58 protein-coding genes and 1 pseudogene (1 of these 59 running past the window's edge) are annotated in these 57,671 nt (G+C 39.5%); 50 read left to right on the top strand and 9 right to left on the bottom strand.

Annotation, left to right across the window (positions count from 1 at the left end):
* The 4 genes from ABE613_RS11195 to ABE613_RS11180 all read left to right on the top strand — a co-directional run.
* Positions 1-1,488, top strand: partial view of a 2-isopropylmalate synthase gene (locus ABE613_RS11195; protein WP_347376401.1) — the 3' portion only. It extends 501 nt beyond the left edge of the window; only the last 1,488 of its 1,989 coding nucleotides appear in the window; its start codon lies off the left edge, out of view; its stop codon occupies positions 1,486-1,488.
* Between the two features lie 724 nt (positions 1,489-2,212).
* A complete protein-coding gene (locus ABE613_RS11190) occupies positions 2,213-2,830 on the top strand; it encodes a sigma factor (RefSeq protein WP_347376400.1) in 618 nt (205 codons plus the stop codon).
* Between the two features lie 51 nt (positions 2,831-2,881).
* Positions 2,882-5,548: an ABC transporter permease family protein gene (locus ABE613_RS11185; RefSeq protein ID WP_347376399.1), complete on the top strand. Its 2,667-nt coding sequence runs from the start codon at positions 2,882-2,884 to the stop codon at positions 5,546-5,548.
* Positions 5,532-6,290, top strand: coding sequence for an ABC transporter ATP-binding protein (locus ABE613_RS11180; RefSeq protein WP_347376398.1), 759 nt, complete (start codon positions 5,532-5,534; stop codon positions 6,288-6,290). Before ABE613_RS11185 ends, ABE613_RS11180 begins: the two co-directional genes overlap by 17 nt.
* 88 nt (positions 6,291-6,378) lie before the next feature.
* Here the strand turns inward: ABE613_RS11180 and ABE613_RS11175 are convergent, their stop codons facing one another.
* Entirely contained in the window at positions 6,379-8,169 is a 1,791-nt protein-coding gene (locus ABE613_RS11175; protein ID WP_235233184.1) for an aminopeptidase P family N-terminal domain-containing protein, read from the bottom strand.
* Positions 8,170-8,310: 141 nt separating this feature from the next.
* The gene (locus ABE613_RS11170) at positions 8,311-9,666 is read right to left on the bottom strand and encodes a peptide MFS transporter (protein ID WP_235233183.1); all 1,356 of its coding nucleotides are present in this window, start codon (positions 9,664-9,666) and stop codon (positions 8,311-8,313) included.
* Positions 9,667-10,005: 339 nt separating this feature from the next.
* Between ABE613_RS11170 and ABE613_RS11165 the strand changes: the two genes are divergently transcribed.
* The 19 genes from ABE613_RS11165 to ABE613_RS11075 all read left to right on the top strand — a co-directional run bounded on the left by ABE613_RS11165 (position 10,006) and on the right by ABE613_RS11075 (position 27,170).
* The gene (locus ABE613_RS11165) at positions 10,006-11,445 is read left to right on the top strand and encodes an acyl-CoA carboxylase subunit beta (protein ID WP_235233182.1); all 1,440 of its coding nucleotides are present in this window, start codon (positions 10,006-10,008) and stop codon (positions 11,443-11,445) included.
* A 14-nt stretch (positions 11,446-11,459) separates the two neighbouring features.
* Positions 11,460-12,239, top strand: a complete 780-nt coding sequence (locus ABE613_RS11160; RefSeq protein ID WP_235233181.1) for an OadG family transporter subunit — start codon at positions 11,460-11,462, stop codon at positions 12,237-12,239.
* A 22-nt stretch (positions 12,240-12,261) separates the two neighbouring features.
* Complete coding sequence (locus ABE613_RS11155) at positions 12,262-12,636, top strand: biotin/lipoyl-containing protein (RefSeq protein ID WP_235233180.1); 375 nt, start codon at positions 12,262-12,264, stop codon at positions 12,634-12,636.
* Positions 12,637-12,682: 46 nt separating this feature from the next.
* Positions 12,683-13,837: a sodium ion-translocating decarboxylase subunit beta gene (locus tag ABE613_RS11150; protein WP_235233179.1), complete on the top strand. Its 1,155-nt coding sequence runs from the start codon at positions 12,683-12,685 to the stop codon at positions 13,835-13,837.
* A 39-nt stretch (positions 13,838-13,876) separates the two neighbouring features.
* Complete coding sequence (locus tag ABE613_RS11145; protein WP_235233178.1) at positions 13,877-15,292, top strand: oxaloacetate decarboxylase subunit alpha; 1,416 nt, start codon at positions 13,877-13,879, stop codon at positions 15,290-15,292.
* A gap of 163 nt (positions 15,293-15,455) precedes the next feature.
* Positions 15,456-16,397, top strand: a complete 942-nt coding sequence (locus ABE613_RS11140; protein WP_235233177.1) for a MurR/RpiR family transcriptional regulator — start codon at positions 15,456-15,458, stop codon at positions 16,395-16,397.
* Positions 16,390-17,619, top strand: coding sequence for a BaiN/RdsA family NAD(P)/FAD-dependent oxidoreductase (locus ABE613_RS11135; RefSeq protein WP_235233176.1), 1,230 nt, complete (start codon positions 16,390-16,392; stop codon positions 17,617-17,619). Before ABE613_RS11140 ends, ABE613_RS11135 begins: the two co-directional genes overlap by 8 nt.
* Before the next feature lie 16 nt (positions 17,620-17,635).
* The gene (locus tag ABE613_RS11130; RefSeq protein ID WP_235233175.1) at positions 17,636-18,241 is read left to right on the top strand and encodes a YcxB family protein; all 606 of its coding nucleotides are present in this window, start codon (positions 17,636-17,638) and stop codon (positions 18,239-18,241) included.
* 12 nt (positions 18,242-18,253) lie between these two features.
* On the top strand, positions 18,254-18,910 hold the full coding sequence (gene cmk, locus ABE613_RS11125) for a (d)CMP kinase (protein WP_235233174.1): 657 nt from the start codon (positions 18,254-18,256) through the stop codon (positions 18,908-18,910).
* Positions 18,911-18,932: 22 nt separating this feature from the next.
* Positions 18,933-19,790, top strand: a complete 858-nt coding sequence (gene ispH, locus ABE613_RS11120; protein WP_347376397.1) for a 4-hydroxy-3-methylbut-2-enyl diphosphate reductase — start codon at positions 18,933-18,935, stop codon at positions 19,788-19,790.
* Positions 19,771-20,889: a 30S ribosomal protein S1 gene (rpsA, locus tag ABE613_RS11115; RefSeq protein ID WP_347376396.1), complete on the top strand. Its 1,119-nt coding sequence runs from the start codon at positions 19,771-19,773 to the stop codon at positions 20,887-20,889. The genes ispH and rpsA overlap by 20 nt, the downstream gene beginning before the upstream one ends.
* A gap of 180 nt (positions 20,890-21,069) precedes the next feature.
* Complete coding sequence (rsxC, locus tag ABE613_RS11110) at positions 21,070-22,392, top strand: electron transport complex subunit RsxC (RefSeq protein WP_235233171.1); 1,323 nt, start codon at positions 21,070-21,072, stop codon at positions 22,390-22,392.
* 50 nt (positions 22,393-22,442) lie between these two features.
* On the top strand, positions 22,443-23,372 hold the full coding sequence (locus ABE613_RS11105; protein ID WP_268826547.1) for an RnfABCDGE type electron transport complex subunit D: 930 nt from the start codon (positions 22,443-22,445) through the stop codon (positions 23,370-23,372).
* Positions 23,372-23,953, top strand: coding sequence for an RnfABCDGE type electron transport complex subunit G (locus ABE613_RS11100; RefSeq protein WP_235233170.1), 582 nt, complete (start codon positions 23,372-23,374; stop codon positions 23,951-23,953). Before ABE613_RS11105 ends, ABE613_RS11100 begins: the two co-directional genes overlap by 1 nt.
* Positions 23,954-23,967: 14 nt before the next feature.
* A complete protein-coding gene (gene rsxE, locus ABE613_RS11095; protein WP_235233169.1) occupies positions 23,968-24,687 on the top strand; it encodes an electron transport complex subunit RsxE in 720 nt (239 codons plus the stop codon).
* Between the two features lie 13 nt (positions 24,688-24,700).
* A complete protein-coding gene (locus ABE613_RS11090; protein ID WP_235233168.1) occupies positions 24,701-25,276 on the top strand; it encodes an electron transport complex protein RnfA in 576 nt (191 codons plus the stop codon).
* 14 nt (positions 25,277-25,290) lie between these two features.
* Complete coding sequence (locus tag ABE613_RS11085; protein ID WP_235233167.1) at positions 25,291-26,082, top strand: RnfABCDGE type electron transport complex subunit B; 792 nt, start codon at positions 25,291-25,293, stop codon at positions 26,080-26,082.
* An 88-nt stretch (positions 26,083-26,170) separates the two neighbouring features.
* Positions 26,171-26,569 carry a DUF2752 domain-containing protein gene (locus tag ABE613_RS11080; protein ID WP_235233166.1) on the top strand — a complete coding sequence of 133 codons (399 nt, stop codon included), beginning with the start codon at positions 26,171-26,173 and terminating at the stop codon, positions 26,567-26,569.
* 64 nt (positions 26,570-26,633) lie between these two features.
* Entirely contained in the window at positions 26,634-27,170 is a 537-nt protein-coding gene (locus tag ABE613_RS11075) for a hypothetical protein (protein WP_235233165.1), read from the top strand.
* Between the two features lie 54 nt (positions 27,171-27,224).
* Here the strand turns inward: ABE613_RS11075 and ABE613_RS11070 are convergent, their stop codons facing one another.
* Complete coding sequence (locus ABE613_RS11070; RefSeq protein WP_347376395.1) at positions 27,225-28,205, bottom strand: FAD:protein FMN transferase; 981 nt, start codon at positions 28,203-28,205, stop codon at positions 27,225-27,227.
* Positions 28,206-28,333: 128 nt separating this feature from the next.
* Here ABE613_RS11070 and ABE613_RS11065 point away from each other — a divergent pair, with 128 nt between their 5' ends.
* The 17 genes from ABE613_RS11065 (at position 28,334) to ABE613_RS10985 (ending at position 43,458) form a co-directional block, all read left to right on the top strand.
* On the top strand, positions 28,334-28,705 hold the full coding sequence (locus tag ABE613_RS11065) for a NusG domain II-containing protein (RefSeq protein WP_347376394.1): 372 nt from the start codon (positions 28,334-28,336) through the stop codon (positions 28,703-28,705).
* Between the two features lie 13 nt (positions 28,706-28,718).
* Positions 28,719-29,210, top strand: a complete 492-nt coding sequence (locus ABE613_RS11060) for a Gx transporter family protein (protein ID WP_235233162.1) — start codon at positions 28,719-28,721, stop codon at positions 29,208-29,210.
* Between the two features lie 9 nt (positions 29,211-29,219).
* A complete protein-coding gene (gene ruvA / locus ABE613_RS11055; RefSeq protein WP_235233161.1) occupies positions 29,220-29,831 on the top strand; it encodes a Holliday junction branch migration protein RuvA in 612 nt (203 codons plus the stop codon).
* A 15-nt stretch (positions 29,832-29,846) separates the two neighbouring features.
* Positions 29,847-30,854: a Holliday junction branch migration DNA helicase RuvB gene (gene ruvB, locus ABE613_RS11050; RefSeq protein ID WP_347376393.1), complete on the top strand. Its 1,008-nt coding sequence runs from the start codon at positions 29,847-29,849 to the stop codon at positions 30,852-30,854.
* 65 nt (positions 30,855-30,919) lie between these two features.
* Positions 30,920-31,333, top strand: coding sequence for a cell division protein ZapA (locus ABE613_RS11045; RefSeq protein WP_235233159.1), 414 nt, complete (start codon positions 30,920-30,922; stop codon positions 31,331-31,333).
* Between the two features lie 83 nt (positions 31,334-31,416).
* Positions 31,417-33,543: a peptidase U32 family protein gene (locus ABE613_RS11040; protein ID WP_347376392.1), complete on the top strand. Its 2,127-nt coding sequence runs from the start codon at positions 31,417-31,419 to the stop codon at positions 33,541-33,543.
* Positions 33,544-33,551: 8 nt separating this feature from the next.
* Entirely contained in the window at positions 33,552-35,024 is a 1,473-nt protein-coding gene (locus ABE613_RS11035; protein ID WP_347376391.1) for an FtsW/RodA/SpoVE family cell cycle protein, read from the top strand.
* Positions 34,939-36,393, top strand: a complete 1,455-nt coding sequence (locus ABE613_RS11030) for a peptidoglycan D,D-transpeptidase FtsI family protein (protein ID WP_510182356.1) — start codon at positions 34,939-34,941, stop codon at positions 36,391-36,393. The genes ABE613_RS11035 and ABE613_RS11030 overlap by 86 nt, the downstream gene beginning before the upstream one ends.
* Positions 36,394-36,417: 24 nt before the next feature.
* Positions 36,418-36,741: a hypothetical protein gene (locus tag ABE613_RS11025; protein WP_347376390.1), complete on the top strand. Its 324-nt coding sequence runs from the start codon at positions 36,418-36,420 to the stop codon at positions 36,739-36,741.
* A gap of 1 nt (position 36,742) precedes the next feature.
* Entirely contained in the window at positions 36,743-37,786 is a 1,044-nt protein-coding gene (locus ABE613_RS11020) for a DUF2953 domain-containing protein (protein ID WP_347376389.1), read from the top strand.
* 21 nt (positions 37,787-37,807) lie between these two features.
* Positions 37,808-38,212 carry a GerW family sporulation protein gene (locus ABE613_RS11015; protein WP_347376388.1) on the top strand — a complete coding sequence of 135 codons (405 nt, stop codon included), beginning with the start codon at positions 37,808-37,810 and terminating at the stop codon, positions 38,210-38,212.
* 63 nt (positions 38,213-38,275) lie between these two features.
* Positions 38,276-38,413, top strand: coding sequence for a hypothetical protein (locus ABE613_RS11010; RefSeq protein WP_347376387.1), 138 nt, complete (start codon positions 38,276-38,278; stop codon positions 38,411-38,413).
* Positions 38,414-38,584: 171 nt separating this feature from the next.
* A complete protein-coding gene (gene rpmB, locus ABE613_RS11005; RefSeq protein WP_235233152.1) occupies positions 38,585-38,773 on the top strand; it encodes a 50S ribosomal protein L28 in 189 nt (62 codons plus the stop codon).
* 184 nt (positions 38,774-38,957) lie between these two features.
* Entirely contained in the window at positions 38,958-39,317 is a 360-nt protein-coding gene (locus ABE613_RS11000) for an Asp23/Gls24 family envelope stress response protein (protein WP_235233151.1), read from the top strand.
* Positions 39,318-39,336: 19 nt separating this feature from the next.
* Positions 39,337-41,010 (top strand): fatty acid kinase ATP-binding subunit FakA, encoded by a 1,674-nt coding sequence (gene fakA, locus ABE613_RS10995; protein ID WP_235233150.1) that lies wholly within the window; start codon positions 39,337-39,339, stop codon positions 41,008-41,010.
* A 146-nt stretch (positions 41,011-41,156) separates the two neighbouring features.
* Complete coding sequence (gene recG / locus ABE613_RS10990) at positions 41,157-43,187, top strand: ATP-dependent DNA helicase RecG (RefSeq protein WP_347376386.1); 2,031 nt, start codon at positions 41,157-41,159, stop codon at positions 43,185-43,187.
* 67 nt (positions 43,188-43,254) lie between these two features.
* Positions 43,255-43,458, top strand: coding sequence for an alpha/beta-type small acid-soluble spore protein (locus ABE613_RS10985; protein ID WP_159751513.1), 204 nt, complete (start codon positions 43,255-43,257; stop codon positions 43,456-43,458).
* A gap of 392 nt (positions 43,459-43,850) precedes the next feature.
* Here ABE613_RS10985 and ABE613_RS10980 read toward each other — a convergent pair whose 3' ends face one another.
* Positions 43,851-44,129: a type II toxin-antitoxin system HicB family antitoxin gene (locus ABE613_RS10980; protein ID WP_347376385.1), complete on the bottom strand. Its 279-nt coding sequence runs from the start codon at positions 44,127-44,129 to the stop codon at positions 43,851-43,853.
* Between the two features lie 151 nt (positions 44,130-44,280).
* Here ABE613_RS10980 and ABE613_RS10975 point away from each other — a divergent pair, with 151 nt between their 5' ends.
* Positions 44,281-45,504: a D-alanyl-D-alanine carboxypeptidase family protein gene (locus ABE613_RS10975; protein ID WP_347376384.1), complete on the top strand. Its 1,224-nt coding sequence runs from the start codon at positions 44,281-44,283 to the stop codon at positions 45,502-45,504.
* A 789-nt stretch (positions 45,505-46,293) separates the two neighbouring features.
* Here ABE613_RS10975 and ABE613_RS10970 read toward each other — a convergent pair.
* Positions 46,294-47,649 (bottom strand): sodium-dependent transporter, encoded by a 1,356-nt coding sequence (locus ABE613_RS10970; protein WP_347376383.1) that lies wholly within the window; start codon positions 47,647-47,649, stop codon positions 46,294-46,296.
* A gap of 378 nt (positions 47,650-48,027) precedes the next feature.
* On the opposite strand from ABE613_RS10970, the gene infC reads away from it, so the two are divergent.
* From infC to ABE613_RS10950, 4 genes are all read left to right on the top strand, one after another.
* Complete coding sequence (infC, locus tag ABE613_RS10965) at positions 48,028-48,522, top strand: translation initiation factor IF-3 (protein WP_235234136.1); 495 nt, start codon at positions 48,028-48,030, stop codon at positions 48,520-48,522.
* Positions 48,523-48,557: 35 nt separating this feature from the next.
* Complete coding sequence (gene rpmI / locus ABE613_RS10960) at positions 48,558-48,755, top strand: 50S ribosomal protein L35 (protein WP_004606643.1); 198 nt, start codon at positions 48,558-48,560, stop codon at positions 48,753-48,755.
* Positions 48,756-48,789: 34 nt separating this feature from the next.
* Entirely contained in the window at positions 48,790-49,146 is a 357-nt protein-coding gene (gene rplT / locus ABE613_RS10955; protein WP_235234134.1) for a 50S ribosomal protein L20, read from the top strand.
* A gap of 482 nt (positions 49,147-49,628) precedes the next feature.
* A complete protein-coding gene (locus tag ABE613_RS10950) occupies positions 49,629-51,014 on the top strand; it encodes a TrpB-like pyridoxal phosphate-dependent enzyme (protein ID WP_347376382.1) in 1,386 nt (461 codons plus the stop codon).
* A gap of 18 nt (positions 51,015-51,032) precedes the next feature.
* Here ABE613_RS10950 and ABE613_RS10945 read toward each other — a convergent pair.
* Together ABE613_RS10945 and ABE613_RS10940 are read right to left on the bottom strand one after the other, a co-directional pair.
* Positions 51,033-52,276 (bottom strand): annotated as a pseudogene (locus ABE613_RS10945) (MFS transporter).
* 27 nt (positions 52,277-52,303) lie between these two features.
* Positions 52,304-53,131 (bottom strand): zinc dependent phospholipase C family protein, encoded by an 828-nt coding sequence (locus ABE613_RS10940; protein WP_347376381.1) that lies wholly within the window; start codon positions 53,129-53,131, stop codon positions 52,304-52,306.
* A 155-nt stretch (positions 53,132-53,286) separates the two neighbouring features.
* Here ABE613_RS10940 and ABE613_RS10935 point away from each other — a divergent pair, with 155 nt between their 5' ends.
* Positions 53,287-53,826, top strand: coding sequence for a cysteine hydrolase family protein (locus ABE613_RS10935; RefSeq protein ID WP_235234129.1), 540 nt, complete (start codon positions 53,287-53,289; stop codon positions 53,824-53,826).
* 52 nt (positions 53,827-53,878) lie between these two features.
* Positions 53,879-54,241, top strand: a complete 363-nt coding sequence (crcB, locus tag ABE613_RS10930; RefSeq protein WP_347376380.1) for a fluoride efflux transporter CrcB — start codon at positions 53,879-53,881, stop codon at positions 54,239-54,241.
* Between the two features lie 42 nt (positions 54,242-54,283).
* On the opposite strand, the gene ABE613_RS10925 is transcribed toward crcB, so the two are convergent.
* Entirely contained in the window at positions 54,284-54,763 is a 480-nt protein-coding gene (locus ABE613_RS10925; RefSeq protein WP_235234126.1) for an S-ribosylhomocysteine lyase, read from the bottom strand.
* 112 nt (positions 54,764-54,875) lie between these two features.
* Here ABE613_RS10925 and ABE613_RS10920 point away from each other — a divergent pair, with 112 nt between their 5' ends.
* The 3 genes from ABE613_RS10920 to ABE613_RS10910 are packed head-to-tail and all read left to right on the top strand — an operon-like array spanning position 54,876 to position 57,107.
* Positions 54,876-55,517: a histidine phosphatase family protein gene (locus ABE613_RS10920; RefSeq protein WP_347376379.1), complete on the top strand. Its 642-nt coding sequence runs from the start codon at positions 54,876-54,878 to the stop codon at positions 55,515-55,517.
* A gap of 16 nt (positions 55,518-55,533) precedes the next feature.
* The gene (trpS, locus tag ABE613_RS10915) at positions 55,534-56,538 is read left to right on the top strand and encodes a tryptophan--tRNA ligase (RefSeq protein WP_235234124.1); all 1,005 of its coding nucleotides are present in this window, start codon (positions 55,534-55,536) and stop codon (positions 56,536-56,538) included.
* Positions 56,539-56,582: 44 nt separating this feature from the next.
* The gene (locus ABE613_RS10910; protein ID WP_347376429.1) at positions 56,583-57,107 is read left to right on the top strand and encodes a hypothetical protein; all 525 of its coding nucleotides are present in this window, start codon (positions 56,583-56,585) and stop codon (positions 57,105-57,107) included.
* 224 nt (positions 57,108-57,331) lie between these two features.
* Here the strand turns inward: ABE613_RS10910 and ABE613_RS10905 are convergent, their stop codons facing one another.
* Positions 57,332-57,475 carry a hypothetical protein gene (locus tag ABE613_RS10905; protein WP_347376378.1) on the bottom strand — a complete coding sequence of 48 codons (144 nt, stop codon included), beginning with the start codon at positions 57,473-57,475 and terminating at the stop codon, positions 57,332-57,334.
* Between the last annotated feature and the right edge of the window lie 196 nt (positions 57,476-57,671).

Raw genomic sequence — 57,671 nt, 5'->3', positions numbered from 1 at the left:
AACTTCACGTTCCAGTATAGCCCGGAAAGTTTTCCGGGAACAGAAGTAGATTATGCGGTTGATGTATGTAATGCAGTCTTGGATGTATGGAAACCAACAGCAGATAATAAAGCAATTATTAATATCCCAACAACCGTAGAAAATGCAATGCCACATGTATTTGCCTGCCAGTTGGAATATGTTAATAAGCACCTGAAATATAGAGATAACGTTATCTTATGTTTACACCCTCACAATGACAGGGGATGTGGTGTGGCAACGGCAGAACTTGGAGTTCTGGCAGGAGCTGACCGTATTGAAGGTACTTTATTTGGAAATGGAGAGCGTACCGGTAATGTAGATATTGTTACAATGGGAATGAATATGTATTCTCATGGTGTGGATCCGGGACTTGATTTTTCAAATATGCAGAAGATTAGAGAGACTTATGAGCGTTTGACCAGAATGCATGTATATGAGCGTCAGCCATATGCTGGAGATTTGGTATTTACAGCATTTTCAGGATCTCATCAAGATGCAATTGCTAAAGGTATGACTTGGAGAGAAGAGAAACAGTGTGATACATGGACAGTTCCATATCTGCCGATTGATCCGCAGGATGTTGGAAGGAAGTATGATTCTGATGTTATTCGTATCAATAGTCAGTCTGGTAAGGGTGGTGTCAATTATATCCTGAAGCAAAGTCATGGAATTAATCTGCCACAGAAGATGAGAGAAGAAGTTGGATATCTCGTAAAAGATGTTTCTGATAAGGCACACAAAGAACTTACACCTGAGTGGGTATATCAGATTTTTGCAGATAATTATATTAATACAAAAAGTATCTTCCATGTGGATGAATGTCATTTTAAACAGGTAGATGGAATTACGGCAGAAGTGACAATTAATCATGCCGGTGAAAGCAGAGTGATCACTGCCAATGGTAATGGACGTCTGGATGCTGTCAGCAATGCAATTAAGCAGTATTTTAACATTAGTTATGAACTTACATTTTATGAGGAGCATTCACTCACTAAAGGATCTTCTTCTAAGGCAGTAGCATATGTTGGAATCATCTGTAAAGGCAAGACTTTCTGGGGCGTTGGCATTGATGCAGATATTATCCGTGCTTCCATTGAGGCATTAATTGTAGCTGTTAATAAGATAGAAGAACTGGGATCTGCTGATCCATGTAAAGATGCCAGAATGATTGAAATCATGAATTATATTCAGGCCAATTATATTGACATTACTTTGGATGATCTGGCAGAAAAATTCTATCTGTCCAAACCATATATTTCTAAATATATCAAAGAGAAGTCAGGAATGACATTTGGTGAGCTGGTTAAGAAGATTCGAATGAAAAAGGCAAAAGCACTTTTGAAGAGCAGCAATATGACGGTAGAGAATATTGCCTTGTCGGTTGGTTACCAGAATGTTGAGCATTTTAATCGAATGTTTAAGAAAGCTTATAACATGACACCAATGCAGTTCAGAAATCAGAAGTAGATGGGAATTTAGTTGAGTTAGTTGGTAATTGGGTGTGTACGGCGAGAGGATGGATGGGATGGTTGCCATTGCGGAGTCCTTCGCTAAGAATCCATAACAGGAAAAGAAGCAGATATTTTGTGACCAGGCTGATTCACCCCGAAATCTTGATGATTTCGAGGCTCAGCAGCCTTCTCAGATTTGGCTTGAAGCCAAATCTTCGCACAAAATATCTGCTTCTTTTCCTGTAACGGATTCTAACGCTTGTCCAACGAACGGCAACCATCCCATCCATCTTCTCGCCTGACATCCCCCAAATCCGTAACTTCCTCATCCGGGAGAATTCCTGCGCGTTATGCAGAGCGAATGATCATAGTAAAGATATTGTCAAAAAACTGGCAGAATAACTAACTGAATCTTCCATTGAAATAATGATGAATAGTATAAAAACATCGCTCCCCATTGCGCTTCACGCTAGGAATTCCCCCAGATGAGTTCATTCTCAATCACAAAATTTACTCATCTAAATTCCCATTTCATAAAGAATTGATAGGATTCATCTACAGTGTATGTTATAATAAATACAAAAAGGGACACGGCAAATTCAATTGGGGACGGAGGAAAATGAAAAAACCCCCGTCCCCAATTGAATTTTTTGTAACAAAATGTCGAATTCCGACTCTTATTATTGAGGAGGTGGCAGGGGTGGAGGATTTTGTGGAGGTATACATGGGATATATGAAGGATGTGTATTTTTTTACTCAAACTGAGTGGCAGTCCGAATCTTGCGGAAGAATTGACTCAGGCCACTTTTGTAGCTGTGTTTGAACATTTGGATCAGTTTCAGGGAAGGTGTAAGATGTCGGTTTGGCTATGTCAGATTGCGAAGAACCAGTATTATGCGTATTGTAGGAAGAGCATGCATTTTACAGGAGAGGAGGTTCCGAAGAATTATGAGTCTAAAGAAAATATGGAAGAGGATATTATAAAGAGGGAAGAGCATCTGAAAGAATGTAGTGAATGTAGAAAGTATATGAATCGGATGAAGCAGGAATTGTTCGTGAGAGAAGAAATGGGAGACTATCTTGAGGAAGAAAAACTTCTAAGAAATAGAAAAGAAGTCTTAAAAAAAGAGGTTAAGGCTGATTTTATGGCGAAAGTAGTTCAATTTGATATTCCTGCAAATCTGATGATCTTTATTGCAATATTCTATCGTAATGTATCCTTCTATCGCATAGGACTTTGCATGAATATTTTTGGATGGACAACAGAGAAAAAAAGGAAATGCGGATCCGGTGGCGTGGGTAATGTCGGCTGTTTCTATTGCCTTAAAGGTTGGGATCTCGTGTGTGTGGAATTGTAGGTATTGCGATGTTACTTATAAGATAATATGGGGAACAAGGAGAGGGAAAGAATGAAGAAAAGACTGTCACTTGATCGAAAGTATCTGCTTGTTACAGGAATCATAATGCAGATCATATTGCTTCTTCCGTGGATTTCGCTTGGAGGAAAAAGATATAATACATATGCATATTTATTTCGTTTGCATGCATCTGAAGATATGCGGACAGTAATGCGGGCGGATTTTGCATCAATCGGGGAAGGCTGGATGGACTGGACGGATATCCAATCCATGATGTTTGTGTTTATTGGGCAGCTGCTTCTCTTAGTCGTGCTACAGATTTTGGGGATTATAAGCATTTTACAGGTGTTCTCGAATAAGAAGAAGGGATTTGTGTCGGGCGTGTGTCTGGTGATCTGCGCTGCAAATCTTTTCAGTATAACAAGTGGCCCTACTTTTTATATGGATAGTTGGTTTGCTAAGTTGTATCTTCTTATTATGCTGATACTTCAGGGAATCAATCTCATTGGGTATCGTATGATAGATTCATGGGTGGAAGCGACCGAAGAGATGCGTCGGATTAAAGAGCATGAACGACAGGTAAAAAAAGAGCGGAAAGAACGGCTTGTATTTGAAGGGAAGTACTCCGCGTTATTTTATCAGGTTGTATGGAAGAATTTTAAGAGCAATTGGGCGACTTATCGTATCTTTGTGCTGGTAGATACTGTGTCGATTAGTTTTATTTTTGCAGGTATGGGGATGCGAGAAATGTTATCTGGGATGCAGGGAGTGGAAAATCTCCTTACCGGACAGGGACTTGGCACAATCCTCCTAAATTTTCTTGCATCGGCAATCATAATATCCATTTTCATGATAGTATCTGTTTTGATGTTTTACCTGAAAAATCATATGAGTAGCTATTCATTATTTCAGAATCTTGGAATTCGAAGCAAAACACTGTATTTGTTTATAGGAACAGAATTGGCAGTATGCATGATACTGGCATTGATTGGTGGATGCATTTTGGGAAATGTGATTCTGTTTGTATGCCGTATCGCAATTCGGAATGGATTTAACGGGGCAATTCTGCTGGAAAACATTACGGTTAAGAGTTATTTGTTGACACTATTGGTCAGTTTTCTAGTCTATCTGATATCTGCCATGGCAACTCATGATGTTTATTATGAGACGGGTGGAACTTCTGCGAGATATAAAGCTGTACAGAAAGAAAAGATGCCGGGAATTTTGAGCCCTTTATTCATGATATTTGGAGCAGGAGTCATTGTGTTTTCTGTTTATGGATTTTCTCAGAGAGAACATGCAGAAGGAATGGTGTATATTGTATTTTTCCTGATTGGGTTATATTTATTTATGCGACATTGCTGGAATATGTATTTGCGCTTGAGAAAAAAGAAGAATTCAATTTATTTGGGAGGTTTATTAAAGAAGAATTATTTTTATCATCATTTTAAGACGGCATATCGGTATTTATTTTTATTTACGATATTACATATCTGCGTGCTTTTTGTGTTTTCGCGAGAAGTAACCACATCTCTGATTGAAGAAGAACCAGAGACAATGTTCCCATATGATTATGTATGTATGGCGATTGAAGATGATATGCCTATATTTGAAGAGATAAAAAATGAGAATCAGGCGGAAGTGTTAAGTTATCCAATGGTTCGAGTCAGTAACGCAGATAATTCTACAGAAATCAACGGTGCAATGGAGTGTATACAGCCTCAGGGACAACATATCGGAATCTCAGAGTCTACCTATCGAAAATTGTGTGAGAACATAGGAGAAAAGCCAAAACAACTGAATCTTGCAGAAGATGGAAGTGAAATATATGTCATCTATCAGGAAGATAAAAGTGTGAGAGCACATCCGATTGATTATTATATGGGGACGAAGACTCCTTATCTTCATATTGGACAGCCATTGATAGCTTATGATTATGTTAAACGAGAGAAATTATTTCAGCCACGTAAAGTTATTGGAATGGAGCGAACCAGCCTTATCGGCAATTTGAGACAGGGTGAACATGAGAATATTGTTGTGTTCTCGGATGAATATTTCGCAGAAGTTGAGGATATGTGGAAAACTACGATATACTGGAATGGTGAGCAGATCAGCGAGGAAGAAGCAATAGAAGATGTGACGATCCATCACTGGCCGGATCAACTTGTTTTAATAAATGTGGCAGATGATCAGAAACAAGATGTGGAAAAGAAACTGCAGATATTTGACGATAATCATGTATTTGATAATTCTTTTGACAGTGAGGTGCAGTCATGGTACTCAAAAACTACTCTCATTGATCAGATAAAGTCCGAACGATTTATGAATATTGCAGTCAGTATGTTTATCATGATAATTATGGCAATCGTAAGTTTGATCCTTCTCTACATGAAAGTAGAGTCTGAGATGGATGAGAAGAAGAGACAACAAGAATTTCTTGAGTGCATGGGTATGCGAAAAAGAGAACGCTTACAAATCATTAAGTCAGAATTGGGGTTCTACTTTTGGGTACCCATGACAATATCGATTATTTCGATTATAGTATTTACGGCAATAACGTGGAAACTGAGATTATTTTCACAGACTGACTGTATTGCATATTCCAAAGTATTGACAATTATTTTCCTTATTTATACAGCGGTAGAATCACTAGGGATGAAGTGCCTGGAGTATTATATCATAAGAAAAGTGGAGGGCAGCCATGGAAACAATCATTAGAACTGAAAAGCTATATAGAAGTTATTCAAAAACGGGCGGCAAGAAAGAACAGCCAGATGATATCCGGGTCCTAAAAGGGATTGACCTGGAGGTAGAAAAGGGAGAATTTGTTGGAATTATGGGAAAATCCGGCTGTGGAAAGACTACGTTGATTAAAGTGTTGGGATTAATTGATGAACCAACAAAGGGAACCATATATTTTAAAGAAAAGGACATCGATAAACTATGGAAAGACGAATTAGCAGATATCCGACGCAGAGAAATCGGGTTCGTATTTCAGGATTTTTATTTGATGGATAGTCTGTCCGTAAAAGAGAATATCATGCTTCCGATGATTCTAGATAAAGCAGAAGCTGAATCATGCATCGAAAGAGCTGAAAGCCTGGCAGAACAATTCGGCCTTACCCATCTTCTTGACAAAAATCCATACGAATTATCAGGTGGAGAGAAACAAAGAGCAGCAATCTGCCGGGCACTTCTAAATAATCCCGAATTAATCTTAGCCGATGAGCCTACCGGAAATCTTGACTCAAAATCCGGGAAAATCGTGGTAGATGAATTCATAAAAATCAATGAAGTTATGAAAAAGACCATCATTATGGTTACACATGACCCACAGATGGCAAGCAAATGCAAAAGAATCATATTCTTAAAAGATGGAATCGTGCTGGAAGATCTAAGACGTATTGGAAGCTGCGAAGAATTCTATCATAAAGTGTTAGAAAGAATGGCAGAATTGTAAATTGGGTACAGGGCATATGACGATTGGGTACACCACATTTTTTAATAGGGGACGTAGTAAAATTGCATTTTACTACGTCCCCTATTAATTAAATTGCTCTAGTATATTCTTTTAACCATTCTCTTTCTTCATCTGTCAGATGTGGTCCGATTTTTTCATATACTTCTTTATGGTAGTTGTTCAGCCATTCTTTTTCATCTCTGCTCATTTCATCAGGGTCAATTCCGTCTAGGTCGATTGGAGCGAATGTGATAGTCTCGAAGTGCATGAACTGTCCATATTTGTTCTTATTGCCTTTTTTTACGACAAATTCATTTTCAATACGAATACCGAATTTTCCATCTTCGTAGATTCCTGGTTCATCGGTGATGACCATGCCTTCTTCTAACTGATGATGTTCATTCTTGCTTGGAACGACATACCAGCGGAAGCCAGTCGGTGCTTCGTGGATGTTACCGAGGTATCCGACGCCATGTCCGGTACCGCACTGATAGTCGAGATCAAGATCCCAGATTGGGCCTCTTGCAAGGACGTCAAGATTGTATCCGTAGCATCCGTAAAGGAATTTTGCACGGGACAGGCGCATCATGGCACGTACAACAGCAGTAAAGTATTTTTTCATCTGCTGGTCAACAGAACCAAGGATAAATGTTCTGGTGATATCGGTAGAACCTTCATAATATCCACCGCCAGTATCATTTAAGAAAAATGCGCCGGATTTAAGTTGTACGTCAGACTCTTCGCAAGGAGAGTAGTGCATCATGGCTGCGTGGTCGTCAAATGCACACAGTGGTTCGAAACTGTCGCGGATATAGCCTTCTTGTTCTGCACGAAGCTCCGTTAATTTTGCAGCAGAGCTAAGCTCTGTGATTGGTTCTTTGTCATAACGTGTTTTTACCCAATACATGAATTTGGTGATTGCAACACCATCCTTGATATGAGCATTTTTGATGTTCTTAAGTTCTACATCATTTTTCATGGCTTTCATAAGGATAGTTGGATTTGCAGCTTCTACGATTTTGCAAGGGATATTCTTGTACAAAGCGTAGTTCATTTTCATTGGGTCAATCAGTGCAACACTGTCAGTGCTGATATTCTTGATATCTTCATAAATATTATTGTAAGGATGAATATTGACGTTATTCTTCTTTAATTCTTCATGGATTCGGTCATCCAGTTTGGAGTCGTCAACATATAGTTCAACAGCATCCATGGTTACGATTGCATAGGAAAGCAGTAATGGGAAGAAATCGATATCATCTCCACGGACATTCAGAAGCCAGCATACATCATCAAGAGAAGCAATGATATGTGTATCTGCTCCGTTTTCTTCCATTTTCTTTCTCACGCGTGCAAGTTTGGAAGCTGTACTCTCGCCAGAATATTTTTCTTCCAGGAAGAATGCTGGTTTTTTAGAAAGAGATGGACGGTCTTCCCAGATTGCATCAATCAAATCTTCAGAATAATCAATCTGAATATTCTTTGCTGTTAATGCATCTTCATATTCCTGACCTTCTCCCATGGAAAGCACACGGCCATCGAAGCCTACCGTGCCGCCTTCTGGTACATTATCGCATAAATATTCTGTGATAGATGGAGTATCACCCACGAACATTTTCATCAGTCGGATGCCGCTTCCTTCCAGTTCGTTAGTTGCCTGGAAGAAGTACCTTCCATCTGTCCATAGACCACCGTCATCTTTTGTAATCACGGCTGTACCATAAGAGCCACTGAATCCGGTAATGAATTTTCTTGCCTTAAAATGTTCTCCTACATACTCGCTCTGATGGAAATCGGCAGTAGGAACAACATATGCATCAATCCCTTTTTCAGCCATCAAAGCACGAAGTTTTGCAATTCTTTCTGCTACAATTGTCATAATCAATTGCCTCCTTTATATTGTAATTTCATTATGAAATACACAGATATATTTTGGAAAATGTGATTTCCTGTAGAAAAAAAGGCTCCCGGGGAACCGGGAGCCCTTTCCTTCAAAAAGTAAATCCTTTTATGTATTGACTTATTTACCGCCAACCATTTCGTCAAATTTCTTCGTGAACGCTAACATGATAACACCGCAGGCGATGATCAGGATTGTAACGATACCGTAAGCTTTAACGAATGAGAACTGTGCAAGGAAGTTGTAAAGTGGACCATATCCTTTTCCAGCGAAGAAAATGATGAGTGGCCATACACCAAGCAATGTTCCAAGCAGTTTCTTAGGAGCATATTTGTTGATGAAAGAGTTTCCAAGTGGTGAGAAGATAACTTCACCGACAGACATAGCAACAGCTGTCAGGATGATAACCCAGATACCAACTGGATCTTTTGTTCCTTCACCGCTAAGGAATGCAGCAAGTACCATGGATGCTGTACAAAGACCAAGGATAATAATACCTACAGATGTCTTTGTGAACATTCCCCAGTCGCCCTGTGGTCTTTGTTTCATCTTAGCCCAGATTCCAGCGAATACAGGACAAAGAATAATACAAAGAAGACCATTCATAGAGTCAAACCATGCAGTAGGCATCTGGAAAGAACCGATGTTCCAGTTAGCCCATCCGGAACCGCCCTGCTCAATTGGACCAAATTCATAGTAAACTGGCATGTAAGCCATGTACCAGATTAACCAGAATACACCAGAGAACAGTGTTACGATTAAGATAGCGATAACACGATTTTTCTCAAGCTTTGTAAGAGGAGCATTGTCTTTCTCTTTGTCAGCTTTGTCAACATCTTCAGTTCTGTTGTCAACAAGGAATGGTTTTTTACCAGCATCACCTAAGAACTTCATTCCAAAGAGCCACCATGCACAGTCGATGAACATGAAGATTCCGCAAAGAAGGAACATGAAGCGATAGCTGTAGTTTGTAGCAACAAGAGTCAGGAATGTTGTTCCGCAGAATGAACCAATATTAACGAATGAATACTGGATACTGAAGATAGAGTCCAAAGTATCTGCGTCAGCTAATGGGAACAGACGTCCGTTGATACCAGATACATTTCCTTTGAAGAAACCTGTACCGATAGCAATCAGGATAATCATAACCCAAACCATACCTTTGCTCTGTGCCTGCCATGCACATAAATAACCAAGACCCATTAAAATCTCTCCGATTGGAACGAGGAGTCTTGGGCTAATCCAACGGTCAGCAATGTATCCACCGATAACTGGTGTGATATAAGTAAATGCTACCAGGTTGGAACTCATCAACGCACCCTCAGCTTTGGAAAGTCCAAGACCTCCTTCTGCTGCAGAAAGAACGATGAAGATGGCAACGCCCCATTTAGCAGCGTAGTATGCAAGTCTTTCAAGAGTGAAAGAGAAACTACATACATAGAAACCAAATGGCCATTTCTTTTTTGTTGTTTCCATTTTTAACCCTCCAATTAAAAATATAGTATTGTTTCGGTTTTTGTGTAGAAAAATGTCTACATTTAAAAACCATGATAAATATATCATAAATTAGACTAAAGTACAATAAAAAGTTAAGAAAAAGTTAATGAATAGTGCAAAATTCACAGTTGCTTTAACGTGCTGCCATGATAACTTGATATAATAAAAAAATAATTCGATAATATTTTAACAGAAAAATGCGAAAAGTATTGCATGGAGAGAAGAAAAACGATATAATACAATTGGCAAAAATTTGGTTCTACTTTACAATTAAGTATCAACCCAATTTAAATATGTAAGAAAATGGAGGACTATACTATGGGCAACATGGCAACAGAAAATGTAGCAAGTGCAAGAATTGCTTCTTTACTTGATGCAGGAAGCTTTGTTGAAATCGGTGGTGCTGTTACTGCCAGAAGCACTGATTTTAACATGCAGGAAAAAGACACTCCGGCTGATGGTGTAATTACTGGTTATGGAGTAATTGACGGAAATTTAGTATATGTATATAGCCAGGACGCAACGGTATTAAATGGAGCAATTGGTGAGATGCATGCGAAAAAGATTTCAAATATCTATGATATGGCAATGAAGATGGGTGCGCCGGTAATCGGTCTTGTAGACTGTGCTGGTTTTAGACTTCAGGAAGCGACAGATGCATTAGAGGCATTTGGTAATCTGTACTTAAAACAATCAATGGCTTCTGGTGTGATTCCACAGATTACAGCAATCTTTGGGACTTGTGGTGGTGGACTTGCTCTCGTCCCTGCTTTGACAGATTTTACCTTCATGGAAGCATCTGATGCAAAGTTATTTGTGAATTCACCAAATGCAATTCCTGGCAATGAGATTTCAAAGCTGGATACCTCTTCTGCAGAATATCAGAGTGAAAAGTCTGGTCTTGTAGATGTGGTGGGAACAGAAGCAGAAATCCTTGAAAATATTCGTGCCCTAATTTGTATGCTTCCTTGTAATAATGAGGAAAATGTTGCCTACGATGAGTGTACAGATGATCTCAACCGTGTATGTGAAGGGATTGAAAATGCAGTTGAAGATACTGCAATTGCACTGGCCAATATTTCTGATAGCAACGTGTTCTTTGAGACGAAAAAGAATTTTGCAAAGGATATGGTGACCGGATTTATTCGATTGAATGGGATGACAGTGGGTGCTGTTGCGAACCGTTCAAAAGTATACAATGAAAATGCAGAAGTTGTCGCAGAATTTGATGGCTCCTTGTCTGCTCATGGAGCAAGAAAAGCAGCGGAATTTATAACATTTTGTGATGCTTTTAATATTCCGATTCTTTCTTTGACAAACGTGTCTGGATTTAAAGCCGGAAAATGTGAAGAAAGAAATCTTGCGAGAGAAGCTGCAAAGCTTACTTATGCATTTGCCAATGCAACAGTTCCAAAAGTGAATGTTGTGATTGGAAAAGCATTTGGAAGTGCTTATGTAGCAATGAATAGTAAGTCTATCGGTGCAGATATAGTGTATGCATGGACAACTGCAGAGATTGGTATGATGGATGCAAATCTTGCAGCTAAGATTATGTATGCAAATTCTGATTCGGCTACTGTAAAAGAAAAAGCAGCAGAATACAAAGAATTGCAGTCAAGCCCGCTTTCAGCAGCAAGAAGAGGATATGTAGATACGATTATTGAACCAGCTGATACCAGAAAATATGTCATCGGTGCATTTGAGATGTTATTTACCAAGAGAGAAGAACGCCCGATGAAAAAACATGGTGCAGTTTAGAGAGGTGAGGTAAAGTGAGAAAAAAGATTAGTTTATTACTCTGTGTGCTTGCGACAATGCTCTGCTTTACCGCATGTGGAAGCGGCAATAAAACAATGGATTATGATGAAGCTACCATTGAACAGACGACAGAATTTCTGTTGAGTTATTGTGCGAGTACCGATGAAGCAACGCTCGAACAGTGGAAGTCCATGACAGATTTTAATGTTGAGCTACAGTTGACTGAGGCTGGGATCCCTGTTACGCAGGAAAGTTTCCTTGGAGCATTGGAGGCGTGGCAAGCGGCTACTAAAGAGTGTGGTGAATATATAGGTCATGGTGATTATACATTTGAGGCATCTACAGATGAACTTAAAGTTACAACAGCAGTTGAGTTCTCAGACCGTGAAGCAACGATTACATTTGTATTTGATGAAGATTCTTATCTGGACAGCATGACAGTTGATGCAGAATATTCAACAGGAGAAATATTGGAAAAAGCAGGATTAAATACGATACTTGGAATGGGAACGGTATTTATAGTACTGATTTTTATTTCATTCCTGATTTCCTTATTTAAATATATTCCTGCGATTGAGAAAAAATTCAAAAAGCAGCCTGTACAGGAAGTTAAGACAGAGAAAGCTCCTGTTCAGAATCTTTCTGCAGTTGAGACTCCGGTCGCAGATGATCTGGAATTGATCGCAGTCATTTCTGCAGCAATTGCTGCCGCCAGAGAGGCAGAAGGATGCAGCAAAGATGGATTTGTTGTAAGAAGTATTAGACGTCGTCCGTCAAATAAATGGAATGCATAACTACCCAAAGGAGGAATTTAAAATGAAAAATTATACAATTACAGTAAACGGAAATGTATATGATGTAACAGTAGAAGAAAAAGGTGCAGGTGTGGCATCGGCTGCGCCAGTAGCAGCACCAAAGGCCGCACCTGCTGCAGCACCAGCAGCACCAAAGACTGCTGCACCGGCTGCAGGAGCAGGTTCTGTTGAAGTAAAAGCCGGAGCTGCAGGAAAAGTGTTCAAGATTGAAGCAAATGTTGGACAGAGTGTAAAAAGAGGCGATGCGGTTGTAATTATTGAAGCAATGAAGATGGAAATTCCAGTTGTGGCACCAGAAGATGGAACAGTGGCAAGTATTGATGTGGCAGTTGGTGATGCTGTAGAATCAGGAGCTGTTCTTGCTACATTAAACTAGAGACATAATCTGATTATGTTTATTTAACACGACTGGAGGTTAAAAAATGGAATATATAACAACAACATTAGGAAACCTCGTGCATCAGACAGCATTTTTCAGTCTCACATGGGGCAATTTGATCATGATTGCAGTTGCATGTTTTTTCCTATATTTAGCAATCAGACATGGGTTTGAACCTCTGCTCCTGGTACCAATTGCGTTCGGTATGCTTCTTGTAAATATCTATCCAGATATTATGTTGCATGCAGATGAGGCAGCCAATGGAACCGGAGGATTACTTTACTACTTCTATGTTTTGGATGAGTGGTCAATTCTTCCGTCTCTGATATTCCTCGGGGTAGGTGCGATGACAGATTTTGGGCCATTGATTGCTAATCCAAAGAGTTTCCTGCTGGGAGCAGCAGCGCAGTTTGGAATTTTTGCAGCATATCTTGGTGCAATGGCAATGGGATTCTCTGATAAAGCAGCGGCAGCAATCTCTATTATTGGTGGTGCAGATGGACCGACTTCTATCTTTCTTGCCGGTAAATTACAGCAGACGGCATTAATGGGGCCGATTGCGGTGGCGGCATATTCTTACATGTCACTGGTTCCGATCATTCAGCCGCCAATTATGAAGTTATTGACAACTGAAAAAGAGCGAAAGATTAAGATGGAACAGCTTCGCCCAGTTTCTAAATTGGAAAGAATTCTTTTCCCGATTATTGTTACTGTTGTAGTGTGTACGATTCTTCCGACGACAGCACCGCTGGTTGGTATGCTGATGCTTGGTAACCTGTTCCGTGAATCGGGAGTTGTAAGACAGCTGACTGAGACTGCCTCTAATGCATTGATGTATATTGTAGTAATCTTGCTTGGTACTTCTGTAGGTGCAACAACGAGTGCAGAAGCATTCCTGAATATGGACACCATTAAAATTGTTGTTCTGGGACTTGTAGCATTTATGTTTGGTACAGCAGCCGGAGTATTGTTTGGTAAATTGATGTGCTATGCAACGCATGGAAAAGTAAATCCTTTGATTGGCTCTGCCGGTGTATCTGCAGTTCCAATGGCGGCCAGAGTATCACAGAAGGTAGGTGCAGAAGCGGATCCTACAAACTTCCTTCTGATGCATGCGATGGGACCGAACGTAGCGGGTGTAATCGGTACTGCAGTTGCAGCCGGAACATTTATGGCAATTTTCGGCGTAGGTGTATAATGATCTAAAAATTGTTGATAGATTATAGGAGGATATAAAATGGCAGAAATTGAGAAAAAACCAATTAAAATAACAGAAACCATTCTGCGTGATGCACATCAGTCTCTGATTGCTACCCGTATGACAACAGAACAGATGCTTCCGATTATTGAGAAGATGGATAAAGTAGGATATCATTCAGTGGAATGTTGGGGAGGTGCTACATTCGACGCATCCCTTCGTTTCCTGAAAGAAGATCCGTGGGACAGACTTCGCAAATTCCGCGATGGATTTAAGAATACAAAATTACAGATGTTATTCCGTGGACAGAACATCTTAGGATATCGTCCGTATGCAGATGATGTGGTAGAATATTTTGTTCAGAAATCTGTAGCTAATGGTATTGATATCATTCGTATTTTTGATTGCTTAAATGATCTGCGCAATCTGCAGACTGCAGTAACTGCAGCTAATAAGGAAAAGGCAGAGGCTCAGGTGGCTCTTTCTTATACTTTGGGTGATGCTTATACATTAGAGTATTGGGTTGATATTGCAAAGAGAATTCAGGACATGGGCGCGGATTCTATCTGTATTAAGGATATGGCAGGTCTCTTGAAACCATACCAGGCAACAGAACTGATTGGCGCGTTAAAAGAAGCTGTAGATCTTCCGATCCAGCTTCATACGCACTATACATCAGGTGTTGCATCTATGACTTATTTGAAAGCTGTAGAGGCTGGAGTGGATGTCATTGATACAGCAATGTCACCATTTGCACTTGGAACTTCTCAGCCGGCAACAGAAGTTATGGTTGAGACTTTCAAAGGTACACCATATGATACTGGATTTGACCAGAACTTATTGGCTGAGATTGCTGATTACTTCCGTCCGATTCGTGACGAAGCATTGGAAAGTGGTCTGTTGAATCCAAAGAACATGGGTGTTAATATTAAGACTCTGTTATATCAGGTACCAGGTGGCATGTTGTCAAATCTTACTTCTCAATTGAAGGAGCAGGGTGCAGAAGATAAATTCTATGATGTACTGGAGGAAGTTCCGAAGGTACGTAAAGATTTGGGAGAACCACCTCTTGTAACTCCTTCTTCCCAGATCGTAGGTACACAGGCTGTGTTTAACGTGCTGATGGGTGAGAGATATAAGATGGCAACTAAAGAGACAAAAGATATCTTAAGTGGTAAGTATGGTGCAACTGTAAAACCATTTAACGAAGATGTGAAGAAAAAAGTATTGGGTGAAAATGCTGAGACGATTACCTGCCGTCCGGCAGATTTGATTCCTGATGAATTGGATACATTGCGCAAAGAGTGTGAGCAGTGGATTCAACAGGATGAGGATGTTCTGTCTTATGCGTTGTTCCCGCAAGTAGCTGTTGACTTCTTTAAATACAGAGAAGCACAGCAGACAAAAGTGGATCCAACAGTAGCTGATACGGAAAATGGAAGTTATCCGGTTTAATTCAGAGATATAGAATGACAGAAAGCATGATAAGAACAAGGTGTGCAGATTTTTGCACACCTTGTTTTGGTGAAGAAGAGTAGAATCTTCAGATGTCCTCTTGAATCTTAAGAGGTTTGGCTATATAATGGAAACAATGTTGAAATGGAAAGAGAAATGTCACATGCAAAGTAAAAATGAGTTGTTAAAGAAAATAGAAGACGGTTATCCGAAATTCAGTAAAGGTCAAAAAAAGCTGGCAGATTTTATTCGTGAAGATTATGACAAAGCCGCTTTTTTGACGGCTGCGAAGATGGGAGAAGAAGTCGGAGTCAGTGAATCTACAGTCGTTCGTTTTGCAACAGCGCTTGGATATGACGGTTATCCGGGATTTCAAAAAGCACTTGGGGAGTTGGTACGGACGAAATTGAATTCCATCCAACGTATGGAAGTGACTTATGGACGTATCAGCCAGGGAGAGATTCTGACCTCTGTATTACAATCCGATATTGAGAAGATAAAACTGACAATGGAAGCAATTGACCATGAGGCATTTGAATTGGCTGTGGATACGATATTGAATGCCAGAAAGATCTATGTGGTTGGCATTAGAAGCTGCGCTCCTTTAGCCAGTTTTTTGTGCTTTTATCTGAATCTTGTCTGTGATGATGTAGTGGCTGTGAATACAAATAGTTCCAGTGAGATTTTTGAACAGTTACTCCGCATTAATGAGGAAGATGTCATTATTGGAATTAGTTTTCCGCGATATTCTATGCGTACACTGAAAGCATTGGAGTATGCAAGTAATCGAAAGGCGAAAGTAATTACTTTGACAGATAGCGTACATTCTCCTATGAATTTATATTCTTCATGTAATTTAATTGCAAGAAGTGATATGGCTTCAATAGTAGATTCATTGGTTGCACCTTTAAGTGTAGTTAATGCGTTGGTGGTTGCTTTGTGTATGAAGAAGCAGAAAGAGGTTATTTCCACTCTGGAGACATTAGAACGGATTTGGGATGAATATCAGGTGTATAGTAAAGATGAATTGAATATGGTAGGCGATAAGGTGGAATTATCGGGAAGTGTCGAAAATGAAAACGCAAAGGATATGAAAGATGAGTAAAGTGTTGATAATTGGCGGGGGCGCGGCAGGAATGTTCGCATCCATTATTGCAGCGAGAAATGGGCATGAAGTCCTGGTGTTTGAAAGTAATGAAAAACTAGGGAAAAAGCTATTCATCACAGGAAAAGGAAGGTGTAACTTGACCAACGCATGTGATATGGATGTGTTATTTGATTCTGTGGTTTCAAATCCAAAGTTTTTATATAGTAGTTTTTATGGGTTTACGAATCAGGATGCCATTGCGTTTTTTGAAGAACTTGGACTTCGGACGAAGATAGAGCGTGGGGGCAGGGTGTTCCCGATATCTGACCATTCTTCTGATGTGATTCGTGTTCTTTCCGATGAGATGCATCGCCTTGGAGTTGAAATATCTCTTCGGACAAGAGTGAAAAAGGTCGTATCAGAGGAAGGAGTATTTCATCATATTATATTAGAGGATGGCACGATAGTTGCTGGAGATGCTTGTATGATTGCAACGGGTGGTTTGTCCTATCAAAGTACAGGGGCTACTGGAGATGGATTTCGATTTGCGGAGGATCTGGGACACCATGTTACAGAGTGTATGCCATCACTTGTTCCAATAGAGACAAAAGAATCGTGGGTAAAAGAGCTGCAGGGATTATCCCTGAAAAATGTAAACATAACTATTTGTGATGGTAAAAAGATCTTGTATGATGAATTTGGCGAAATGTTGTTTACCCATTATGGTGTCAGTGGTCCCCTAATTTTAACTGCCAGCAGTTATGTGGGAAAGAGGTTAAAAACAAAAGAATTACGTCTTTCAATCGATTTGAAGCCCGCACTTTCGGCTGAACAGTTGGATCATCGGATATTGAAAGAATTTGAAGAAAATCAGAATCGTCAATTTAAAAATGCGGTTGGAGGATTATTTCCTTCCAAATTAATCCCGGTTATGATAAAATTGAGCAATATTCCGCCAGAGAAGAAAGTGAATATCATTTCTAGAGAAGAAAGAAGGTTCTTTGCAGAGTTGATTAAGAATCTTTCAATTACGCTGACTGGACTTCGTGATTATAATGAAGCGATTATCACAAAGGGTGGTGTCAGAATAAAAGAAATTGATCCGAGCACCATGGAATCCAGAATGATAAAAAACCTTTATTTTATTGGCGAAGTCTTAGATCTGGATGCTGTAACGGGGGGATTTAATCTTCAGATTGCGTGGTCTACTGCGTATGCGGCAGGAAATAGTATTATATAGAGTGAAGGAGAAGAATATGAAAGGAAAATATCAATTTAGATATATAGAAACAGAAGAAGTATTGACAGATTTTTTGAAAGTCCATGGAATGACTAAGATTTCAAAAAATTATAAAATCGTGGTTTTTACGGGAGGAGTATTCGTATTATTGTTCATGCTTGTATACAGTAATGTATTACATGGTACGGCGGGCAGCATTGCCTTTTTCGCGTTAAAATATCTTGTGTGTTGGGCGCTGGCTTTTGTTATAGCAGAAGTTCTGGCAAGGACTTTCGGGAAAAAGATGGAGATGCTTGCGTCAACCGGAGACGGGCAGACAATGTATGAAGAAAGAATGAAAAAATGGAAAGAACCTTTTAATGTAAAACTGGAATTCGGTAAAGATTCTTGGACGAGTTTTGTACATGGTAATAAACAGACGCTTTATTATAAAAATGTAGAGCGAATTATCGAAAGTGAAAAGATTATAGCAATGATTGTTTATGTAGAAACTGGCGGAAAGAAATTCTTTGGTTTTCCAAAGGATGGGATTCAGGATGCTGATATTGAAGAATTTAAACAATTTTTAATACAGAAATGTACTGGAGTTAAAAAAGGAATCGAAAAAGTAAATATTGAATAAAGGAGAAATATCATGGGATATAATGTGGCAATTGATGGTCCAGCAGGTGCAGGAAAGAGTACGATTGCAAAATTAGTGGCAAAAGAAAAGGGATTTATCTATGTTGATACCGGTGCCATGTATAGAGGTCTGGCGATTCATTTCCTGAATCAGGGAATTCAGGCGGATGAGACGGAAAAAGTGATTAAGGCATGCCAGGATGCTGAAGTAACCATTCGCTACGAAAATGGTATCCAGCAGGTTTATCTGAATGGAGCAAATATTACTTCCAGATTGAGGGATGAGGAAGTAGGAAATATGGCATCTATGACATCGGCAATCCCAGAAGTAAGAGCCAAGTTATTGGAGCTTCAGCAGAATCTTGCACGTACACAAAATGTGATCATGGATGGCAGGGATATCGGAACGTGTGTATTGCCGAATGCTGACGTGAAGATATTTTTAACTGCAAGTGTTGAGACGAGAGCCAAGCGTCGCTATGAAGAGCTGATGGCAAAGGGAGTCCCTTGTAATTTGGAAGAAATTGAATCGGACATTCGAGAAAGAGATTATCGTGACATGACAAGAGAGATTGCTCCGCTGAAACAGGCTGAGGATGCAGTAAAGGTAGATAGTTCTTATATGACAATTCCTGAAGTTGTGGATAAAATTGTCGAATTGTGCAGGTGATGTGGATTAAGGAGAGAAAAGAATGGAGATAGAGTTGGCAAGAACAGCGGGATTCTGTTTTGGTGTAAAGAGAGCTGTTGACACTGTATATGAACAGGTAGAACAGCACCGGGAAGATAAAATCTATACCTATGGTCCGATTATCCATAATGAAGAAGTGACAAAAGATCTAGCCAAAAAAGGAGTTGAAGTGATTGACTCTGAAAAAGAATTAGATGCAGTGGATAAAGGCGTTATTATTATTCGTTCTCATGGAGTAGCCAGAGACATATATAAAAAAATACAGGAAAAAGGCCTGACTTGTGTAGACGCTACCTGTCCTTTTGTAAAGAAGATACACAGAATCGTTGAGGAAGAAAGCAAAAAAGGGGCGTTTATTGTCATTATTGGTAACAGCGAACATCCGGAGGTAGAAGGAATCAAAGGGTGGGCAGGAAAACAAGTAATTGTTGTACAGACAGCAGAAGATGCCAGACAGTTTCAGTTGAAAGATGCTGAACAGAGGGTCTGCGTCGTTTCTCAGACGACATTTAATTACAATAAATTCAAAGATTTAGTTGAAATAATCTCAAAAAAGGGGTATGATGTAATTGTTTTAAATACGATTTGCAATGCAACAAAGGAACGTCAGGAGGAGGCTTGTGAAATTGCAAAGAGAGTAGATGCTATGGTGGTTATCGGCGACAAACGTAGTTCAAATACTCAGAAGTTATTTGAAATATGTAAGAATGAATGTTTGAATACGTACTATATACAGACACTTGACGATTTGGATATGAATCAATTAAGGTCCGTGGAAACAGTAGGTATTACAGCAGGGGCATCCACGCCCAATAATATAATTGAGGAGGTTCAAAATAATGTCAGAATTAACTTTTGAACAAATGTTGGAAGAGTCATTCAAAACAATAAGAAATGGAGAGGTCGTAGATGGTACTGTCATCGATGTAAAGCCCGATGAAATCATCTTGAATATAGGTTACAAGGCAGACGGTATCATTACAAGAAGCGAGTACACAAACGAAGCAAATGCAGATTTAACGACTATGGTATCCGTTGGTGATGCAATGACTGCAAAAGTCCTGAAAGTTAATGATGGAGAAGGTCAGGTGCTTTTGACCTATAAGAGACTTGCAGCAGAAAAAGGAAATGAAAGATTGAGAGAGGCTTATGAGAATCATGAGGTGTTAAAGGCTCCTGTTGCTCAGATTCTTGGCGGTGGATTAAGTGTTGTGATTGATGAAGCAAGAGTGTTTATCCCTGCAAGCCTTGTGTCAGATACTTATGAAAAAGATTTGAGTAAGTATCAGGATCAGGAGATTGAATTTGTAATCAGTGAGTTTAATCCTAGAAGAAATCGCGTAATTGGAGACAGAAGACAGTTACTTGTTGCTGAACGTGCAGAAAAGCAAAAAGAATTATTTGCTAAGATCCAGGCTGGAGACAGAATGGAAGGAACTGTTAAAAATGTGACAGATTTCGGCGCGTTTATTGATCTTGGTGGAGTTGATGGACTTCTTCATATTTCTGAAATGTCTTGGGGACGTGTTGAGAATCCAAAGAAGGTATTCAAAGTTGGTGAGACATTAGAAGTAATGATTAAAGAAATCAATGATACAAAGATTGCCTTGAGTTTGAAATTCCCGGAGACTAATCCATGGGCGAATGCAGCAGAAAAATATGCAGTTGGTACTGTGATTGAAGGAAGAGTTGCTAGAATGACTGATTTTGGTGCATTTGTTGAACTTGCACCTGGAGTAGATGCATTGCTTCATGTTTCTCAGATTTCAAGAAATCATGTGGACAAGCCGTCAGATGTATTGTCTGTAGGTCAGGAAATTACGGCTAAGATTGTCGACCTTAATGAGGATGAGAAAAAAATCAGTTTAAGTATGAAAGCTTTAGAGCCGGCAGCAAATGAACAGACTGAGGCAGAAAGCGTGGATGAAAGTGCTGAAGAGGAAACTAGCGAAGAATAATTTGCATGTTGAATATTGTTGGGATTGTAGAGATAGAGACCGCTAGGTCTCTATCTTTTATATGTTAAAATTTCGACAAGATGTTTGCGGAAATATACAATGAAATCCCTGGATTTACTGGATTATTAGGGAGTTTTCATGTATAGTATATAAAGAGTAAAAAGGAAGGAAGGAAAAAGGATGGCATTGTTAACATTTAAGGGTGGTATTCATCCGGATGACGGCAAGAGCCTGGCAAAAGATAAGGCGATTGTCGAAGTAAAACCCAAAGGGGATTTGGTATATCCAGTTTCTCAGCATATTGGCGCTCCGGCCAATCCGATAGTGGCTGTAGGGGATCGTGTTTTAAAGGGTCAGATGATAGCAGAAGCCGGGGGGTTTGTGTCTGCGCCTATCTATGCATCGGTTTCCGGAACAGTTAAGGCGATTGCCCCACATTTAAATCCAACAGGGGGTATGGTAAACAGTATCGTTATTGAAAATGACGGTGAATATGAGGAAGTGCAATATCCAGAAGTGAAACCTTTGGATGAGATGACAAAAGAAGAAATCCTCAATACAATCGGTAATGCTGGTGTTGTAGGTATGGGTGGTGCAGGATTCCCAACGAGAGTCAAACTGTCACCGAAAGAACCAGAAAAGATTGATTACATTATTGCTAACTGTGCAGAGTGTGAACCATATATCACCGCTGACTACAGATCAATCATGGAGACGCCGGAAAAATTAGTCGGCGGTATGAAAATTGTATTAAAGCTTTTTGATAATGCAAAAGGTGTTTTTGGAGTAGAAGATAATAAACCGGATTGTATTGAAAAGTTAAAAGAACTGACAAAGGATGAACCACGTATGGAAGTACTTGCGTTAAAGACCAAGTATCCACAGGGTGGTGAGCGTCAATTGATTTATGCAACAACTGGAAGAGCAATTAATTCGGCAATGCTTCCGGCAGATGCAGGATGTGTTGTAGATAACGTGGCAACATTGATCAGTATTTATCAGGCAGTGGCAGAAGGAAAACCATCTATGGAACGAGTTGTTACTGTGAGTGGAAATGCAGTAAATGAACCAGGTAACTTCAGAGTACCATTTGGAACAAATCAGGCTGAACTTGTAGAGGCTGCTGGTGGATTCAAAAGTGAACCGGAAAAATTAATCTCCGGTGGTCCGATGATGGGATTCTCTATGTTTACACTGGATGTGCCGGTCACTAAGACTTCTTCGTCTATTCTTGGCTTTACAAAAGATGAAGTGGCTCAATATGAACCATCTGCATGTATCAATTGTGGACGTTGTGTAGATGCCTGTCCAAGTAGATTGATTCCGTCAAGACTTGCAGATTATGCAGAACATCATGACGAAGAGACGTTTACAAAACATGAAGGTCTGGAATGTATGGAATGTGGTTCTTGTAGTTTTGTATGTCCTGCAAAGCGCCCATTAAAACAGGCAATTGGTTCAATGAGAAAGATTGCGATGGCAAACCGCAAAAAGAAAAAATAGTCAAATAGAAGAGGAAGAGGTGAACAAACGTGAGTGAGAACAAATTAAAAATGTCATCTTCACCACACATTCGTTCCAAAGACACCACAAGCAGTATTATGATGTGGGTAACGATTGCACTGTTGCCGGCTTCAGCCTTTGGTGTATGGAACTTTGGATTGTCAGCGCTTATTATGCTGATCAGTACAACTGCAGCATCTGTTCTGACAGAGTACATATATGAAAAATTAATGCACAAGAAAATTACAATCGGCGATTGGAGTGCCGTTGTTACAGGTCTTTTACTTGGCCTGAATATGCCGGCTTCAGCTCCATGGTGGATGGGTGTTATCGGTGGTATCTTTGCCATTCTGATTGTAAAACAGTTATTTGGTGGTCTGGGACAGAACTTTATGAACCCGGCACTCGGAGCAAGATGTTTCCTGTTAATTTCTTTCACAAGCCAGATGACTACATTTGTATATGATGGAGTATCTGGTCCTACACCTTTGGCACAGCTGAAAGCTGGAGAGGCTGTAAATTCTATGGATATGCTGATCGGTACTATCCCAGGAACTATTGGTGAAACATCTGTAATTGCGATTATTATTGGTGCAATTATTTTGATTTTGAAAGGGATTATTGATCTTAGAATCCCAGGAACTTATATTGTATCTTTTATAATTTTTATTGGTATCTTCGGACCGTTTGCAAATCCGAATGTTGGATTCTTTGATCCTCAATATATTACTGCACATCTGTGCGGCGGTGGTCTGATGCTTGGTGCATGGTTCATGGCTACCGATTATGTAACATCTCCAATTACGAAGAAGGGCCAGTATGTATATGGAATTCTGTTAGGTGTACTGACTGGATTGTTCCGTCTTTTCGGCGGTTCAGCAGAAGGAGTATCTTATGCAATCATCATCAGTAACCTTATTGTTCCATTGATCGAGAGGGTTACTCTTCCAAAACCATTTGGTAAAGGAGGAGAAAAATAATGAATAAGATTCTGAAAAATACATTGATTCTTACAATGATCACTTTGATCGCAGGTCTTGCACTCGGTGTGGTCTATGAGATTACAAAAGACCCGATTGCTCAGGTGCAGGAAAAGTCCAAAAAAGAAGCATGGCAGGCAGTATTCCCGGAAGCTGATCTGAATGATTTTGAGGAGACCGAAGTAGATCAGAAGGCTGCAGATCAGGCAATCGCCGATATGGGCGTGAATGCAACGATTGATGAAGTTTGTACAGTAGGTGATCAGGGATATGTTATTACAACTACAGATAAAGACGGATTTGGCGGAAGTATTCAGATTACAGTAGGTATAACAACTGATGGTACTGTAAACGGTGTGTCTATTTTATCTATTAGTGAAACAGCAGGTCTTGGTATGAAAGCAACAGAGCCTGCATTCTATGGCCAGTATGAAGGAAAACAGGCTGAGAAGTTTGTTGTGTCAAAAGACGGCGGAGATGGTGAACCTATCGATGCATTAAGTGGTGCAACTATTACTTCAAGAGCAGTGACCGGAGCTGTCAATGCTGCTCTTGGTTATTATCAGAATGCATTTCAATAGGAGGTAGTTAAAAGATGAATAAATGTACGGAACGATTATATAACGGTCTGATCAAAGAAAATCCTACCTTCGTTTTGATGTTAGGTATGTGTCCGACCCTGGCGGTAACAACATCCGCTATTAACGGTGTAGGTATGGGCCTTTCTACAACGGTCGTACTTGTACTGTCAAATATGTTGATTTCCATGCTGCGTAAGATTATTCCGGATTCTGTCAGAATGCCGGCATTCATCGTAGTCGTAGCATCTTTCGTAACAATTGTACAATTTTTGCTGGAAGGTTTTGTTCCAAGTTTGTATGATTCACTTGGAATTTATATTCCGCTGATCGTAGTTAACTGTATCATTCTTGGACGTGCAGAAAGTTATGCTTCTAAGAATCCTGTAATCCCATCTATTTTTGACGGCATTGGTATGGGACTTGGTTTTACATTTGGACTTACTTGTATTGGTATTGTTCGTGAGCTGATCGGTACAGGTGCAGTCTTTGGAGCACAGATTTTGCCGTTGGCTGATGCAGCTGCCGGTAAAGGTGGTTATGTTCCTGTAACTATCTTTATTCTTCCTCCAGGAGCATTCCTTGTTCTGGCATTCCTTGTTGCTGCTATGAACAAGATTAAGAAGAATGCTGCAAAGAAGGGCAAGAAGATTGCAGATGCTCAGGGATGTGGTACAGATTGTGCATCCTGTGGCGGATGTAACGGTAAGGTGTTCCCAACAGGAAACGAAGAGTAGGAGGAGTACATAGATGAAAGAATTATTGATTATTGCAATTGGTTCAGCTCTTGTAAATAACGTTGTACTCAGCCAGTTCCTTGGAATCTGCCCGTTCCTTGGTGTTTCTAAGAAGGTTGATACAGCAGCCGGAATGGGTGGCGCTGTAGTATTTGTTATTACAATTGCTTCATTTGTTACAGGTTTGATTTATAAGTTTATTTTGACACCATTGGGATTCGAATATTTGCAGACTATCGTATTTATTTTGATCATTGCGGCTTTGGTACAGTTTGTAGAGATGTTCCTGAAAAAGGCAATGCCGCCATTGTATAATGCGTTGGGTGTATATCTTCCGTTGATTACAACGAACTGTGCGGTACTTGGTGTAGCACTTACGAATGTTCAGAAAGAATATACACTTCTCGAAGGTGTTATCAATGGTGTTGGTACTTCTGTAGGATTCCTGATTGCAATTGTAATCATGGCAGGTATCCGTGAGAAGATTGAATATAATGATATTTCTGAGTCCTTCCAGGGAACTCCGATTGTTCTGATTACAGCGTGTCTGATGGCAATCGCATTCTGTGGATTCTCAGGACTGATTTAGAAGGAGGCATAACAATGAGTGTTACAGGTATTATTATTGCTGCGATCATCGTAGGCGGCACCGGATTATTCATTGGTGTGTTCCTTGGAGTCGCTGGCAAGAAGTTTGCAGTAGAAGTAGATGAGAGAGAAGAAGCTATTCTTGGAGTTCTGCCTGGAAATAACTGTGGTGGATGTGGTTATGCAGGATGTTCTGGTCTTGCAGCAGCAATCGTAAAAGGTGAAGCCGAAGTTGGTGGATGTCCGGTCGGTGGAGCACCAGTTGCTGCAAAAGTTGGTGAGATCATGGGAATTGCAGCTGGAGAGCAGGTTCATCAGGTTGCATTCGTGAAATGTGCGGGGACTTGTGATAAAGCACAGCAGGAATACGAGTATCATGGATTAAATGATTGTGTAATGGTCAACATGATGCAGGACGGCGGACCGAAGGCATGTAATTATGGATGTCTTGGCGAAGGAAGCTGTGTAAAGGCATGTCCATTTGATGCAATTCATATTGTAAACGGGGTTGCTGTTGTTGATAAGGAAGAATGTAAAGCTTGCGGTAAATGTATTGCTGTATGTCCGAAGAAGCTGATTGAGCTGGTTCCATATGAACAGAAACATATGGTTCAGTGTAGTTCCAGAGACAAAGGTAAGGATGTTATGAAAGCATGTTCTGTTGGATGTATTGGATGTAAGATGTGTGAAAAAGTCTGCCAGTTTGATGCCGTAAAGGTTGAAGGTAACATTGCACACATTGATCCAGAAAAGTGTACGAACTGTGGAGCATGTGCAGAAAAATGTCCAAAGAAGATTATTTTATAATTTTATGAAAAGAAAAGAATGTTCTTTAAAAAAGATCATATGCAGAGCTCTCACTTTATTGTGGGAAGATATTAAGGCGGCAAAATGGGTGATTATTCTTATAATCGCCTATTTTGCGTTCATGAAAAAATTTTTATATAGCTTATGTCCGATGGTGCTTATTACGGGATTCCCATGCCCGGGATGTGGATTAACCAGAGCAGCATTCTGTCTGTTTCATTTCGATTTTTTGAATGCATTTTTTATACATCCTTTTATATATCCGATTGTGATCTATCTGGTGATATTTGGGTGGAACCGCTACCTGTTGGGACGCAAGATGGGGAGAGGATTGTTGTGGGGAATGATTGGAATTATGGCTGCGATGATGTTGTTTTATATATTGCGGATGTTTGTCTGTTTTCCTGGTGACCCTCCAATGAGTTATTATGAATATAATTTATTTGCATATATACAAAAAGTTATACAAATAGTATGGTTTGTTTAGTGATTGAAATTCATGTATCTGCATGATAGAATATAGTTGTTAATAAGGCAAGGAGGATAATACGATGGAAAACCAAAATGATAATATTCCAGAGGAAACTCAGGATTCTCAACAGACATACAATAGTGCGGATATAAATGGACAACAATATACAGATCCAAATGCAGGACAGCAGCCTTATCAGAATCCACAATACCAAAATCAACAATATCAGTATACGAACCAGAATAATGATTATAATCAATACCAGAGTGGTTATAATTATAATCAGCAACAGAATTATAATTACAATCAACAGAATGGTTATAATTATCAGGATAATTATAGTTATAATACAGGAACCTATAATCAGGCATATGAACCGGGTATGGATAATAGTCCCATGACTATGGGTGATTGGGTGTTGACGATTCTAGCATCCTGCATTCCATGTTTCGGAATTGTTATTTACTTTGTTTGGGCATTTAGTAAAAAAGGTAATGTAAACCGCAGAAATTATTGTCGGGCTTCTTTGATTATTACAGGAGTCATATTGGTTGTTTATCTGGTATTTATGATAATTTTTGGAGTAGCATTTTTTAGTGCATCAGGAACATATTGATAAGATGAGTAGATAAAAAACATCAGGAATGCTTTCCTGATGTTTTTATGCTGATTAATATTGGAAATTTTTGGAATAGTGGATTTTGTTATCGTTTGTGATGAACACAGCATCAACATTATCCAGCTGATTAATTAGTTTCATACCTTCATCAAATCCAAGTAGAAAACAGGTTGTACTCAATGCATCTGCAGTAAGAGATGAATCGGTGATGATAGTGACACTATATAAGTTGTTTTCACAAGGATAACCTGTATTGGGGTCAAGTATGTGATGATAAATCTTTCCATCAGATTCAAAATATCGTTGATAGATACCGGATGTTACCACAGATTTATTGGAAACCTTTACAGAAGTAATAGGTTGCCCGCTTTCGTCAAATGGTTTCTGGATGCCGATATTATAGTCTGATCCATCTATTTTGCCACCCATTGTCAGTACATTTCCGCCAAGATTAATAACTGCGTGTTTTACACCTTGCTCTTTTAGGTACGCTTTCAATCGATCGGCGATGTAACCTTTGGCAATAGCCCCAACATCAATAGATGCATAAGGGTCGGTCAGACGTACTGTGTTGTTGGTAATTATAATCTGGTTGTAGTCTACATGACTGACTGCAGAGGCAACGGTATCAGCTGCTGGAATCTCAGGAGTTTCTGATTTAAAGTCCCAGAGATTGGAGACGGCGCCGATAGTAATGTCGAATGCACCATTCGACATCTTGCTGTAATAGATTCCTTTTTTAATAATTGTTATTGTTTCGTCTGATACTTCGACTGGATTTCCACCGGCATGGTTAATCTGAGATATTTCGCTATCTTCTGTTTTATTCGAAAACATAGTATCATATTTTTCACAGAGCTTTGCGCAGCCATCTAAAACGTCATCCTCTATGGCATCATAGATTTGGATACTGATCACGGTATCAAAAAAAGTTCCGGTATACGTCTGATCACGTTCTTTGGGAAGCCCTGAGCAGCCAGATATTAAAAGAACAGCAGAAATAAGTAATGCGGTTAATCGTTTATATTTCATAGAACACCTCGTGATTTTGATAGTCTTAGTATAACACAAAAAAGAAGATATGCAATCGAACATGTGGTTGAAGGTAAGATTGGGTTGTGTTAGAATAAAACTCATAGGAATAAAGAGGTAAATGAAATATGAAAATGGAATTTAAGAAAAAAGATGGTATTCTGATACTGACAATTCTATGTATCGCTGTTTTAACGATACTTGTGCATGTGTTTATCGGAGGAAAAGGGGCAAGTAAGGCAATTGTTAAAGTGAATGGAGAGATTCAGGGCGTTTACAGTCTGTCAGAAGATCAGGAGATAGAAATCAATCATGGAACGAATATACTTCAGATTAAAAATGGAAAGGCCGATATGATTGAGGCAGACTGCCCAGATCAATTGTGCGTGCACCAGAAAAAAATTTCAATGAATCATGAGAGTATTATCTGTCTTCCGAACAGAGTTGTTGTGGAGATTGAAAGTAGTGAAAATAGCGAATATGATGCGGTGACGAATTAGGAGGTAGATACATGTGAAGAGCAAAGTTGCTTATTTTGGGGTATTTACGGCATTAGCGTTGATTTTTAGTTATGTTGAAACTTTGATACCGATTAATTTTGGAATTCCGGGAGTAAAGTTGGGGCTTGCTAACCTGATTATTGTGATTGCACTGTATAAGATGCGTTTGCGAGAAGTTTATCTGCTGTCGATTGTCAGAGTTTTATTGTCCGGTTTTATTTTCGGTAATTATTTTAGCATTATCTATAGTTTGGCAGGAGGGCTTCTTAGTCTTACAGTTATGGCAGTTTTTAAGCGAAAAGATGGGTTCAGTATTATGGGGATTAGCATTGCCGGCGGAGTATTTCATAATGTTGGGCAATTGATTGTGGCTATGTTGGTTGTGGAGACATTTAGCGTGGCATATTACGTTCCGGTGTTATTAATTGCTGGAATGATAACTGGACTGCTTATTGGAATTGTGTCAAATGAGATGTTAAAAAGACTGGTGAATGTACATTTTTAGGAGGGATATATGATATCTTATTTAAGGGGAGAAATTGCAGCATACGAAGAAGATAAAGTGATTATTGATGTAGGCGGAGTTGGCTACGGTGTATTTATGTCAGGTCGGGCAATGGGGCTTATGCCGGCTCTCGGGACAGAAGTGAAGATACATACATATCTGAACGTGAAGGAAGATGCCATGCAGTTATATGGCTTTTTAACGAGAGATGAATTGAATGTGTTTCGATTGTTGATCGGTGTAAACGGAATCGGTCCAAAAGGTGGCTTAGGAATTTTGTCAGCGTTAAGCCCGGATGATCTTAGATTTGCTGTGATGTCAAATGATATAAAGGCAATTTGTGCAGCACCTGGGATTGGGAAGAAGACAGCAGAAAAGATGATATTGGAATTAAAGGATAAGTTACGTCTTGAGGATGCTTTGGAACACAGTGCTTCTGCTTCTGTGATGTCTGGTAGTGTGAATTACCACAATGAGGTACAGAGTGAGGCCGTACAGGCATTGGTAGCCCTGGGATATGGCAATACTGAGGCATTAAAAGCAGTCAAACAAGTGGAATTTGAAGAAAATATGGAAGTAGAGGATGTGCTGAGGCAAGCTTTAAAATATATGATGTTTTAGCACAGGGTGAAAGACATGAGCAGGCGAATTGTTACAACAGAAAATCTGGAAGAAGATGTCAAGATAGAGAATCATCTGCGTCCACAGTTGTTGAAAGACTATATAGGACAGGAAAAGACAAAAGAGACTCTGAAAATTTATATAGAAGCTGCAAAGGCAAGAAATGAGGCGTTGGATCATGTGTTGTTTTATGGTCCGCCAGGATTGGGAAAGACGACACTTGCAGGAATCATAGCTAATGAGATGAATGTAAACATTAAGATTACTTCAGGTCCGGCAATAGAAAAGCCTGGAGAGATGGCAGCGATTTTAAATAATCTGCAGGAAGGAGACATTTTATTTGTTGATGAGATACACAGGTTGAATCGTCAAGTGGAAGAAGTACTCTATCCGGCGATGGAAGATTATGCTATTGATATTATGATTGGAAAGGGTGCCAGTGCAAGATCTATTCGCCTGGATTTACCCAAATTTACCCTGGTGGGAGCTACGACAAGAGCAGGAATGTTGACAGCTCCTTTGAGAGATCGGTTCGGCGTTGTCAATCGTCTGGAATTTTATACGGTCGAAGAATTAAAAACAATCATTCTTCGATCGGCAAAGGTGCTGGAAGTAGGAATTGATGACAAAGGAGCATACGCTCTTGCAAAGCGCTCCCGTGGAACGCCGAGAATTGCAAACAGACTTTTGAAGCGTGTCAGAGATTTTGCACAGATTAAATATGAAGGATATATTTCCGAGGAAGTGGCGAATTATGCATTAGATCTTCTTGATGTGGATAAAGAAGGCTTGGATCAAACCGACAGGAATCTTCTGATAACCATGATCGAAAGATTTCAGGGTGGACCGGTAGGCTTAGAAACTTTAGCAGCTACTGTAGGTGAAGATTCCGGAACCATAGAGGATGTTTATGAACCATATTTACTGAAAAATGGATTCATTCAAAGAACACCTCGCGGGCGGATCGTTACAGACAGTGCTTATTGTCATCTGGGAATTTCACGTGAAAATGATGAAAAATAGTTGGTTTTTATATCAGTTTAGTTTATAATAGTTATCAGATATTATAAAAGTTCGAGGAGGCTTCTATGGCATCATCAAAAAACTATACGGAAGTATTAATAGGAGGAAAGGTATTTACCTTGAGTGGCTTTGAAAGCGAGGATTATTTGCAGAAGGTATCTACCTATTTAAATCATAAGATTGAAGAATGCAGCAACAGTGAAGGATATCGTAAGCAAAGTGCGGAGACCAGAAGTATTCTTTTGGCATTGAACATTGCGGATGATTACTTTAAAGCCAGAAAGCAAGGCGGCTCTCTAGAGAGTGATATAGAAGCAAAGGATAAAGAGATGTATGATCTGAAGCATGAATTGATATCTGTTCAAATTAAGCTGGAGAATGCGGAGAAATCTATGGACAAGCTAAAAGAAGAGAATAAGGAACTTCAGATGAAGATTGTCCAGCTGGAAACAGAGATTAAAAATAATCATAAAAAATAGGCTGTCTATGGACAGCCTATTTATCATATAGGAGAATACTTCGAATATAGATGAATTTTGATAAGGAAGCAGGAAAAAGATATATGAACAGGAAAATTGAAATACTGGCGCCTGCCGGTTCTTATGAAAGCCTGAAAGCAGCTATATGTGCAGGAGCAGATGCGATTTATGTCGGAGGCAGTCAGTTTGGCGCAAGGGCTTATGCAAAGAATCTGGCGCAGGATGATATGCTTCAGGCTATAGACTATGTACACATACATGGGAGAAAGATTTATCTTACAGTAAATACTTTACTTAAAGATGATGAACTGAATAGTCTGTATGAATATCTTCTTCCTTTTTATCAGCAAGGATTGGATGGAGTGATTGTCCAGGATGTTGGAGTGGTCAGATTCCTGAAGAAATATTTCCCAGATCTTGCGATTCATGCCAGCACCCAGATGACAATTACTAATCAGAAGGGAGCAGAGTTCTGGAAAAATCAAGGTATCGTACGGGTAGTGCCGGCGCGGGAACTCTCTCTTTCAGAGATTCGAAAGATGAAAGAAGAGACGGGATTAGAGATTGAATGCTTTGTGCATGGAGCGCTGTGTTATTGCTATTCTGGACAATGCCTTTTGAGCAGCATGATTGGAGGAAGGAGTGGAAACCGAGGGCAATGTGCCCAGCCATGCCGTCTGCCTTATAGTGTCGAAGGGCAAAAACCGGCAGATATCATGAGTTTAAAAGATCTGTGCACGATTGATTTTCTGCCAGAGTTAATAGAAGCTGGAATTGATTCTTTTAAAATTGAAGGGCGAATGAAGCAGCCAGACTATGTATATACGGTGGTAAGTATGTATCGAAAATATACAGACCTTTATTTCGCGGAAGGGGCTTCTGGATATAAGGTCCTGAAATCGGACCGTGAGAAATTGCTTGGCGCTTATCAGAGAAGAGGATACAGTGATGGATATTATAGGCAGCATAATGGAAAGAATATGATTTCTTTCCAACGTCCGACAGGAAATGAAGAGGTAATGGAGCTGCCAGAATACAAAACCCAAGAAAAAATTAATGGGAAATTAATACTTTCTTTGGGGGAAAGTGCTAAACTGTTTCTGGAATATGGGGATTGTGAGATTGTCTGTGAAGGAGCTGCGCCGGATATGGCTAAGCGACAGCCGCTGGATAAAAAGCGAGTGGAAAAGCAGATGCGAAAAACAGGGAATACACAATTTATATTTGATCGATTTGATGTTGAGATAGATGGGGCAGTATTTCTTCCGATGCAGGCATTAAATGAGCTTCGCAGAGAAGGAATTGAAAAATTGTCAGTGTGTATACTTGAAAAATACCGAAGGGATATTCCACAATTTTCAGGAATATTTGTGAATGAGAAAAATGTTGCTTCATCCTTTGAAGCAACCGTTTTGTCAGCTTCGGTTCAATCAGTAGAACAGCTTGAGTTTGTTATACAATCGGAGATAATAAAGAATGTTTATGTAGACAGTGCAGTCGGAATGGGGCAGCGAGCAATTAAAATCTTAGAAGAAAAAGCTCAAAACCAAAAGTATTATCTGGCAATGCCTTATATTTTCCGAGAGAAGACCATTAAGAATTATGAAAAGAAATATCCAATATTAGAACAGTATTATGATGGAGTGCTAATCCGTAACTGGGAAAGTTATCAATGGCTTACAGAGCATGGGTTTCATAAGGAAATCCGTTCGGATCACAATATGTATGTCTTCAATCATTCTGGCAGGGCGTTTCTTCAAGAACAAGGGATTGCTCAGTTTACCGCTCCGGCGGAGTTAAATGACTGGGAACTTAACAAATTGGGAATTGATAATGCCAGTCTGATTGTGTATGGATATCAACCGGTAATGGTAACGGCAAATTGTATCCAGAAGACTAGTGGCAAATGCTTGAAGGAAGAAGGATATCTATCTATTCGCGACAGATATCAGAAGAAGTTTACAGTAAAACGATGCTGTCAATACTGCTATAATATAATATATAATTCTGCACCGCTTTTCTTGGCGGATAAAGCAGAAGAAATTCAAAAACTTGCTCCGGCGGAATTACGCATGGATTTTACGACCGAGACGTGTGGACAGATGCAGAAGATTGTAGAATGTTATCAGTCAGCATTTCTGGAGCATCAAAAAGTATCCACACCGGAAACGGAATTCACAAGGGGACATTTTAAACGGGGCGTGAAGTAGGTGAAGATTTGGTAAATATTATTGTTGAATTGTCAAAATATCTTATGATCGTGCTGATTACGGCTTATACATACTTATGTTTCAGCATATTTGGATATTATGATCCGGATAAGAAAAAAAGTCTGCTTAGAAAGCAAAATGTATTAATGTTTATGATACATATTATTGCATTTCTGGTATTGTACCTAAAGACAGAAGAAATAAAAATACTGGCATTTTATTTAATGCAGGTGGTATTATTTGGTGTAGTTATACTTTTGTACACGAATATCTATCCCAAGGTATCCAGACTAGTCGTTAATAATATGTGCATGCTTTTGTGCATCGGGATGATTATTCTGACCAGGCTAAATTACGAAAAGGCGGTAAAGCAATATGTGATTGCTGCTGGAGCGATTGTAATCAGTCTCGTGGTTCCGGTCATTATCCGGAAATTCAAAAAACTTTCCGAATGGAGAAATCTATATGCAATCGCTGGAATTGCATCTCTGGCATTTGTTGTAGTAGCTGGACAAGTATCTTATGGGGCGAAGTTGGGATTTACGATAGGCGGTATCAGCATACAGCCTTCGGAATTAGTGAAAATTATTTTTGTTTTTTTTGTTGCCTCAAGTTTTAAGAAATCGTTGGAATTTAAAAATATTGTGATAACAACAGCACTTGCAGCTTTTCATGTATTGATTTTGGTGGTGTCAAAAGATCTTGGAGCAGCACTTATTATTTTTGTAGTGTATCTTGCGATGCTTTATGTTGCTACACATCAGCCTCTTTATATATTGGCAGGACTCGGTGCCGGAAGTGTAGCATCTGTAGGAGCATATTATCTGTTTAATCATGTAAGGACTCGAGTGATCGTGTGGAAAGATCCATTCGCTTCTTATGATAATGGTGGATATCAAGTAGCACAGTCTTTATTTGCCATCGGGACCGGTGGATGGTTTGGAATGGGACTGTATCAGGGAATGCCGGATCAGATTCCTGTTGCAGATGAAGATTTTATCTTTTCTGCAATATCCGAAGAATTGGGATTGATATTTGCGTTATGCACAATCTTGATCTGTGTCAGCTGCTATATTATGTTTTTGAATATCGCAATGCAGCTTCATAATATGTTTTATAAGATGGTTGCGTTGGGACTTGGAACATGTTATATCTTTCAGGTGTTCTTGAATATCGGTGGTGTGACAAAATTTATTCCATCAACTGGTGTAACACTTCCGTTGGTAAGTTATGGAGGAAGTTCGCTCCTTAGCACACTGATTATGTTTGCGATTATTCAAGGACTATATATATTAAGGGAAGACGAGGAAGAAGATATTGAAAGAAAGAAAAAGGAAAGGCTACGAGCAAAGAGAAGCGGACAAGAGAATAAAAAGAGAGCAAGAAAAGCAGCAGATGTCCCGGAAAGAGCGCAGAGAAGCCAACCGAAACGACAAGCGCAAGGCAAAGGAAAAGCGCGCAAGGAACAAAGAGTTCGCTAGGGTTACTTATATTTTTGTGGCATTGTTTCTTGTTATGATGGGATATATCGTTTATTTCCAGGTAGTCAAGAGCGAAGAGATTATCAGAAGCCCTTATAACGCAAGACAAGACGCTTATGCAGATCGTGTGGTCCGAGGAAAAATTGTTGATAAGAATGGAAATGTTCTTGCACAGTCATCCGTCTCAGAAGATGGGACGGAGAGTCGTGAATATCCTTACGGGAATATGTTTGCTCATGTTGTGGGATATAGTGTGCAAGGCAAAGCCGGGCTTGAGTCGGTAGAAAATTATGAGCTTCTGACATCTCATGCATTTTTTCTGGAAAAACTGGTCAACGAATTCCAGAATAAGAAGAATACAGGAGATACGGTTGTGACAACCTTGGATCTGAATCTTCAGCAGGCGGCTTACAATGCGCTGGGAGATTATAAAGGAGCGGTTGTGGTAATAGAACCTAGTACCGGCAAGATTTTGGCTATGGTGTCCAAACCGGATTTTGATCCGAATACAGTAGAACAGAACTGGGAAACCTTAAATACAGATGAAAATAGCGTGTTGTTAAACCGGGCTACGCAGGGACAGTATGCGCCGGGATCAACTTTTAAAGTTATTACGGCATTGGAATATATGCGGGAACATGCAGATTATGACACATACAGCTATAATTGTACGGGAACCATAGAGCAGGATGGAGTTTCTATTCACTGTTATAACGGTCATGTGCATGGTCAGGTTGATTTTCAGGATAGTCTGGCTTATTCATGTAATACATCATTTTCAAATATTGGTTTGTCATTAGACGTAAGCAAATTCCAGGAAACAACCAAGGAATTGTTATTTGATTCAAAACTTCCGTCAGAGTTATCATATAGTAAGAGTAAATTCTCACTTAATACTAGTGATGGAAGTGCAGATAAGATGATGACAGCCATGGGACAAGGAAAGACGCAGGTAAGCCCATATCATATGGCGTTGATTACAGCTGCGATTGCCAATGGGGGAACATTAATGAAGCCTTATCTGGTAGATTGTGTGACGAATTATGCTGGTCAGGAAGTGACAAAAAATACTCCGGAAGAATATAAAACTTTGATGACGCAAGAAGAAGCTTCGCAATTAAAGCAATATATGAAGAGTGTGGTAGATTATGGAACAGCATCCGTATTGAGTGGACAGAGCTATACGGCGGCTGGTAAAACCGGAACAGCAGAATATAGTTCCGATAAGGAAAAGGATCATTCATGGTTTATCGGAATGTCGAATGTAGATAATCCAGAACTGGTCATCAGCGTGATTATTGAAGCTTCAGATGGTTCTGCAAAAGCCGTAAATGTGGCAAAACAAGTATTTGACGCATATTATTATTAATTCGGGGTTTATAGGAGTGGAAATATGCAGTACTATAGGCATTTGTATCTGACAGAAGGGCTGAAAAAAAAGAAGTCAAAGATCATTGAAAAACTGGAAAACAATAAATTCCAGATGAATATTCATATTGTGACGTTGGCAAACAATAAACAGAACCATTTGGAAATCTATCATTCCGCAGTGTTATTACAGCCGAATTTCCCTCATGATGATTTCTTTGTAGTTGGGATTGCAAAAGATTATGAGGATGCGTTGGAACTTGTGGAAGAAATTGTGCAGGAAGTGTATAATGAGACCAAAGGAGCAGATATTCGTTCCTATATATTAAGAAAAGAACAGGAAGAGTAAGATGCTACATATTCTATTGCTTATCTTGAAAATTCTAGGAATTATAATTGCAGTGATACTGGGGATACTGGTATTACTGGTTTGTATTGTCCTTTTTGTTCCTATCAGATACAAAGTAGAAGCTTCTTGTGATGGTACCCTTTCCGGAGTCAAAGCGAAAACCAGAGTGACTTGGTTGTTGCATCTGATAAAAATAACGGCATCTTATGAGGAGAAACAATTATTCTGGTGTATCAGGATTGCATGGAAGCATATTCAAAGTGAGCAGGAATCAACACAATCTGTGAAAGAAGAGGTGGAATCTTATGAAAAAGAATTGGAACAATTATTGGAGGAAGATGAAGAAGGAACTTCAGAGGAGTCGGAAAAGAAGCAGGAAGAAAGGCTGGAAGTCCACGGTAAAAGCGATCAAGACATTTCGGAAGAAATTAAAAAAGAACCCCAAATATCTGAAAGAATTACAGAAGAATTTCAAGAAGATCAAAAAGCAGTGGAAGAAGCAGAAACCTGTTTTGATGAGGCAAGGGAAGAATCTGATGATGGCAGTAAGAAAGAACGGAAGCGCATATGGCAGAAAATTGCAGGAATCTATCAGAAAGGTGTTCAAAAGATAAAAGATATCTATCGGAAGATTAAATGTACAATCAAAGGTTTCTGTGATAAAATAAAAGCATTATTAGAAAAGAAAGAGAAAATCTGCATGTTTCTCACGGATGAGATTCATAAAAAAGCGTTCCTCAAGGTGAAAGATGAGGTTTTTTGTCTTTTGAGGAAGCTAAGACCAAAGCGATTGGAAGCAGATATTCGTTTTGGTTTTGAAGACCCTTACAGAACAGGACAGTTACTTGCAGGATTTAGTATGCTCTATCCTTTCGTAGAAGACCATGTTAGGGTGGAACCAGATTTTGAAAATCAGATTCTGGAAGGCAACCTGCATGTAGTGGGAAAAATACGAGGCAGTTTTTTTATAAAACTTTTGTGGAGTCTTATCTGGAGCAGGGAAGTGCGAATGACGTATCGAGATATAAAGAAGTTTGAATTATAAGCATTTAGGAGGAAGAAAGATATGGCAGATAATAATTTTAAAGGAACGGTTGAGGCGCTCTTTCAAGGAATGGATGGAGTAGTATCCTCAAAGACGGTTGTTGGAGATGCAATTCATATAGGGGATACCATTATTCTTCCGCTGGTGGATGTATCATTTGCAATTGGAGCCGGAGCATTTAATGGAGATAAGAAAGAAAAAGGGGCTGGAGGATTGGGAGGAAAGATGACTCCTAGTGCAGTGCTTGTGATTCAGAATGGACATACTAAGCTTGTCAATGTCAAAAATCAGGATACGATTACTAAGATACTGGATATGGTACCGGACGTTATTGACAAATTTTCTTCGAACAAAGAAGATAAGATGACGGAAGAAGATGTTATGGATATTCTGGATGAGGCAGATCAGGATTCTGATGGAAAATAGGATTAGTCATGAATTTGCATGAATTTGCATATATTATATAAAATGCAGGCAAAGGTGAAGACAATGAAGCGCGTGATAGGTTTTGCCTTGTTCTGGGTAGCAGTTGGCATTATTCTGGCATTGATTTTGCCGAATACTTTTATAGAAGTGTTATGCATCTTGTTGTGTGTATTAGCAGGATACAACCTGTTCTGTTGTTAATACTTTTTTCAAAGCATGATGCTAGGATGAATCGTGGATTTGTGCATCGTATTGATACTATAATCAAAGAAAAATGCAAATAATACTTGCAATTCATATATTCTTCTGTTACAATAACTAGTGTTGTGAGTCTGGAGAACAGACTATATATGAGCGTTAGGAGGTGCAGTCATGGCAAAATGTGCTATTTGTGAAAAGGGTGCTCACTTTGGAAATAATGTAAGCCACTCTCATAGAAAATCACCAAAGATGTGGAAATCAAATGTAAAATCTGTTCGTGTTAAAACAGAAAATGGAGCTACAAAGAGAATGTATGTTTGTACTTCTTGTTTAAAATCAGGCAGAGTTGAGCGTGCGTAATGAAGGTTAAAACTCAGATTTCGCTTTGGAATCTGAGTTTTTTATTGCCCATTACTTGATATAATAAAGTAATTTTGTAATACGAAGCATCAACGTTTTCGTATTGTAATATATAGAAAAAAAGAGTATAATATGCTTATTATTATGACTTCATAAGTTTAGAGAAGAATTGGAGGTTTTAGATATGAAGGGATGTATGAGTACAGATCTTGGTATTGTGACGATTGACTCTGAAGTGATTGCAAAATATGCTGGAACTGTGGCAGTGGAATGTTTTGGTATTGTTGGAATGGCTGCGGTAAATGTAAAAGATGGTTTGGTTCATCTGTTGAAAAAGGAGAGTCTGACCAGAGGAATTCAGGTGGGTATCTCAGATGATAATCATATCAGCATTAACTTCCATATTATTGTTGCATATGGTGTAAGTATTTCTGCTGTTACTGAGAATTTGATCAGTAATGTAAAATATAAAGTAGAAGAATTTTCGGGAATGCCGGTAGATAAGATCAATGTCTACATTGAAGGCGTCAGAGTCATCGATTAGTTAAGGAGGAGCATTAGAAGTGGCTACGAAAACTATAAGTGTGGACATGCTTGCAAAGATGTTTTTGGCAGGTGCACAGAATATTGAGGCAAAGAAAGAATTTATCAATGAATTAAATGTATTTCCGGTACCGGATGGAGATACAGGAACGAATATGTCACTTACGATTATGTCAGCAGCAAAAGAAGTGACTGCGTTGAGTAAACCTGATATGAAAGAACTGGCAAAAGCGATTTCTTCTGGATCCCTTCGTGGTGCACGAGGTAACTCGGGTGTTATCCTTTCACAGTTATTAAGAGGATTTACCAAATCTATCCGTGAGGAAAAAGAGATTGATGTTCTTGGATTGGCTGCTGCCTGCTCAAGAGCAAGAGATACTGCGTATAAAGCTGTTATGAAACCAAAAGAAGGTACGATTCTGACAGTTGCAAGTGGTATTGCAGATAAAGCGGCTCAGATGGCAGAAGAGACAGACGATCTTGAGGTCTTTATCCCGGCAGTTATTGAGCATGCTGAAGAAGTGCTTGCCAAGACACCGGATATGTTACCTGTATTGAAAGAAGCGGGAGTTGTAGATTCTGGTGGACAAGGTCTTTTAGAAGTTATAAAGGGCGCTTATGATGCGTTTTTGGGAAAAGAGATTGACTATAGTGCTATTTCCCCAAGCGCTGGTATGTCTGTGACGAAGATTAATGCACAGGATACAGCAGATATCAAGTTTGGCTATTGTACTGAGTTCATTATTCTGACAGAGAAGGAATTTACAGAAACAGATGAGCATGAATTTAAGGCATATTTGTCCTCTATCGGTGATTCTATCGTATGTGTCGCTGATGATGATGTGGTAAAGATTCATGTGCATACAAATGATCCGGGACTGGCAATTCAAAGAGCTTTGACATATGGACAGCTGTCGCGTATGAAAATTGATAATATGCGCGAGGAACATCAGGAAAAATTAATTCGTGATGCAGAGAAATTGGCCGCCGAAGAGGCTGAAAAAGAAGCACAGAAAAAAGCGAAAGAGCCAAGAAAACCGATGGGATTTATTACAGTATCTATCGGAGAAGGATTGAATGAGATATTTAAAGAGTTGGGAGCGGATTATATTATTGAAGGCGGACAGACAATGAATCCAAGTACGGAAGATATGCTGAATGCTATTGATCAAGTGAATGCAGATACAGTCTTTATATTGCCAAATAATAAGAATATTGTGTTGGCTGCAAATCAGGCAAAAGCATTGGTGGAAGATAAAGAAATCATTGTAATCCCGACCAAGACTGTACCGCAAGGAATTACTGCTATTATAAACTTTATGCCAGATGCAGATGCGAAGATGAACGAAGAGACAATGCTTGAAGAGATTCAACGTGTAAAATCTGGTCAGGTTACTTATGCTGTTAGAGATACTCATATTGATGATAAAGAGATTCATGAAGGCGATATTATGGGTATTGGTGATAAAGGAATTCTTGCAGTTGGAAAAGGAATTGAAGAGACTACGAAGGCAATGTTGGAGCAACTTGTAGATAAGGAGTCTGAATTGATCAGTCTTTATTACGGAGAGGAAGTCAAGGAAGAAGATGCGGAACAGTTGATTCAAGAGATTGAAGAATTGTATCCAGATGTGGATGTAGATGCACATTTTGGTGGACAGCCAATATACTATTATGTTCTTGCAGTTGAATAAATAAATCATCAGGTAGATAAAATAATATATAGGCAGGGCCAGATTTCTGTGACTGTAGGGCGTTGTCCCTTAGGAACGGAGCTGGCCTTTTTATTGCCATACAGTTGGAAAAATTTTCGATGGAAGGTTTTGCGGGTGGAGCATATATGATAGAGCAGACTAGTATCAAAGAAATCAAAGGAATTGGTGAGAAAACACAGAAGTTATTTGAAAAAGTCGGAGTCAGCACAGTCGGGGATTTGATTCGATACTATCCCAGAGGATATGATGTCTATGAAGATGCGGTGCCGGTCAGTGAGGTAGAAGAGGGAAGGACGCAGACGATAACTGGTACTGTCTATGGTCGTATACAAGTGTCCGGAAGTAGAAGTATGCAGGTTACTACACTGTATGTGAAAGACTTGACTGGTACAATAAAAGTTATCTGGTTTCGTATGCCTTTTTTGCGGAATACACTTGCAAAAGGTGGTGTGATTACTCTAAGGGGAAGAGTCGTGCGTAAACGAGATGGTTTGGTAATGGAACATCCGGAAATCTTTTATCCAAGTGAAAAATATAAGGAGAAATTGAACACTTTGCAGCCAATCTATGGATTGACAGCGGGATTGTCGAATAATGTGGTATCAAAAGCAGTCAAACAGGCTTTGGATGGTCTGGATCTGACACGAGAATTTTTGCCTGACAAAATACGAATGAGGTATGGACTGGCGGAATATAATTTCGCAATTCGTGGAATTCATTTTCCAGAGGATAAAGAAGTGTTCTATCATGCAAGAGAGAGGCTGGTCTTTGATGAATTCCTGGCATTTATTCTTACACTTCGAAAGCTAAAAGATAAGAATGAGAAGTTGGAAAATGAATATGTGATTTCCAAAAAACCAGAGGTAGAAGAGTTTATCCGGCGTTTACCATATCGTTTGACGAATGCGCAGAGAAAAGTGTGGGAAGAGATTGCTTCTGATATGGCATCCGTTACGACCATGTCTCGTTTGGTGCAGGGAGATGTTGGCTCAGGAAAGACAATCGTTGCAGTCCTGGCGTTGTTGAATACGGCATGGAATGGATATCAGGGTGCAATGATGGCGCCTACGGAAGTGTTGGCGAGGCAGCATTATGAATCGATTACGAGGTTATTTGAAGAATACGACATTCGGATAAAAGTAGAATTGCTGACGGGATCTATGACGGCAAAGGAGAAGCGCAGAGCTTATGATAGGATCGAGTGCGGATATGCGAAGATTATCATCGGCACACATGCGCTGATTCAAGATCGGGTTAATTATGATTGCCTTGCGCTGGTAGTTACAGATGAGCAGCACCGTTTTGGTGTGAAACAGCGGGAGACATTTGCCAAAAAAGGAAGAGTGCCACATGTGTTGGTCATGAGTGCGACTCCAATACCAAGAACATTGGCAATTATCTTGTATGGTGATCTGGATATTTCTGTGATCGACGAATTGCCGGCAAACCGACTCCCAATAAAAAATTGTGTGGTAGATACCAGTTACAGGAAAACAGCCTATTCATTTATGAGAAAACAAGTGGCCGAAGGGCGCCAATGTTACATTATTTGTCCAATGGTGGAGGAAAGTGAACATCTGGAAGTTGAAAATGTAATTGATTATGCTTCTGCACTACAAGAAGAAATGGGAGAAGAAATCAATGTATCTTATCTTCATGGGAAGATAAAACAGACAGAAAAAGATGACATTATGGAGCGATTCGGAAAGAATGAGATCCAGATTCTGGTATCAACAACGGTTATTGAAGTGGGAATTGATGTACCAAATGCAACGGTTATGATGATCGAGAACTCAGAACGTTTTGGATTGGCACAACTTCATCAGCTTCGCGGCAGAGTAGGGAGAGGGAAATACCAGTCTTATTGTATCTTTATGACTGGTTCAAAATCAAAAGAAACCAAAGAAAGGCTGGATATATTAAATAAGTCAAATGACGGGTTTAAGATAGCAAGTGAAGATCTTAGACTTCGTGGACCTGGTGATCTCTTTGGAATTAGACAGAGTGGACTGATGGATTTTAGACTTGGCGATATATATCAGGATGCCCGGATATTACAGATGGCAAATGAAGCCGCTGATACCCTTACAGAGTCTGCGTGTGATTGGTTGAAAAATCTTCCAAATTATGAAGGAAATACTAGTGTAATAATCTAAATCCTCCATATACTATGATTGTAACAAAACCAAAAGTTACAAAGTTACCAAAAGGAGGAGTATAACAATGACAAGTTCATCAAACAGAGCAGCCGTGCCTGAAGCAAAAGGCGCATTAGACAAGTTTAAATACGAGGTTGCAAACGAATTAGGCGTACCGTTAACAGACGGTTACAACGGAGACCTGACATCTAGACAGAATGGTTCTGTTGGTGGTTATATGGTTAAAAAAATGATCGAACAGCAGGAAAAACAGATGGCTGGTAAATAAGAAAAATGAATGAAATTGGGACGTAGACTTTTTACAAAAGTCTACGTCCCAAATTTCATTTTGTGGTGTACCTAAATGAAAAATGTGGTGTACCTAGATGAATAAATTGTAAAAAATTGTCGATAAAAAATATGATATTTTGATAAAAAATCAGACAAATTATTTGAGATTTATGACAGTTTATGATAATCTATATATACAAAATGTTACAGAGATTTGTAGAGGTTATGATAAGGGTTCAATTGGACAATCTGTCCAATTTAATAAGCGGAAATACATATGATATGAATTCCGCTTTCTTTCTCCACAAAATGTGGAGTCTATATGGGCAGGATGGCGATATTGCCACCTGCTCTTCTTTTTTCGAATTTTAGTGAATGACAGAAAATGTTCTATTCGTCCCAGCCTTCATAAAAACGGATGTTTACGGATATATTTCTTACAATATCGCCTTCTTTAAGTTCGATATCGCTAATATCTGAGACATAGGGCATTAAAGGTTCTTCTTCGGATAATTCTAATGTAATCCAATCGCGGGCGGCTTCATTTGCACTGTCAATGGCATCATCCAAGGTTTCACCTTCTCCGTAGCAACATTCTAAATCTGGAAAGTACCCTTTGTATTTTCCATCTTCTGTCTTATGGAATACTGCGGGATATATAAATTTCATAATGTTCCTCCTATAAACTTTTTTCGAAATCTATTATAGGAGTTTTATAAGAAGAAAACAATAGTAAAATCGTATGCATGTATTTGGAATAATTTGTTTAGGCTGTTATTAGAATGGTAGTAATAGACGAATATCCAGAAGGAGTTGTTGTATGAAATTTGTTCTGGCAGTAATCCTAAGCGTCGCATTATGTGTACATCCTGTATATGCTATGGAGATAAGAGGGCCAATTTTGTACACGGATGTGCAAGAAACAACAAATACGCAGGAAACAACAGAAAGTCCGAAGGAGGAATCAATTATAGTTAGTGCACCCTCGGCAATCTTGATGGAGGCTTCGACAGGACAGGTCATTTATGAAAAGGATGCTGATACACAGAGACCACCAGCCAGCGTTACAAAGGTGATGACTTTACTCTTGATCTTTGATGCACTAGAGGAAGGAAAGATTAGTTTAGAAGATGAAGTGACAACTTCAGAATATGCGGCATCTATGGGAGGTTCACAGGTGTTCCTGGAGCCTGGCGAAGTGCAAACGGTTGATACATTGATAAAATGTATATCTGTTGCAAGTGCTAATGATGCCTGCGTAACAATGGCGGAGTATATCTGTGGCAGTGAAGAGGCATTTGTAGAGCAAATGAATAAGAGGGCAGAAAAACTGGAAATGAAAAATACACATTTTGTAAATTGTAATGGACTAGACGCAGAAGGACATCTGACGACTGCGCGAGACATTGCGTTAATGTCAAAAGAGTTGATTACTACATATCCTCAAATATACGATTATTGCAAAATCTGGATGGAAAATATCACACACACAACAAAGAAAGGTACTTCTGAGTTTGGATTGACTAATACCAATAAACTAATTCGACAATATGAATATGCGACAGGTTTAAAAACCGGTTCGACTAGTCAGGCAAAATTCTGTGTATCTGCAACTGCGCAGAAGAATGAGATTGATTTGATTGCGGTGATCATGGCGGCAGATGATAGTAAAACGCGCGTAAAGGATGCAATTACACTTTTCAATTATGGATTTGGAAAATGTAATAAATATAAAGAGGAGCATATGGAAAAATTAGCCCCTGTATCTGTACAACGAGGTGTGAAAAAAGAGGTAAAAATAGAACAGAAAGGCGCCTTTTCCTATATAGATACGACTGGTTCTGACTTAAATTCCATAGAAAGGAAGATAGTCATTGACTCGAAGATAAAAGCACCTGTGAAAAAAGGTGATAAATTGGGAGAAATTCAATATTATTTGAACGGAGATCAAATTGGAGAAAGAGATATTCTGGCGATGGAAACGGTAGAAGAAATTACTTATAAGAGTGCGTTGGAAGGGGTTGCAAAAGAGTTGTTGCTTTAGATGGGAATTTAGATGAGTAAATTTTGTGATTGAGGAGTGCACGGCGCAAGGGAGTTGGATCGGTTGGTCTGTATCTGGTATCCTTCGCTGAGAATCCATAACAGAAAAAAGAACTGCAATTTCGTGACCGGACTGATTCACCGAGAAATTTGGATAATTTCTCGATTCAGCAGTCCTTTCGAATTTGGTCTGTAACCAAATTCTCACACGGAATTGCAGTTCTTTTTTCTGTAACGGATTCTAGTGCTTGGATAAACGGATACAGACCAACCGGTCCAACTCCCTTGCGCCTGACATTCTCAATCACGGAATGAACTCATCTGGGGGAATTCCTAGCGTGAAGCGCAATGGGGAGCGATGTTTTTATACTATTCATCATTATTTCAATGGAAGATTCAGTTAGTTATTCTGCCAGTTTTTTGACAATATCTTTACTATGATCGTTCGCTCTGCATGACACGCAGGAATTCTCCCGGATGAGGAAGTTGCGGATTTGGGGGATGTCAGGCGAGAAGATGGATGGGATGGTTGCCGTTCGTTGGACAAGCGTTAGAATACGTTACAGGAAAAGAAGCAGATATTTTGTGCGAAGATTTGGCTTCAAGCCAAATCTGAGAAGGCTGCTGAGCCTCGAAATCATCAAGATTTCGGGGTGAATCAGCCTGGTCACAAAATATCTGCTTCTTTTCCTGTTATGGATTCTTAGCGAAGGACTCCGCAATGTCAACCATCCCATCCATCCTCTCGCCGTACACACCCAATTACCTACTAACTAATCTAAATTCCCATTTAAATTGTGAACAATCCGAGTGCGCTTGCTACGGAACTTATTAGAATCAGTACGAGGAAGACTGGAGCAACCCATTTAATAATGACATTGAACATTTTTTCTGCCTTGAAAGTTCCATCGGTTGCCTTTACTTCATCGGAAATTGTTTTTGGCTTGATGGTGAAACCAACAAAAATGCAAGTAAAGAATGCAACAATTGGCATTAATACACTGTTGCTGATAAAGTCCATGATATCCAGTACTGACATTCCCATCCAACTGATGAAGCTTAATGGTCCGAAACCAAGAGAAGAAGGAATTCCCATAATACATGCTAATACTGCAACGAAAATACCGGTAAATCTACGTTTCCATCCAAATTTATCCATGAAAACGGATACGATAGTCTCCATCAGAGAGATTGCAGAAGTAAGGGCTGCGAAAAATACGAGAACAAAGAAGATTGTTCCGATAACACCGCCGAATCTCATGCTTGCGAATACCTTTGGAAGCGTCATGAACATAAGTCCAGGACCGGCATTTAACATAGAACGGTCGCCGCCGGAGAAAGCAAATACAGCAGGGATGATCATCAGGCCTGCCAGGAAAGCGATTCCAGTATCAAAGATTTCTATTTGACGAACAGAGCTCTCCAGATTATTTTCTTTTTTCATATAAGAACCATATGTGATCATGATACCCATTGCCAGAGACATAGAATAGAAGAGCTGTCCCATAGCAGCCAGAATTGTTTTGGCGGATACATCGGACATATGTGGCTTTATGTAGTAGATAAGACCTTCCATAGCACCATCTAATGTAAGACCATATACTGCGATGATGATAGTAAGAATGACCAGAATCGGCATCATAATCTTACTAACTTTTTCAATTCCCTTTTCTACACCGCATAAAACGATCACAGCAGTGAATGCCATGAATAAGAAGAACCATCCGATTGGTTCAACAGAACCGCTGATGAAGTCAGTAAAGTAAGTATCTCCTGCGGATGCCTGAACACCGCCACTTATAAATACTGCAAAGTATTTGATGACCCATCCTCCGATTACAGAATAGTATGGGAATATAATGATTGGAACGAGAGATGCTAAAATTCCTAGAAATCCAAAACGCTTATCCAGGGATTTGAATGCTCCAATAGCGCTTAATCTTGTTTTGCGTCCCAATGCGATCTCGGCAATCATAAGGGTAAATCCGAAAGTGATTGCTAGAATCAGATAAATTAATAGGAATGTTCCTCCACCATATTTGGCAGCAAGGTAAGGGAATCGCCAGATGTTTCCCAGACCTACTGCAGAGCCAGCAGCGGCCAGAACAAATCCCAGTTTACTGGAAAAGTTACTCCTGCTATTCATATAAAAAAACCTCCTCAAAAATATAAAACTGACATTCCAAAATATAGAACATGCCCTATTATGGCATGAAAGCATAATTTTTTCAAGAATAATTAAGAAATATGAACGAAAAATCTTTAAATATGCAAAAAAAATTGTGAAAATAGATATTGACACATAAAAATATATATGATAAATTAGATAATGCGTGAGGCAAAAAAGAAAGTAGAGTATCCACTCTCACCATAGCACAATTGGGTGACTATTGGTTTGATATTGAGTATAGAAGTTCTTGTTATTATAGATCATTTTGTGCAGATATGTAAAGTGGATAGTCGAAAAACTATTCACTTATTTTTATTTATTTTATGATGGGGGTGCGCGACAATTAGCGATTTAATGATTAACGGGCAGATCAGAGACAAAGAAATAAGAGTTATTGGAGAAGACGGAGAACAGTTGGGTATAATGTCCCCGAGAGAAGCAATGAAGATTGCTCAGGAGGCAGAACTGGATCTTGTAAAGATTGCTCCGAAGGCTCAGCCGCCAGTTTGCAAGATTATTGACTATGGAAAATACAGATATGAGCTTGCAAGAAAGGAAAAAGAGGCAAAGAAGAAACAGAAAACCGTTGAAGTGAAGGAAGTGCGTCTTTCACCAAATATTGAGACCAACGATCTTAATACAAAGGTCAATAATGCAAAGAAATTCATCTCAAAAGGAAATAAAGTAAAGGTTACTCTGCGTTTCAGAGGACGTGAGATGGCACATATGCAGCAGAGCAAACATATTCTGGATGATTTCGCAGAATTACTTGCAGATGTTGCAGTTGTTGAAAAACCTGCTAAATTGGAAGGCAGAAGTATGAGCATGGTTTTAACTGAAAAACGTTAAAAATATATTTATAAATTTTAAGGAGGAAATTTATTATGCCAAAGATCAAAACAAATAGAGCAGCTGCAAAGCGCTTCAAAAAAACAGGTACAGGAAAATTAAAAAGAAATAAAGCTTACAAGAGCCATATCTTAACTAAGAAATCTACAAAAAGAAAAAGAAATCTTAGAAAACCAATCATTACTGATGCAACAAATGTAAAGAACATGAAGAAAGTATTACCATATCTGTAAGATATTGGGAAAGTATTGAAGGAGGAAATAAGACATGGCAAGAATCAAAGGCGGAATGAACGCTAAAAAGAAACATAATAGAACATTAAAGTTAGCAAAAGGATACAGAGGAGCACGTTCTAAACAGTACAGAGTTGCAAAACAGTCTGTTATGAGAGCTCTTACATCTTCTTATGCAGGAAGAAAACAGCGCAAACGTCAGATGCGTCAGTTATGGATTGCACGTATCAATGCAGCTGCAAGAATGAATGGATTATCATACAGCAAGTTTATGCATGGTTTAAAACTGGCTAATGTTGATATGAACAGAAAGATGCTGGCAGAGATGGCTGTTAATGATGCGGCTGGATTTGCTACACTTGCTGAGCTTGCAAAGAGCAAATTAGCATAATTTAGGAAAAGATTTACAGAAAGGCTGGGTACGTCAGGTATCCAGCTTTTTCTAATAGAGGAAAGGAATTAAAAAAATTCACCTCTCCTCTATTGACATTCGCAAGTTATCGTGGTAAAGTTTTACTAAACTGATGAGGAAGAGTAAGTACTGACAGATATTTGCCATACAGAGAGCCGCAGGTGGTGGGATTGCGGCAGGTTAAAGCTATCGGGAATGGGCTTCCGAGGGCGAGCTGAAATGGATGATCATAGCAGAGTAGGCAAGCCGGAGAGATTACTCCGTTAACAAAGTACGCGTATGATGGTACGCATGAGAGGGTATGCATGAAGTGCATATCAAGCCGGGTGGCACCGCAGGAGTTGATTTATACTACTCTTGTCCCTGCAATAACAATTGTATGGGATAAGGGTATTTTTTATTTTATTAGAATTTAAGCTGCCCTGTTCCCAGACACTTATGAATGAAAGGAGAACAGAAAAATGCAAGAAAACAAAATCCCTTACAAAATCTATCTTGAAGAGAGTGAGATGCCGAAGCAATGGTATAATGTACGTGCAGACATGAAGAATAAACCGGCACCACTTTTGAATCCGGGAACGTTACAGCCAATGACGGCAGAAGAACTATCTGGCGTATTTTGCGAGGAACTGGTAAAGCAGGAATTGGATAATGATAACCGTTATATTGATATTCCACAGGAGATACAGGATTTTTATAAAATGTATCGTCCGTCACCGTTGGTCAGAGCATATTGCCTGGAAAAGCAGTTACAGACACCGGCAAAGATCTATTATAAGTTTGAAGGAAATAATACAAGCGGAAGCCATAAGCTGAATTCAGCAATCGCGCAGGCATATTATGCCAAGAAACAAGGGCTTAAGGGTGTTACAACGGAGACCGGAGCAGGACAGTGGGGGACCGCTCTTTCTATGGCATGTGCTTACCTGAATCTGGACTGTAAAGTATTCATGGTAAAATGTTCTTATGAACAGAAGCCTTTCCGCCGTGAAGTTATGCGTACGTATGGTGCAAGTGTAACACCATCTCCATCTATGGAGACAGAGGTTGGTAAAAAGATTCTGGCAGAGCATCCGGGAACAACAGGAAGTCTTGGCTGTGCCATTTCGGAAGCAGTTGAAGTTGCAGTGGGAAGCGAAGGATACAGATATGTATTGGGAAGTGTGCTGAATCAGGTATTACTGCATCAGTCTGTCATAGGAGTGGAAACAAAGACGGCTTTGGATAAATATGGAATCGAACCAGATATTATCATTGGATGCGCCGGAGGAGGCTCCAATCTTGGAGGATTGATATCTCCATTTATGGGAGAAAAATTAAGAGGAGAAAAGGATTATCAGTTTATTGCAGTTGAACCTGCATCTTGTCCAAGTCTTACCAGAGGTGTGTACGCATATGATTTCTGCGATACCGGAATGGTCTGCCCACTGGCGAAAATGTACACATTAGGCAGTGGATTTATTCCATCTCCAAACCATGCTGGTGGATTGCGATATCATGGTATGAGTTCTATCTTGTCACAATTGTATGCAGATGGATATATGGAGGCTAGATCCGTGGAACAGACATCCGTGTTTAAGGCAGCTGAACAATTTGCAAGAGTAGAAGGTATTCTTCCGGCACCAGAAAGCAGCCATGCTATTAAAGTTGCTATTGATGAGGCGTTGAAGTGCAAAGAGACAGGTGAAGAAAAAACAATAATGTTTGGCCTGACTGGTACCGGATATTTTGATATGGTTGCCTATGAAAAATTCCATAACGGAGAAATGAGTGATTATATTCCAACGGATGGAGATCTTCAGATCGGATTCGATGGAATCCCCAAATTCCCTGGAAATATGGAATAATTGTCCGATATAGAATATTTATTTTCTGTTGGTCTGATATTTAGAAGCCTGACCAAAGAAGAAAAAGCCAAGAAGGAACATAACTGAAAGGGAGCCGACACCAGCATTGGTACTTCCACTTAACTGACTGATAAATGATACCAGGAAAGTGCCAAAGAAAGAGGCTCCTTTTCCGCAGATGTCCATAATTCCAAAATATTCACCAGATTTTTCAGCTGGAATAATCTGAGCAAAGTAAGAACGAGAAAGTGCCTGTATAGCGCCCTGGAACATTCCTACCAATACAGCCAGAATCCAAAAATCAAGCTGTGTATCTAATTTGATGGCATATAAGGCAATACCTGTGTAAGCTAAAATGCAGATTTTTATTAAGGTTACAGATGAGGCTTTCTTAGATAAAGATCCAAAGATCAGCGCACAAGGAAATGCCACGATCTGAGTCAGCAAAAGCGCCAGTAATAATCCAGTACTGTCCAGTCCAAGTGACTGGCCGTAAGCGGTTGCCATATCAATAATGGTATAAACTCCATCAATGTAAAAGAAGAATGCCAGGAGAAAAAAAGAATTTTCTTATCCCTTGTAATTTCGCTAAATGTCCTGCCCAGACGTGAAAAACTATTGTGTACTATATGTTCTTGCATAGAAATATAATATGTTTGTTTGTAATTTTGCAGAAGCGGCAGAGAAGATATCAGCCATCATGCTCCCGTTATAAGAAATGCTATGAACATTGCATGTGACATAGCAAGATTTAGCTTATCGTAATTTAATACAACAAGAAGTGATAAGATAAAAGGAATACAACTTCCAATATAACCCCAGGCATACCCGTTTGAAGATACGGTATCCATACGTTCATCGGTCGTAACATCCGTAAGCATAGCATCATAGAAGATCAAACTGACAGAATAAGCTGTTTTAGCAACGACAAAAATGCAAAGAAACCAGAGCCAGGATGGGGCAATTCCCAGAAGGACACAGCTGATCACGCCAAGAATCATAGAGCCGGCAAAAAGACGCTTCTTATAATTCTGGACATCGGCAATACTACCTAACACTGGTCCTAGAAAAGCGACAATTAGTGTAGAAACAGAGACGGCATAACCCCAGTAAGCCAGATAATCTACAGAAGATAAGCCTGCCTTGTCTCCAAGATAGTTAAAGTAGATCGGCAAGATGGTAGAGACAAGAAGAACGAAAGCGGAATTGCCGACATCGTAAAGTATCCATTGTTTTTCTAAAGCGGTAAGTTTAAATTTCATATATGTTTCCTTTCTGTTTAATGGTTTCTACAAGGATATGATTTTTTGTTTCCAGTTATCTCCGGCACCAAAAGTATGTTGAAAATAAGAAGGAAGCGAAGCATTATCCTTTAAAACTCTCTGATATTGTAAAATAGCGTCAGCTGCAGACTGTATAGCGTCATGATACAAGCGGTTTAATAAAAGACAATAGTTGTGGCAAGAGGCATTGGGAAAAGGATTCATTATCAGACCATGCATAGAATCATAATGACCGATAAGTTTCATGGCATTCAGAAGCAAGGCGCGTTTCGGGTAATGAGGGGCATGCAGCAAATAATGAGTTTGAATCATTCCTCTTAAAGCAGTTTGAATATTGTCTACAGTCAAAGTGGAAAAGCATGGGGCAATGATTTTTGCATTGCTTTTTCTAGGATCAATATGTTGAATTGGGACGTGGGTTTTGGAATCATGACCGTCTTTTTCCATCAGAAACCTGTCTAATTCTGTTTCAATCTCAGAGTGGCTGATTTTACTTATGTAAATCATTTTTTCGATATAGGGGTGGCAGATACTGTCCAGAATAAAATGACAGATAAATCCATAAAGATAGGATTCAAGTGCGTCTTGATTTAAGGCATATTTCCACGCAGTAGCATTTTGTGTAAAAAATTGTGCGGCAGGTTCGTCGTGCATCTGGTACCCAATCTGATTGATCGGATTGGTACGTACTGGATGATAATAAAAAAGAATGTCGGGACCGTGCAGACCGATATCATATAACTGACGATAAGACTCAATCTGTTGTTGCAGTTGAACCGGCAAAGTGACCAGGACATCTCTTCCAAATCTGTAATGTGTATAAGTAGATGGCATATGATAACCTCATTTCGTATTCTTTCTATCAATTATATTATGGCATGGCTGTGAAAAATTCAATCACGAATTCTGTAAAATACAAGTAAAGTTTGATTTCTGAAAAATCTTGTATATAATGAAAACAAGAGTGAATTACGGAAGGAGACTACAGCATGGATATTTTAGTTGTCGTAGATATGCAGAATGATTTTATTAACGGAGCATTGGGAACAAAGGAAGCAGAAGCAATTGTCCCGCAAGTTGTGGAAAAAATTCGGGATTTTAAGGGAAGAGTTCTTTATACCAGAGATACACATGAGAAGGATTATCTGGAAACACAGGAGGGAAAGAATCTTCCGGTAGAGCACTGTATCAGAGGAAGCAAAGGATGGGAATTGAATGCCGAGATTGAAGCTTTGCGTGAGGAAGTGCCTATTGATAAGCCGACTTTTGGTTCTACAGTACTTGGACAGTTATTGAAATCACAAGATACAGAACTGAAAGAAAGAGGAGAGACAGGAGTTGAATCGGTTACCTTAGTGGGACTTTGTACAGATATCTGTGTTATTTCAAATGCTATGTTGATAAAGGCATTTCTGCCGGAAGTCCCAGTGATTGTTGATGCCTCATGTTGTGCTGGAGTAACACCGGAAAGCCATAAGAATGCATTAAAAGCAATGGAAATGTGTCAGATTACCTGCATGAACCAATAGAGTGACAATCATCCATATAAGAGCGGGGATATTATGAAGGAGGAAAAAGTATATGGATAAATTATTCTTGGTGGGATGTGGCGGAGCAGTCGGGGCAATCTTGCGCTATGTGATCAGTCTTGTGCCATGGAAAGGAGAATTCCCGCTGCTGACACTGATTACGAATCTGGCAGGTGCAATCCTCATTGGCCTGGTCGTAGGGCTTGCTTTCAGTAAAGATACAATCAGCCCGAATATGGTGCTCTTTTTTAAGACGGGAGTATGTGGTGGATTTACAACATTTTCTACTTTTTCACTGGAGGCATTGACTTTGCTGGAACGAAATCAGAAAGGGATTGCAGTTGTCTATATCTTCTTGAGTGTAGTAGGATGTGTGATCGGAGTCTGGTTTGGGAAAAAGCTGATTATGAGATGAAAAAAGAGTTCCGGCTGGAACTCTTATATTATGAATATTGGTCTATTCTGGATAATGTAACTGTTCGTCAGTGATATTCAGAAGTACTTGATTCAGATATCTGCTTGCCAGATACTTTGCCATCGGTAGATTCATGTCCAGATAATTGCCACAGTCTTTGGCGCAGGCACCGGGAACTTCTCCCTCAAATTCTGCAATAAAGGTAAACATCTCGGTCATCAGAGGAACAATATCTTTGGATTCATAATTGCCGGAAAGAAGCAGATAAAATCCGGTACGGCAGCCCATTGGTCCAAAGTAAATAGTCTTATTTGCAAATGTTTTATGATTCCGCAGGAATGTGGCACCGAGATGCTCGATCGTGTGAACTTCGGCGGTATTCATAACCGGTTCATCGTTCGGACTGGTCATACGGATATCAAATGTGGTTACGGGATGACCTTCCACCTGATCAATACGAGAAACATAGAGTCCTGGTATCAGGCGGATATGGTCTATTGTAAAACTTGTGATTTTTTCCATAACATTCATGGCTCCTTTTTATTTTCTAAGCTATTATAACACTTTCTATGTGAATTTGCTATGAAAAACATAAGGAGATGTGCTATACTTACAAGGTACGTTAAGGAGGCTAATGATGAAGATATATTTTGTAAGGCATGGAGAGACGGAGTGGAATAAGCAAAAAAGGATTCAAGGCCGGGTCGATATTCCGTTGGATGAATTTGGCCGGATGTTAGCAAGAAAGACAGCAACAGGTCTTGCAGAGATTCCTTTTGACGTGTGTTATTCCAGCCCATTATCCAGGGCGAAAGAGACAGCAACTATCATTCTGGAAGGAAGAGATATTCCAATTATAGAAGATGACCGGATTATAGAGATGGCATTTGGAGAGTATGAAGGTAAGTGCTGTTCCAAGAGTGGATGGAATCTTCCAGAAGAATTCCACAGGTTTTTTGATGAACCGGAGAATTATGTACCGGCACCGGGCGGAGAGAATTTCGCAGAAGTAAAGAAGCGTACAGGGGAATTCTTACAAGAACTTTTCCAGAAAGAACAATATCAGAAGAGCAACGTGTTAATTTCAACCCACGGTGCGGCACTGGCGGGAATGTTAAATTATATAAAGGGTAAACCTCTGTCAGAGTATTGGGGCATTGGCGTACATAGGAACTGTGCAGTAACAGAAGTGCAGGTAACAGACGGTGTCCCTGAGATTTTGTCAGAAAATGTGGTCTATTATGATGATGAAGTAGAACCATGGGAAGAAAGATGAGAGTGGAGGAAGAAAAATGATTAACGATAAAAAAGTATTATTTAGCGGAATGCAGGCAACCGGGAACCTTACATTGGGAAATTATCTGGGAGCTTTGAAGAATTGGGTAAATTTAAGCAATGAATATGAATGCTTCTACAGTGTGGTGGATATGCATTCTATTACTGTCAGACAAGATCCGGCAACGCTCAGAAAGAGAGCAAGAGCATTGTTGACTTTATATATTGCAGCAGGCCTGGATCCGGAGAAGAATTGTATCTATTATCAGTCCCATGTTTCAGGTCATGCAGAGCTGGCATGGATCCTGAATTGTTTTACTTACATGGGAGAACTTAACCGTATGACGCAGTTTAAGGATAAGGCTGCAAAGCATGCAGATAATATCAATGCAGGTCTGTTCACATATCCGGTATTGATGGCAGCGGATATCCTGCTGTATCAGGCTGATGTGGTTCCGGTAGGAATTGATCAGATGCAGCATCTGGAACTGACCAGAGATATTGCAGAGCGTTTTAATAATATCTATGGTGATGTCTTTACGATTCCAGAAGCTTATATCGGCAAAGTAGGAGCTAAGATTATGAGCCTTCAGGATCCATCAAAGAAGATGTCCAAGTCTGATGAGAATCCAAACGCAAGTATTTACCTGATGGATGATCCTGACACTATTATGCGTAAATGTAAGCGTGCTGTAACGGACTCTGAAGCACAGATTTTATATCGTGATGAACAGCCAGGTGTAAAGAATCTGATTGATATTTACAGTGCATGTACAGGCAAGAGACCGGAGGAAGTTGTAAAAGAATTTGATGGCAAGGGTTATGGTGAGTTTAAGGTCGCTGTAGGAGAAGCTGTGATTTCTGTATTAAAGCCATTGCAGGATGAAGTTGCACGTCTGGAAAAGGACAAGGCTTATATTGATGGTATTATTAAAAATAATGCTGAGAAAGCACAGTATTATGCAAATAAAACATTGAGAAAAGTTCAGAAAAAAGTTGGATTTCCAGAGAAAGTACGCTAATAGAAAATAGAATATAAGGCGGGAGAATAGAGAGAGTGACCAAAATGATGAATATCCAGACGGCAGGTCAGCAGAAATATTATGATTTTATCCAGGAGAGGGCAAAGAGACTTAAGACAGGTATGATTGTATGGATCAGCCTGCTGGCGGTAGCATTGATATGCATGTTTTCCAATGTTAAGTTAGCGATTGTCCTGGCATTAGCCGGAATTTTTCTGGCAGTGATGAATATAAAATCACAGAAAGCATTGAAATCTAAATTGGATGGGGTTACCGATAAAGAGGAATTCTTTCATCAACTGGCAGATCCTTCGACACTGCAGATTCCAGAATATCGTTTAATAATCTTAAAAGATTATGTTCTTGTGGAGAAGAGTGATATCTGTGTGTATCAGTTGGCGGATATGCAGAAGATAGAAGTCGGACTTCAGGGAAATATCGGGAAAGTATTGTTTCTAACTGACAAGCAAGGAGCACGACATGAAATCGTATCCTGCACGAAAGGAGATGGAATGCAAGAAACTTTCGATAAAGTTTATTATTCGTTGCATGAGAGAATGGGAATTTAGATTAGTTAGTAGGTAATTGGGTGTGTACGGCGAGAGGATGGATGGGATGGTTGCCATTGCGGAGTCCTTCGCTAAGAATCCATAACAGGAAAAGAAGCAGATATTTTGTGACCAGGCTGATTCACCCCGAAATCTTGATGATTTCGAGGCTCAGCAGCCTTCTCAGATTTGGCTTGAAGCCAAATCTTCGCACAAAATATCTGCTTCTTTTCCTGTAACGTATTCTAACGCTTGTCCAACGAACGGCAACCATCCCATCCATCTTCTCGCCTGACATCCCCCAAATCCGCAACTTCCTCATCCGGGAGGATTCCTGCTGATTCTTCCATTGAAATAATGATGAATAGTATAAAAACATCGTTCCCCATTGCGCTTCGCGCCAGGAATTATCCCAGATGAGTTCGTTCAGTAATTGGGAATGTCAGGCGCAAGGGAGTTGGACCGGTTGGTCTGTATCCGTTTATCCAAGCACTAGAATCCGTTACAGAAAAAAGAACTGCAATTCCGTGTGAGAATTTGGTTACAGACCAAATTCGAAAGGACTGCTGAATCGAGAAATTATCC

This window comes from Dorea chungnamensis (assembly GCF_039832125.1).
GTDB lineage: Bacteria > Bacillota > Clostridia > Lachnospirales > Lachnospiraceae > JAFBIX01.
The sequence above is the reverse complement of the archived record's forward strand: the minus strand, read 5'-3'. Positions and strand labels throughout refer to the sequence as shown.

What these genes read in the sequence shown, in the direction of transcription:
- ABE613_RS10975 (WP_347376384.1), top strand. Translation starts at nt 44,281, where the DNA reads ATGAAATTTGTTCTGGCAGTAATCCTAAGCGTCGCATTATGTGTACAT.
- recG (WP_347376386.1), top strand. Translation starts at nt 41,157, where the DNA reads ATGATAGAGCAGACTAGTATCAAAGAAATCAAAGGAATTGGTGAGAAA.
- ABE613_RS10925 (WP_235234126.1), bottom strand. Translation starts at nt 54,763, where the DNA reads ATGGAAAAAATCACAAGTTTTACAATAGACCATATCCGCCTGATACCA.
- ABE613_RS11165 (WP_235233182.1), top strand. Translation starts at nt 10,006, where the DNA reads ATGGGCAACATGGCAACAGAAAATGTAGCAAGTGCAAGAATTGCTTCT.
- rpmI (WP_004606643.1), top strand. Translation starts at nt 48,558, where the DNA reads ATGCCAAAGATCAAAACAAATAGAGCAGCTGCAAAGCGCTTCAAAAAA.
- ABE613_RS10985 (WP_159751513.1), top strand. Translation starts at nt 43,255, where the DNA reads ATGACAAGTTCATCAAACAGAGCAGCCGTGCCTGAAGCAAAAGGCGCA.
- ABE613_RS10910 (WP_347376429.1), top strand. Translation starts at nt 56,583, where the DNA reads ATGATGAATATCCAGACGGCAGGTCAGCAGAAATATTATGATTTTATC.
- ABE613_RS11030 (WP_510182356.1), top strand. Translation starts at nt 34,939, where the DNA reads ATGTCCCGGAAAGAGCGCAGAGAAGCCAACCGAAACGACAAGCGCAAG.
- rplT (WP_235234134.1), top strand. Translation starts at nt 48,790, where the DNA reads ATGGCAAGAATCAAAGGCGGAATGAACGCTAAAAAGAAACATAATAGA.
- ABE613_RS10905 (WP_347376378.1), bottom strand. Translation starts at nt 57,475, where the DNA reads ATGGGGAACGATGTTTTTATACTATTCATCATTATTTCAATGGAAGAA.
- ABE613_RS11100 (WP_235233170.1), top strand. Translation starts at nt 23,372, where the DNA reads ATGAATAAGATTCTGAAAAATACATTGATTCTTACAATGATCACTTTG.
- crcB (WP_347376380.1), top strand. Translation starts at nt 53,879, where the DNA reads ATGGATAAATTATTCTTGGTGGGATGTGGCGGAGCAGTCGGGGCAATC.
- ABE613_RS11020 (WP_347376389.1), top strand. Translation starts at nt 36,743, where the DNA reads ATGCTACATATTCTATTGCTTATCTTGAAAATTCTAGGAATTATAATT.
- ABE613_RS11015 (WP_347376388.1), top strand. Translation starts at nt 37,808, where the DNA reads ATGGCAGATAATAATTTTAAAGGAACGGTTGAGGCGCTCTTTCAAGGA.
- ispH (WP_347376397.1), top strand. Translation starts at nt 18,933, where the DNA reads ATGGAGATAGAGTTGGCAAGAACAGCGGGATTCTGTTTTGGTGTAAAG.
- ABE613_RS11140 (WP_235233177.1), top strand. Translation starts at nt 15,456, where the DNA reads ATGCAAAGTAAAAATGAGTTGTTAAAGAAAATAGAAGACGGTTATCCG.
- ABE613_RS11145 (WP_235233178.1), top strand. Translation starts at nt 13,877, where the DNA reads ATGGCAGAAATTGAGAAAAAACCAATTAAAATAACAGAAACCATTCTG.
- trpS (WP_235234124.1), top strand. Translation starts at nt 55,534, where the DNA reads ATGATTAACGATAAAAAAGTATTATTTAGCGGAATGCAGGCAACCGGG.
- ABE613_RS11135 (WP_235233176.1), top strand. Translation starts at nt 16,390, where the DNA reads ATGAGTAAAGTGTTGATAATTGGCGGGGGCGCGGCAGGAATGTTCGCA.
- ABE613_RS11065 (WP_347376394.1), top strand. Translation starts at nt 28,334, where the DNA reads ATGAAAATGGAATTTAAGAAAAAAGATGGTATTCTGATACTGACAATT.
- cmk (WP_235233174.1), top strand. Translation starts at nt 18,254, where the DNA reads ATGGGATATAATGTGGCAATTGATGGTCCAGCAGGTGCAGGAAAGAGT.
- ABE613_RS11155 (WP_235233180.1), top strand. Translation starts at nt 12,262, where the DNA reads ATGAAAAATTATACAATTACAGTAAACGGAAATGTATATGATGTAACA.
- rpsA (WP_347376396.1), top strand. Translation starts at nt 19,771, where the DNA reads ATGTCAGAATTAACTTTTGAACAAATGTTGGAAGAGTCATTCAAAACA.
- ABE613_RS10940 (WP_347376381.1), bottom strand. Translation starts at nt 53,131, where the DNA reads ATGCCATCTACTTATACACATTACAGATTTGGAAGAGATGTCCTGGTC.
- ABE613_RS11000 (WP_235233151.1), top strand. Translation starts at nt 38,958, where the DNA reads ATGAAGGGATGTATGAGTACAGATCTTGGTATTGTGACGATTGACTCT.
- ABE613_RS11180 (WP_347376398.1), top strand. Translation starts at nt 5,532, where the DNA reads ATGGAAACAATCATTAGAACTGAAAAGCTATATAGAAGTTATTCAAAA.
- ABE613_RS11075 (WP_235233165.1), top strand. Translation starts at nt 26,634, where the DNA reads ATGGAAAACCAAAATGATAATATTCCAGAGGAAACTCAGGATTCTCAA.
- ABE613_RS11130 (WP_235233175.1), top strand. Translation starts at nt 17,636, where the DNA reads ATGAAAGGAAAATATCAATTTAGATATATAGAAACAGAAGAAGTATTG.
- ABE613_RS11045 (WP_235233159.1), top strand. Translation starts at nt 30,920, where the DNA reads ATGGCATCATCAAAAAACTATACGGAAGTATTAATAGGAGGAAAGGTA.
- ABE613_RS11085 (WP_235233167.1), top strand. Translation starts at nt 25,291, where the DNA reads ATGAGTGTTACAGGTATTATTATTGCTGCGATCATCGTAGGCGGCACC.
- ABE613_RS11010 (WP_347376387.1), top strand. Translation starts at nt 38,276, where the DNA reads ATGAAGCGCGTGATAGGTTTTGCCTTGTTCTGGGTAGCAGTTGGCATT.
- ABE613_RS11025 (WP_347376390.1), top strand. Translation starts at nt 36,418, where the DNA reads ATGCAGTACTATAGGCATTTGTATCTGACAGAAGGGCTGAAAAAAAAG.
- ABE613_RS11150 (WP_235233179.1), top strand. Translation starts at nt 12,683, where the DNA reads ATGGAATATATAACAACAACATTAGGAAACCTCGTGCATCAGACAGCA.
- ABE613_RS10935 (WP_235234129.1), top strand. Translation starts at nt 53,287, where the DNA reads ATGGATATTTTAGTTGTCGTAGATATGCAGAATGATTTTATTAACGGA.
- ABE613_RS11040 (WP_347376392.1), top strand. Translation starts at nt 31,417, where the DNA reads ATGAACAGGAAAATTGAAATACTGGCGCCTGCCGGTTCTTATGAAAGC.
- ABE613_RS11090 (WP_235233168.1), top strand. Translation starts at nt 24,701, where the DNA reads ATGAAAGAATTATTGATTATTGCAATTGGTTCAGCTCTTGTAAATAAC.
- ABE613_RS11105 (WP_268826547.1), top strand. Translation starts at nt 22,443, where the DNA reads ATGTCATCTTCACCACACATTCGTTCCAAAGACACCACAAGCAGTATT.
- ruvB (WP_347376393.1), top strand. Translation starts at nt 29,847, where the DNA reads ATGAGCAGGCGAATTGTTACAACAGAAAATCTGGAAGAAGATGTCAAG.
- ruvA (WP_235233161.1), top strand. Translation starts at nt 29,220, where the DNA reads ATGATATCTTATTTAAGGGGAGAAATTGCAGCATACGAAGAAGATAAA.
- rpmB (WP_235233152.1), top strand. Translation starts at nt 38,585, where the DNA reads ATGGCAAAATGTGCTATTTGTGAAAAGGGTGCTCACTTTGGAAATAAT.
- rsxE (WP_235233169.1), top strand. Translation starts at nt 23,968, where the DNA reads ATGAATAAATGTACGGAACGATTATATAACGGTCTGATCAAAGAAAAT.
- ABE613_RS10970 (WP_347376383.1), bottom strand. Translation starts at nt 47,649, where the DNA reads ATGAATAGCAGGAGTAACTTTTCCAGTAAACTGGGATTTGTTCTGGCC.
- rsxC (WP_235233171.1), top strand. Translation starts at nt 21,070, where the DNA reads ATGGCATTGTTAACATTTAAGGGTGGTATTCATCCGGATGACGGCAAG.
- ABE613_RS10950 (WP_347376382.1), top strand. Translation starts at nt 49,629, where the DNA reads ATGCAAGAAAACAAAATCCCTTACAAAATCTATCTTGAAGAGAGTGAG.
- ABE613_RS10980 (WP_347376385.1), bottom strand. Translation starts at nt 44,129, where the DNA reads ATGAAATTTATATATCCCGCAGTATTCCATAAGACAGAAGATGGAAAA.
- ABE613_RS11175 (WP_235233184.1), bottom strand. Translation starts at nt 8,169, where the DNA reads ATGACAATTGTAGCAGAAAGAATTGCAAAACTTCGTGCTTTGATGGCT.
- ABE613_RS11190 (WP_347376400.1), top strand. Translation starts at nt 2,213, where the DNA reads ATGTGTATTTTTTTACTCAAACTGAGTGGCAGTCCGAATCTTGCGGAA.
- ABE613_RS10920 (WP_347376379.1), top strand. Translation starts at nt 54,876, where the DNA reads ATGATGAAGATATATTTTGTAAGGCATGGAGAGACGGAGTGGAATAAG.
- infC (WP_235234136.1), top strand. Translation starts at nt 48,028, where the DNA reads ATGATTAACGGGCAGATCAGAGACAAAGAAATAAGAGTTATTGGAGAA.
- ABE613_RS11070 (WP_347376395.1), bottom strand. Translation starts at nt 28,205, where the DNA reads ATGAAATATAAACGATTAACCGCATTACTTATTTCTGCTGTTCTTTTA.
- ABE613_RS11170 (WP_235233183.1), bottom strand. Translation starts at nt 9,666, where the DNA reads ATGGAAACAACAAAAAAGAAATGGCCATTTGGTTTCTATGTATGTAGT.
- ABE613_RS11185 (WP_347376399.1), top strand. Translation starts at nt 2,882, where the DNA reads ATGAAGAAAAGACTGTCACTTGATCGAAAGTATCTGCTTGTTACAGGA.